50 protein-coding genes and 1 other annotated feature (1 of these 51 running past the window's edge) are annotated in these 57,671 nt (G+C 27.2%); of the genes, 30 read left to right on the top strand and 20 right to left on the bottom strand.

All coding sequences use genetic code 11. The annotated features are described in order from the left end of the window. Window positions 1–14, top strand: partial view of a GNAT family N-acetyltransferase gene (locus AYC61_RS03635; protein WP_082759762.1) — the end only. It extends 388 nt beyond the left edge of the window; only the last 14 of its 402 coding nucleotides appear in the window; the start codon falls outside the window, past its left edge; its stop codon occupies window positions 12–14. 3 nt (window positions 15–17) lie between these two features. Continuing rightward, window positions 18–590 (top strand): tRNA 5-(aminomethyl)-2-thiouridylate-methyltransferase MnmM, encoded by a 573-nt coding sequence (mnmM, locus tag AYC61_RS03630; protein WP_066497040.1) that lies wholly within the window; start codon window positions 18–20, stop codon window positions 588–590. Between the two features lie 44 nt (window positions 591–634). Here the strand turns inward: mnmM and AYC61_RS03625 are convergent, their stop codons facing one another. Beyond that, window positions 635–1,285 carry a hypothetical protein gene (locus AYC61_RS03625; protein ID WP_066497037.1) on the bottom strand — a complete coding sequence of 217 codons (651 nt, stop codon included), beginning with the start codon at window positions 1,283–1,285 and terminating at the stop codon, window positions 635–637. Between the two features lie 150 nt (window positions 1,286–1,435). Here AYC61_RS03625 and surE point away from each other — a divergent pair, with 150 nt between their 5' ends. The 12 genes from surE (at window position 1,436) to pdxR (ending at window position 12,779) form a co-directional block, all read left to right on the top strand. After that, window positions 1,436–2,209: a 5'/3'-nucleotidase SurE gene (gene surE / locus AYC61_RS03620; RefSeq protein WP_066497034.1), complete on the top strand. Its 774-nt coding sequence runs from the start codon at window positions 1,436–1,438 to the stop codon at window positions 2,207–2,209. Between the two features lie 113 nt (window positions 2,210–2,322). Next, window positions 2,323–2,529 (top strand): 4Fe-4S dicluster domain-containing protein, encoded by a 207-nt coding sequence (locus tag AYC61_RS03615; protein WP_066497031.1) that lies wholly within the window; start codon window positions 2,323–2,325, stop codon window positions 2,527–2,529. Next, entirely contained in the window at window positions 2,529–3,662 is a 1,134-nt protein-coding gene (locus AYC61_RS03610; protein WP_066497026.1) for a 2-oxoacid:acceptor oxidoreductase subunit alpha, read from the top strand. The genes AYC61_RS03615 and AYC61_RS03610 overlap by 1 nt, the downstream gene beginning before the upstream one ends. Continuing rightward, window positions 3,662–4,483, top strand: a complete 822-nt coding sequence (locus tag AYC61_RS03605) for a 2-oxoacid:ferredoxin oxidoreductase subunit beta (RefSeq protein WP_066497021.1) — start codon at window positions 3,662–3,664, stop codon at window positions 4,481–4,483. Before AYC61_RS03610 ends, AYC61_RS03605 begins: the two co-directional genes overlap by 1 nt. Window position 4,484: 1 nt before the next feature. Then, entirely contained in the window at window positions 4,485–5,021 is a 537-nt protein-coding gene (locus AYC61_RS03600) for a 2-oxoacid:acceptor oxidoreductase family protein (RefSeq protein ID WP_066497019.1), read from the top strand. Window positions 5,022–5,060: 39 nt separating this feature from the next. Next, window positions 5,061–5,933 (top strand): MurR/RpiR family transcriptional regulator, encoded by an 873-nt coding sequence (locus tag AYC61_RS03595; protein WP_066497015.1) that lies wholly within the window; start codon window positions 5,061–5,063, stop codon window positions 5,931–5,933. A gap of 325 nt (window positions 5,934–6,258) precedes the next feature. Continuing rightward, window positions 6,259–6,918, top strand: coding sequence for a (d)CMP kinase (gene cmk / locus AYC61_RS03590; RefSeq protein WP_066497013.1), 660 nt, complete (start codon window positions 6,259–6,261; stop codon window positions 6,916–6,918). After that, window positions 6,918–7,496 carry a lysophospholipid acyltransferase family protein gene (locus AYC61_RS03585; protein ID WP_066497011.1) on the top strand — a complete coding sequence of 193 codons (579 nt, stop codon included), beginning with the start codon at window positions 6,918–6,920 and terminating at the stop codon, window positions 7,494–7,496. Before cmk ends, AYC61_RS03585 begins: the two co-directional genes overlap by 1 nt. A 25-nt stretch (window positions 7,497–7,521) precedes the next feature. Continuing rightward, window positions 7,522–9,513: a bifunctional 4-hydroxy-3-methylbut-2-enyl diphosphate reductase/30S ribosomal protein S1 gene (locus tag AYC61_RS03580; RefSeq protein WP_066497005.1), complete on the top strand. Its 1,992-nt coding sequence runs from the start codon at window positions 7,522–7,524 to the stop codon at window positions 9,511–9,513. A 155-nt stretch (window positions 9,514–9,668) separates the two neighbouring features. Then, window positions 9,669–10,439, top strand: coding sequence for a CheR family methyltransferase (locus tag AYC61_RS03575; RefSeq protein ID WP_066497002.1), 771 nt, complete (start codon window positions 9,669–9,671; stop codon window positions 10,437–10,439). A 280-nt stretch (window positions 10,440–10,719) separates the two neighbouring features. After that, on the top strand, window positions 10,720–11,292 hold the full coding sequence (locus AYC61_RS03570; RefSeq protein WP_066497000.1) for a helix-turn-helix domain-containing protein: 573 nt from the start codon (window positions 10,720–10,722) through the stop codon (window positions 11,290–11,292). A 41-nt stretch (window positions 11,293–11,333) separates the two neighbouring features. Beyond that, window positions 11,334–12,779 (top strand): MocR-like pyridoxine biosynthesis transcription factor PdxR, encoded by a 1,446-nt coding sequence (gene pdxR / locus AYC61_RS03565; protein ID WP_066496997.1) that lies wholly within the window; start codon window positions 11,334–11,336, stop codon window positions 12,777–12,779. 80 nt (window positions 12,780–12,859) lie between these two features. Here pdxR and AYC61_RS03560 read toward each other — a convergent pair whose 3' ends face one another. After that, window positions 12,860–14,050 carry a pyridoxal phosphate-dependent aminotransferase gene (locus AYC61_RS03560; protein ID WP_066496996.1) on the bottom strand — a complete coding sequence of 397 codons (1,191 nt, stop codon included), beginning with the start codon at window positions 14,048–14,050 and terminating at the stop codon, window positions 12,860–12,862. A 382-nt stretch (window positions 14,051–14,432) separates the two neighbouring features. After that, the gene (locus AYC61_RS03555) at window positions 14,433–14,801 is read right to left on the bottom strand and encodes a hypothetical protein (RefSeq protein ID WP_066496993.1); all 369 of its coding nucleotides are present in this window, start codon (window positions 14,799–14,801) and stop codon (window positions 14,433–14,435) included. Between the two features lie 255 nt (window positions 14,802–15,056). After that, window positions 15,057–15,316 (top strand) — a binding site (T-box leader). A gap of 101 nt (window positions 15,317–15,417) precedes the next feature. Here AYC61_RS03555 and lysS point away from each other — a divergent pair. The 13 genes from lysS (at window position 15,418) to AYC61_RS03490 (ending at window position 31,620) form a co-directional block, all read left to right on the top strand. Next, window positions 15,418–16,923, top strand: a complete 1,506-nt coding sequence (gene lysS / locus AYC61_RS03550; RefSeq protein WP_066496991.1) for a lysine--tRNA ligase — start codon at window positions 15,418–15,420, stop codon at window positions 16,921–16,923. Window positions 16,924–17,031: 108 nt separating this feature from the next. Then, the gene (gene ku, locus AYC61_RS03545; protein WP_066496989.1) at window positions 17,032–17,862 is read left to right on the top strand and encodes a non-homologous end joining protein Ku; all 831 of its coding nucleotides are present in this window, start codon (window positions 17,032–17,034) and stop codon (window positions 17,860–17,862) included. 3 nt (window positions 17,863–17,865) lie between these two features. Beyond that, complete coding sequence (locus AYC61_RS03540; protein ID WP_066496986.1) at window positions 17,866–18,801, top strand: ATP-dependent DNA ligase; 936 nt, start codon at window positions 17,866–17,868, stop codon at window positions 18,799–18,801. Then, entirely contained in the window at window positions 18,798–19,634 is an 837-nt protein-coding gene (gene ligD / locus AYC61_RS03535) for a non-homologous end-joining DNA ligase (protein WP_066496980.1), read from the top strand. The genes AYC61_RS03540 and ligD overlap by 4 nt, the downstream gene beginning before the upstream one ends. Window positions 19,635–19,753: 119 nt before the next feature. After that, on the top strand, window positions 19,754–21,013 hold the full coding sequence (locus AYC61_RS03530) for a S41 family peptidase (RefSeq protein WP_066496977.1): 1,260 nt from the start codon (window positions 19,754–19,756) through the stop codon (window positions 21,011–21,013). Between the two features lie 172 nt (window positions 21,014–21,185). Further along, window positions 21,186–22,436, top strand: coding sequence for a S41 family peptidase (locus AYC61_RS03525; RefSeq protein ID WP_066496974.1), 1,251 nt, complete (start codon window positions 21,186–21,188; stop codon window positions 22,434–22,436). 27 nt (window positions 22,437–22,463) lie between these two features. Continuing rightward, complete coding sequence (locus AYC61_RS03520; protein ID WP_066496972.1) at window positions 22,464–22,838, top strand: hypothetical protein; 375 nt, start codon at window positions 22,464–22,466, stop codon at window positions 22,836–22,838. A 216-nt stretch (window positions 22,839–23,054) separates the two neighbouring features. Next, on the top strand, window positions 23,055–24,488 hold the full coding sequence (gene miaB / locus AYC61_RS03515) for a tRNA (N6-isopentenyl adenosine(37)-C2)-methylthiotransferase MiaB (protein ID WP_066496970.1): 1,434 nt from the start codon (window positions 23,055–23,057) through the stop codon (window positions 24,486–24,488). 21 nt (window positions 24,489–24,509) lie between these two features. Continuing rightward, window positions 24,510–27,155 (top strand): DNA mismatch repair protein MutS, encoded by a 2,646-nt coding sequence (gene mutS / locus AYC61_RS03510; protein WP_202906794.1) that lies wholly within the window; start codon window positions 24,510–24,512, stop codon window positions 27,153–27,155. Between the two features lie 9 nt (window positions 27,156–27,164). Then, window positions 27,165–29,069 carry a DNA mismatch repair endonuclease MutL gene (mutL, locus tag AYC61_RS03505; RefSeq protein ID WP_066496969.1) on the top strand — a complete coding sequence of 635 codons (1,905 nt, stop codon included), beginning with the start codon at window positions 27,165–27,167 and terminating at the stop codon, window positions 29,067–29,069. Between the two features lie 11 nt (window positions 29,070–29,080). Then, a complete protein-coding gene (miaA, locus tag AYC61_RS03500) occupies window positions 29,081–30,022 on the top strand; it encodes a tRNA (adenosine(37)-N6)-dimethylallyltransferase MiaA (protein ID WP_066496967.1) in 942 nt (313 codons plus the stop codon). Window positions 30,023–30,049: 27 nt separating this feature from the next. Continuing rightward, a complete protein-coding gene (hfq, locus tag AYC61_RS03495) occupies window positions 30,050–30,289 on the top strand; it encodes an RNA chaperone Hfq (RefSeq protein WP_066496965.1) in 240 nt (79 codons plus the stop codon). A 23-nt stretch (window positions 30,290–30,312) separates the two neighbouring features. After that, window positions 30,313–31,620: a methionine gamma-lyase family protein gene (locus AYC61_RS03490; RefSeq protein ID WP_066496961.1), complete on the top strand. Its 1,308-nt coding sequence runs from the start codon at window positions 30,313–30,315 to the stop codon at window positions 31,618–31,620. A 45-nt stretch (window positions 31,621–31,665) separates the two neighbouring features. Here the strand turns inward: AYC61_RS03490 and lexA are convergent, their stop codons facing one another. Continuing rightward, window positions 31,666–32,283, bottom strand: coding sequence for a transcriptional repressor LexA (gene lexA, locus AYC61_RS03485; RefSeq protein WP_066496956.1), 618 nt, complete (start codon window positions 32,281–32,283; stop codon window positions 31,666–31,668). A 179-nt stretch (window positions 32,284–32,462) separates the two neighbouring features. Between lexA and yneA the strand changes: the two genes are divergently transcribed. Continuing rightward, window positions 32,463–32,774 carry a cell division suppressor protein YneA gene (gene yneA / locus AYC61_RS03480; protein ID WP_066496954.1) on the top strand — a complete coding sequence of 104 codons (312 nt, stop codon included), beginning with the start codon at window positions 32,463–32,465 and terminating at the stop codon, window positions 32,772–32,774. A gap of 181 nt (window positions 32,775–32,955) precedes the next feature. Here yneA and AYC61_RS03475 read toward each other — a convergent pair whose 3' ends face one another. After that, window positions 32,956–33,906 carry a tyrosine recombinase XerC gene (locus AYC61_RS03475; RefSeq protein ID WP_066496950.1) on the bottom strand — a complete coding sequence of 317 codons (951 nt, stop codon included), beginning with the start codon at window positions 33,904–33,906 and terminating at the stop codon, window positions 32,956–32,958. A gap of 957 nt (window positions 33,907–34,863) precedes the next feature. On the opposite strand from AYC61_RS03475, the gene AYC61_RS03470 reads away from it, so the two are divergent. Together AYC61_RS03470 and uvsE are read left to right on the top strand one after the other, a co-directional pair. After that, a complete protein-coding gene (locus AYC61_RS03470) occupies window positions 34,864–35,559 on the top strand; it encodes a DUF975 family protein (RefSeq protein ID WP_066496948.1) in 696 nt (231 codons plus the stop codon). Between the two features lie 75 nt (window positions 35,560–35,634). Continuing rightward, on the top strand, window positions 35,635–36,597 hold the full coding sequence (gene uvsE, locus AYC61_RS03465) for a UV DNA damage repair endonuclease UvsE (RefSeq protein WP_066496941.1): 963 nt from the start codon (window positions 35,635–35,637) through the stop codon (window positions 36,595–36,597). A 90-nt stretch (window positions 36,598–36,687) separates the two neighbouring features. On the opposite strand, the gene AYC61_RS03460 is transcribed toward uvsE, so the two are convergent. The 15 genes from AYC61_RS03460 to AYC61_RS03390 form a co-directional block, all read right to left on the bottom strand. Then, the gene (locus tag AYC61_RS03460) at window positions 36,688–37,092 is read right to left on the bottom strand and encodes a hypothetical protein (protein WP_066496936.1); all 405 of its coding nucleotides are present in this window, start codon (window positions 37,090–37,092) and stop codon (window positions 36,688–36,690) included. 748 nt (window positions 37,093–37,840) lie between these two features. Beyond that, window positions 37,841–39,274, bottom strand: coding sequence for an adenylosuccinate lyase (purB, locus tag AYC61_RS03455; RefSeq protein WP_082759761.1), 1,434 nt, complete (start codon window positions 39,272–39,274; stop codon window positions 37,841–37,843). A gap of 32 nt (window positions 39,275–39,306) precedes the next feature. After that, window positions 39,307–40,500: a pyridoxal phosphate-dependent aminotransferase gene (locus tag AYC61_RS03450; protein ID WP_066497050.1), complete on the bottom strand. Its 1,194-nt coding sequence runs from the start codon at window positions 40,498–40,500 to the stop codon at window positions 39,307–39,309. A 40-nt stretch (window positions 40,501–40,540) separates the two neighbouring features. Beyond that, window positions 40,541–40,954 (bottom strand): PadR family transcriptional regulator, encoded by a 414-nt coding sequence (locus AYC61_RS03445; RefSeq protein WP_066496933.1) that lies wholly within the window; start codon window positions 40,952–40,954, stop codon window positions 40,541–40,543. 12 nt (window positions 40,955–40,966) lie between these two features. Further along, the gene (locus AYC61_RS03440; protein ID WP_066496931.1) at window positions 40,967–41,806 is read right to left on the bottom strand and encodes a PHP domain-containing protein; all 840 of its coding nucleotides are present in this window, start codon (window positions 41,804–41,806) and stop codon (window positions 40,967–40,969) included. A 489-nt stretch (window positions 41,807–42,295) separates the two neighbouring features. Further along, on the bottom strand, window positions 42,296–43,672 hold the full coding sequence (locus tag AYC61_RS03435; RefSeq protein ID WP_066496930.1) for a hypothetical protein: 1,377 nt from the start codon (window positions 43,670–43,672) through the stop codon (window positions 42,296–42,298). Then, the gene (locus AYC61_RS03430; RefSeq protein WP_066496929.1) at window positions 43,669–46,155 is read right to left on the bottom strand and encodes an AAA family ATPase; all 2,487 of its coding nucleotides are present in this window, start codon (window positions 46,153–46,155) and stop codon (window positions 43,669–43,671) included. Before AYC61_RS03430 ends, AYC61_RS03435 begins: the two co-directional genes overlap by 4 nt. A gap of 385 nt (window positions 46,156–46,540) precedes the next feature. Then, entirely contained in the window at window positions 46,541–47,026 is a 486-nt protein-coding gene (locus AYC61_RS03420) for an HIT family protein (RefSeq protein WP_066496925.1), read from the bottom strand. Between the two features lie 338 nt (window positions 47,027–47,364). Beyond that, window positions 47,365–48,972 (bottom strand): coiled-coil domain-containing protein, encoded by a 1,608-nt coding sequence (locus AYC61_RS03415; protein ID WP_066496923.1) that lies wholly within the window; start codon window positions 48,970–48,972, stop codon window positions 47,365–47,367. Beyond that, complete coding sequence (locus AYC61_RS21655; protein ID WP_202906793.1) at window positions 48,969–49,532, bottom strand: hypothetical protein; 564 nt, start codon at window positions 49,530–49,532, stop codon at window positions 48,969–48,971. Before AYC61_RS21655 ends, AYC61_RS03415 begins: the two co-directional genes overlap by 4 nt. Then, window positions 49,520–49,999 (bottom strand): hypothetical protein, encoded by a 480-nt coding sequence (locus AYC61_RS21650; RefSeq protein ID WP_202906792.1) that lies wholly within the window; start codon window positions 49,997–49,999, stop codon window positions 49,520–49,522. The genes AYC61_RS21655 and AYC61_RS21650 overlap by 13 nt, the downstream gene beginning before the upstream one ends. Window positions 50,000–50,210: 211 nt before the next feature. Next, on the bottom strand, window positions 50,211–51,110 hold the full coding sequence (locus tag AYC61_RS03405) for a DUF4435 domain-containing protein (RefSeq protein WP_066496922.1): 900 nt from the start codon (window positions 51,108–51,110) through the stop codon (window positions 50,211–50,213). A gap of 1 nt (window position 51,111) precedes the next feature. Continuing rightward, on the bottom strand, window positions 51,112–52,464 hold the full coding sequence (locus tag AYC61_RS03400) for an AAA family ATPase (protein ID WP_066496919.1): 1,353 nt from the start codon (window positions 52,462–52,464) through the stop codon (window positions 51,112–51,114). Window positions 52,465–53,067: 603 nt separating this feature from the next. Beyond that, complete coding sequence (locus AYC61_RS03395) at window positions 53,068–53,520, bottom strand: hypothetical protein (RefSeq protein ID WP_066496916.1); 453 nt, start codon at window positions 53,518–53,520, stop codon at window positions 53,068–53,070. Window positions 53,521–54,238: 718 nt separating this feature from the next. Beyond that, window positions 54,239–57,475, bottom strand: coding sequence for a leucine-rich repeat domain-containing protein (locus tag AYC61_RS03390; protein WP_066496915.1), 3,237 nt, complete (start codon window positions 57,473–57,475; stop codon window positions 54,239–54,241). Window positions 57,476–57,671 lie beyond the last annotated feature (196 nt).

Genomic DNA, 57,671 nt, shown 5'->3' with positions numbered 1-57,671 from the left:
GGGAGGAAAAATAAGATATGGAACAATTTAATAATGCTATTACAATTGCAAAAAACATAATGCAAACTTATGTGAAAGCTGGACAAACAGTAGTGGATACAACTATGGGAAATGGAAACGATACAAAGCTATTAGCATCATTAATTCAAAATGACGGTAAAGTTTATGCATTTGATATCCAACTAGAAGCTATAGAAAATACAAAAAAACTTTTAGAAGATAATAGTTTATTAGATAGAACTATATTAATCAATGATAGTCATTCTAAAATAGATGAGTACATAAAAGAAAATATAGATTTCGCTGTTTTCAATTTGGGTTATTTACCAACTGGTGATCATAAAGTTATCACAAAACCGGATTCTACAATCTTAGCACTAGAGCAATGCTTAAACAAATTAAATAAAAATGGTATTGTATTAATAACTATGTATTATAGTCACGATGGGGGATTAGAAGAGAAAATTGCAATAGAGGATTTTCTTAAAAGCTTATCACAGAAAAAATACAATGTAGCTCAGTTAAATTTTATTAATCAAGTTAACAATCCTCCTATACTTTGTATCATTGAAAAAAGGAAAAATAATTAGTCATTAAACAGAGAACCAAATTAATTTTGGTTCTCTGTTTAACATTAATTATACTTGCTGCAATCATCATGAAGATACAATACTGTATTTTTACTGCTTTTATAAACTATTTTTTTCACCGAAGAATTATTTTTAATTCTTTTTCCACATTTATAACATGTAAAATTAGATTTTTTTAGCTGTACAATACTTATATCCTTATCAAGGTGGTTATATTTATTCCAGCTTTTCCAACCTGTTTTACAGATTTGACTTCTATTATCAAAATCTGCATAGACCCATTTGAGTAACCTGTGAAAATGAAAAGGATATTTAGTATATCTAATAAACGATTCTGGTAATCCAAGCGATATAGTATATTTTTCAAAAGCTTCTTCAATCCTAGATTGAAGCGGCTCACCAATTTTTACGCTGTTATATTTATAATCTTTTTCTTTAAACCATTTTCTCAAATTATCAAACATATATCCTCTACATACGTTTATCTCTTCATCTTTAACTACATTAATTGTATTAAACATTTTATCTATTATTTTAATCACATAATTTAAGTATTCTTTTTTATCAAACATATCTTTTGTATAATACGATATTGGTATGAAATCATGTAAAAATTCACCAGTTTCAACTCGCATAATGCCTATACATGTTCCTCCAATTAAACTTCCACTACCTGCATCATCAATTTGTATCATAAAATCACCTCAATAAGCCAACAATATTAATAACCCATATAATTCGTATAATGATAAATATTATTTAATTCCATGAATAATGTGGATTATATCCTATTAATATTATTGTCATTATGTCCTAGATAATACTACATTTCAAAGGAGAAAAAAATGAATATTTTAATAACAAATGATGATGGAATTCATGCTGATGGTATAAGACAACTTTCTACAGCTTTAAAAGAACTTGGCAATATATTTATTATAGCACCTGATACAGAACGAAGTGCTTGTGGACATTCTATAACATTACATCAACCTCTCAGAATAAAAAAAGAAAATATATCAAAAAATATAAAAGCATGGAGTATCACTGGAACACCAAGTGACTGTGTAAAAATAGCTATAGAAAATATATTACCACAAAAACCTGACTTAATAGTATCTGGTATAAATAATGATGCAAATTTAGGCACTGATGTCATATACTCTGGGACTGTATCAGCAGCTGTTGAAGGAGCTTTATATGATATACCTTCATTAGCTATTTCAATTTATAAAAAAAGCGAAGAAATTATATATGAAGGAGCACTTTTTTACTCCTGCAAATTGGTTGAATATGTTATTAATAATAAACTAAATACTCCCCCCATACTTAATATTAATATACCTTCTTTAAGTAAAGAAGATATTCAAGGTATCAAAATTACTGAGTTAGGAATAAGAAAATATAACAACGAATACATAATGAGAAAAGACCCTATGGGTCAAAGCTATTATTGGCTTTCAGGAAGTATAATAGATATAAAAAATAGCATTGAAAGTGATGTGAGCGCTGTAGAGACTGATTTCATATCTGTTACACCTTTACAGTATAATCTAACAAATTACGAATTAATTAATACCTTAAAAGACAAAAAATTGAGTGAAATATGCATAAGATGAAATCATTCTTGCATCTTTTGGTTTAATTCTAAAATAAATGAAATAAAACTTGCAAAATATAAATCCATCTGTTATTATCTAAGGTAGATAAGATAAAAAAAGGGGGGCTTATTTTGTCCGCACAAAATAATAAACAATTAATTATTAAACCAGAATGGTGTAAAGGGTGTGGCATTTGTATAAATTTTTGTCCGAAAGATGTTTTAGAACTTAATGAAAAAGGTAAAATAAACATTAAAAATATTGATGAATGCATTAAATGCGGCTTATGTGAGCTACGTTGTCCTGATTATGCTATTTATCTAAAGGAGGATAAATAATGAGTAAGAATGTCAAATTAATGCAAGGAAATGAAGCATGTGTTGAAGGTGCTTTAGCAGCAGGCATGAGATTTTACGCTGGTTATCCAATCACTCCTTCAACAGAAGTAGCAGAATTATCTTCATTAAAGCTACCACAAGTAGGTGGTAAATTTATTCAAATGGAAGATGAAATTGGAGGAATGGCAGCTACTATAGGTGCATCCTTAGCAGGACTTAAATCCATGACAGCAACAAGTGGTCCCGGCTTTTCACTTAAACAGGAAAATTTAGGTTATGCATGTATGGCAGAAGTTCCATGTGTAATAGTTAATGTACAACGTGGAGGTCCAAGTACCGGATTACCTACTTCGCCTTCTCAGGGAGACGTTATGCAAGCTAAATGGGGAACTCATGGTGACCATCCTATGATAGCATTAACTCCTAGTTCTGTTAAAGAAACATTTGATTTAACTGTAAAAGCTTTTAATTTTGCAGAAAAATTCAGAACACCTGTTATACTTTTATTAGATGAGGTAGTAGCTCATATGAGAGAAAGAACTGAAATACCTGATCAAAGCGAAATAGAAGTTATTGATAGAAAGAAACCTCAAAAAGATTTAGATACATATAACCCATATAAAGTAGTTGATGATACACTTGTTCCACCAATGGCAGCGTATGGTGAAGGATACCGTTTCCATGTAACAGGTTTATCTCATGATGTAACTGGATTTCCAAGCAATGATGGAGTAATTGCTAAAAATCTTTTAAATAGATTAATGGACAAAGTAAACGATAATATGGATGAATTATCTATATATGAAAATTATAAAATGGAAGATGCAGAGATAGCAATTGTTGCATATGGATCTACTGCTAGATCAGCAAAAAGTGCTGTAGATGCAGCCAGAGAAGAAGGAATAAAGGTTGGTTTATTCAGACCTATGACTATTTGGCCATTTTTAGCTAACCAAGTTAAAGAATTAGATAATAAAGTGAATAACATCATTGTTGCTGAAATGAATTTAGGTCAATATTCGTTAGAGGTAGAAAGAGTATGTAAATCAGCAAATGTCATTCATTATGGAAAAATAAATGGCGAACTTATTACTCCTAATGAAATTTTATCAAAGATTAAGGAGGTTCTATAATGTCTAGTGAATTAATAAATAAATATTTCAGAATGAATAAACTGCCACACATTTGGTGTCCAGGTTGTGGTCATGGTATTTTAATGCATTCTATAGTCAAAGCAATTGATAATCTAGGTTTAAATAAAGATGATGTTTGTATCGTATCAGGCATTGGTTGTTCATCAAGAGCCCCTGGATATATGGATTTTAATACTCTTCATACAACACATGGTCGTGCATTAGCTTTTGCTACTGGAATTAAACTAGCTAATCCAAAGCTTGAAGTTATAGTAATATCTGGTGATGGCGATAGTTCTGCAATAGGTGGTAATCATTTAATTCATGCAGCTAGAAGAAATATTGGTATTACTACTGTAATATTTAATAACTCAATATACGGAATGACTGGAGGACAATACTCTCCAACAACACCAACAGGCGACAAAGGTACTACAGCTCCATACGGAAACATTGATAACAACTTTGATTTATGTAGATTAGCAGAAGCTGCTGGAGCTACATATACAGCACGTTCAACAGCTTATCATGCTAATATGCTTATTAAACAAGTAGAAAACGGTATTAAAAATAAAGGATTTTCATTAATTGAAGCAATAAGTGTATGTCCAACATATTATGGACGTAAAAATAAAAAAGGTGACTCTGTAAAAATGATGGAGTATCTAAGAGATGCAGGAATAAATGTTAATAAAGCAAAAAATATGAGTAGTGAAGAATTAGCTGACAAAATTGTAATTGGTGAATTCAACAATATTAGCAAACCTGAATATACTGACCAGTATCAAAATATAATTAATAGATTACAAGGGGAGCGATAGTATGGTAAATCAAAAGGAAATTAGATTAAGCGGTTCAGGTGGTCAAGGACTTATTTTAGCAGGTATTATACTTGCCGAAGCTGCAATTTTAGATGGAAAAAATACTATACAATCTCAATCATACGGTCCTGAAGCTAGAGGAGGAGCAAGCAAAGCTGAAGTTATAATTAGTGATAATGTAATAAATTATCCAAAAGTAAGAAATTGTGATTTAATGCTTTCTTTAACACAAGTTGCGTGTGATAAATATCTTTCTCAATTAAATGAAGGTGGAATTCTTATAATTGATGATTCTATTGAAGAACCTAATAGAAATGATATAACTATTTACAGACTTCCTATTATAAAAACTGCTGCTACTAATATAGGAAGAATAATGGTATCAAACATCGTTGCTTTAGGGGCTTTAAACGGTATTTCTAATCTAGTAAATGAGAACTCTTTAAAGAAAGCAATTTTAAATAGAGTACCAAGAGGAACAGAAAATTTAAACGAAAACGCATTTAACGCTGGATTACAATTAGCAAAAGCATTATAATATATATATGTATATTATAATGATAAGGGTTGATGTATAATGAATAATACTAATATATTAAAATTAATCCAAGCTAAATATAGTATTTTTAGTAAAGGACAAAGGCTAATAGCCGAATATATTACAGAAAATTATGACAAAGCTGCTTTTATGACAGCTTCAAAGCTTGGTAGAACAGTAGGTGTGAGTGAGTCCACTGTAGTAAGATTTGCAATAGCATTAGAGTTTTCAGGTTACCCAAAACTCCAAGAAGCTTTGCAAGAACTTATTAAAAACAAACTAACAACTGTTCAAAGACTGAACATGACAGATGATCTATCTAACACAAAAAAATTATACAAAGAAATACTTAAAGCTGATATTGAAAATATTAAATCTACTATTGATGGGTTAGACGAAATAACTTTTAATGAGGTAGTTGATAAAATATGTTCAGCTGAAAAAGTTTATGTTTTAGGATTGAGAAGTTCTTCAACCCTAGCTGCATATTTTGGGTTTTATCTTGGATTTATATTAAAAAACGTTAAAGTTGTTGTATTTGGTACTAGTGATGTATTTGAACAATTACTTAAAGTAGATAAAAATGATATAGTAATTGGCATTGGTTACCCTAGATATTCAAGAAAAACCTTAGAAGCATTAAAGTACGTTAGAGAACAGGGTTGTAAAGTAGTTGGAATTACTGATAGTTATGTATCTCCAATAGCTAATTTAGCTGATTATCCATTGATAGCTGCAAGTAATCTTGTTTCTTTAGTTGATTCGCTTGTTGCACCAATGAGCTTGATAAACTCATTAATTATTGCAATAGCTAATAAAAACAAACAAGAAGTAAGCCATTACTTTACTAAACTAGAGCAAATTTGGGATAAGTATAATATATACGATGGAAAAGAAAAGTTTTCACTATAAAATGTGTCTTTTTAGGCACATTTTTTATGTCTTATCATTTATGTAAAAAAATTATCTATAATGTTAAACTTGTAATTTTTCAATTTGAATTTTTTTAAATATATTTTATAATTATGATAACACTATACTTGAGGTATAAGGTAATTTAATATATAATTAACAGGAGAGTATATACGAGTATTTTTTATATTGCTCAGATTGATATTTATCTGAGTAATCAACTATGCTTAAACACTAAAGATGTTGAATATATACTTAATTATATATTCTAAGCTAAAATGAACTTTATTAATGACTTTTTATACTCACTTATGAGGAGGATATTATGAATAATATTACTATAGCAGTAGATGGTCCTGCTGGAGCAGGAAAAAGTACTATTGCTAAAATAATAGCTAAGAAATTAAAAATTAACTATATAGATACTGGAGCAATGTATAGAGCTTTTACATATTTAATCGTTTCAAAAAATATTGATTTTAATAATAAAATTGAAATACAAAGAGAATTAAAAAATGTTAAAATTGAATTTTTAAATAACCACATATATTTAAATGATAAAATAGTAGATAGTGAAATTAGAACTGATATTGTAAATAAAAATGTTTCAAACATAGCTAAGCTAGATTATGTTAGAGAACATCTTGTTAATTTACAAAAGATTATTGCTCAAAAAGGTAACACTATAATGGATGGTAGAGACATAGGTACAAATGTCATTCCAGATGCTAAATATAAATTTTTCATAACAGCATCTTTAGCGGAAAGAGGAAAGAGAAGACATAAACAACTAATAAAAACAGCAAATGATATTTCTTTATCTCAAACAATCAAAAGTATTGAAAAAAGAGATATAATAGATGCAACTAGGCAGGTATCACCGCTAATTAAAGCTCATGATGCTATAGAGATAGATACCACAAATAAAACTATAGATGATACTGTTGAAATAATTCTTAACTACATTAGGGAAGGTGGAAATTAATGAGCTTATATAACTTTTGTAAAAATACAGCAGGGGTTTTGATCAAAATTATATATAAAATCGAAGCAAAAAACGTTGAAAAGATACCAAAAGAAGGCAAAATTGTGATTTGTGGTAATCATGTAAGCTTATTGGATCCTGTGATAGTAGGTATTATATGCCCTAGGAAAATTAATTTTATGGCTAAAAAGGAATTATTTAATAATATATTATTACGAAAATTATTTCTTTCTATAGGTGCTTTCCCAGTTGATAGAGCAAAAGCTGATGTATCAGCTATTAAAAAATCATTAAAGCTTTTAAAAAATGAAGAAGTATTAGGAATATTTCCAGAAGGTACTAGGGTTAAAACAAAAGATTCAAGCAATACTAAAGCCGGTATATCTATGATAGCTATTAAAGCCAAAGCCCCGGTACTACCTGTATATATAGACACAAATTATAAGTTATTTAGTAAAGTAAAAATAAACATAGGAGATCCAATATTTTTAGATGAATATTATGGCAAAAAAAATACGAATGAAGATTATAAAACTCTAAGTATAGATATTATGGACAAACTATATTCTCTAAAATAAAATCTTTAATAAGGGAGGTTTTCATTTGGAAATTATCATGGCTGATGTTTATGGTTTTTGTTATGGTGTAGAAAGATCAATAAATACAGCATTAAAAACTGTGGAAAATTCAAAGAATATATTTTCCCTTGGGCCTTTAATACACAATAATCAAGCAATTGAATTCTTAAAAAATCATGGAATAACTATAATTGATAGCATAGATAATATTGATAATACTAGATTAATAATAAGATCTCATGGAGTACCTTTAAAAATCTATGAAAAAGCTAAAACTAAGAATATAGATATTATTGATTGTACATGTCCTTTTGTAAGGAAAATTCAAAAAAAAGTTGCTAAATATCACAATGAGGGTTATGAAATAATAATCATAGGAAACCCTGATCATCCAGAAGTTATAGGAATTAATGGTTGGTGCAATAATAAAGCATATATTATTAATTCAAAAGATGGTATTGATGAAATCCCAAATTGTGATAAAATATGTATTGTAGCTCAAACTACAATGAATGTTGAAAAGTTTGATTCTTTAGTTAAAATATTATGTAAAAAGGGGGACGAAGTAAAAGTATTCAATACTATTTGCAATGCAACTAGTTTAAGGCAAAAAGCTTGTTTTGAGCTTTCACAAAAAGTTGATGCTATGATTGTAATCGGTGGATATCATAGTTCCAATACCGAAAAATTAGTATCTATTAGTAAACAGCATTGTAAAACGTACCATATTGAGACTATAGAAGACTTAGACATCAATGAATTTCAAAATTTAAGTACTATTGGAATAACAGCAGGTGCATCAACGCCTGACTGGATTATTAAGGAGGTTATTGCAAAAATGAGTAATTCTGAAGAAATGAAGAACATAATGGAAGAATACGAGAAATCTTTTGTTGATTTAACTAGAGGAGATGTTGTAGAAGGAACAGTTATATCAATTAACAAAAATGAAGCTATGATAAATATTGGATATAAAGCGGATGGAATACTTCCTAGAGAAGAATATTCTAATGATCCATCTGTAAACATAAATGATACGCTAAATATTGGAGATAAAATTAATGTTTTAATAATGAAATTCGATGATGGAGAAGGTAACGTTTTACTATCTAAGAAAAGAGTAGACGAAATTCAAGGATGGGAAAACTTAGCTACTGCTTATGAAAATGAAGAAATAGTTGAAGCTAAAGTTGTTGAAGTAATAAAGGGCGGTCTATCCGTAGTTGTTAATAATATTAAAGGTTTTGTACCTGCTTCTCATGCATCTAGCAAATTTATGTCAGATTTATCATCATTAATTGGTGTAGTTTTTGATGTGAAAATTATTGATTTTAAAAATAGGAAAAAACTTGTTCTATCTAGAAAAGTAGTACAACAAAAAGAAGAAGCAGAAAGATTAGAAAAAGTATGGTCTAAAATAGAAAAAGATGCTGTTTTACAAGGAGAAGTTAAAAGACTAACAGATTTTGGTGCATTTGTTGATATCGGCGGTATAGATGGGCTTATTCATATTTCTGAGATGTCTTGGGGAAGAGTAAAACATCCTTCAGAAGTAGTTAGTATAGGTGACCATGTAGAAGTTATCGTACTTAATTTTGATAAAGACAAACAAAGAATCTCTTTAGGACTTAAACAGTTAACAAAACATCCTTGGGATACAGCAACAGAAAAATATAATATTGGTGATGTTGTTGAAGGTAAAGTTGTTAAACTACTTGATTTTGGAGCATTTGTAGAATTAGAAGCAGGATTAGATGGACTTGTTCACATTTCTGAAATTAGTAGTAAGCACATAGCTAAACCATCTGATGAATTAACTATTGGTCAGAGTGTTAAAGTTAGAATCTTAGATATTAAAGCCGAAGATAAAAAAATAAGCTTAAGTATAAAAAAAGTTGATGAAACACCTCAAGAAGTTAAACCAGTAAAAGAAAAAGTTGAAATAGATAATTCTTATAGAGAAGAGTGTGAGGTTAGTATAGGAGATATATTAAATATAGAAAAAGAAGATGAATAAATAATTTTCTTTTGCTTATAATATATGATAACCTCAAAAATACATCAAAATCCTTTACATTTAAAATTGTGGCTTTTAGCCATAGTTTTTTTTTGGTACAATATAAGTACTATTATTATCCTGAATATTTTGGATTAAGTAAAGGGGTTTTTACAATGGATAAATATCATGAGTTTACGAAAAACGTATTCAAACTTATAAAGCTGGATTTAACTTCGTATAAAGAAAAACAAATGAAAAGAAGAATTAATTCATTGGTAACACGAAATGGTTTTAAAGATTTTGATGATTATTTTATTGCACTAAAAAAAGATAAGGAATTATTTAATCAATTTATAAATTATTTAACTATTAATGTATCTGAGTTTTATAGAAATGAAAAACAATGGGATATATTAGAAGAAAACATTATACCAGATTTAATTAAAAATAATAAAAGCTTGAAAATTTGGAGTAGTGCATGTTCTACAGGTGAAGAACCTTATTCCCTAGTTATGCTTATGACTAAATTCTATAGATTAAATAATATTAAGGTTTATGCAACAGATATAGACGAAGGAGCTATAGCTAAAGCAAAACTAGGTATATACAACGAAAAAAGCATTAAAAGTTTGCCTAAAGAATTTAAAGTAAAATATTTTGATAAAATCGGTAACTCTTTCAAAATTAAAGATGATATTAAGAATAGAGTACAATTCTCTAAGCTTAACCTACTAGAAGATAATTATCCTTCAAATTGTCATTTAATTATTTGTAGAAATGTAATGATATATTTCACTCAAGAAGCAAAAGATAAAATATATCATAAGTTCAAAAATTCATTAACTGATGATGGAGTTTTCTTTGTTGGTAGTACTGAACAAATAATAAAACCACTTGATTATAACTTAAAACCAATAAGGACATTCTTTTATTCTAAAGCTTAACAGAGTATCTTCTAAATGGTACATAATAAAACAAGAAAACTTAAATATAAATTTCATGTAAATTGCTTACTCAGGGAATGAAAGAGTAAGCAATTTATATGAAATTATAGTTTTTTTAGTACTCACCTCATAGTATTTAATTTTAATGAACAACCATAGTTTGAATACAAATTTTAATTAGTTTTGATTTATACTAATTATCAAAAGATTAAAATAATAAAAGGATAATTAAACATATATAAAGAATATTTTATTAAATAGATATATTTGAGGTGATTAAATGTTTGACAAGAGCAAAACATATACAATAGCTGAAGTATCTAAAATTACAGGGTATGATAAACATGTTTTAAGGTACTATGAAAAAGAATTTGAAATCGAAGTACCTAGAAATAAAGCAAATCATAGACATTACACTTATAAAGAGATTGAGACTTATAAAAGAATAAAAGATTTACAAGAAAACGGTTATACTAATAAACAAATTAAATTAATTATAAACTCTCCTGAAGTGTTAATTCAACAGTCACAAAGTGAATCTGCTATGACAACCTCTAGTTCTGCTCCTACAAAAAATCAAATCACAGAATTATCTAGTTACATAAAAAATGAAATTAAAGAAATTTTAATACTAAATGATGAAAAAAATATAAAAGCTATAAATGATTTAAATAATAAAATAGAAGAATTAACATGTGAAATAAGAAGCAAAGAAAGAGATATCTTAATATGTGAGAATGCAAAACTAAAAATGAAAATAAAAGAAAAATCATATGAAGTTGCTGAATTAAGGGAAAAATTAAAAAGAGAGCAAAATTCGAGAAAAGGACTTTTCAAAAAAATATTTTCCTAATTTCTATACATTATTTCTATACATTTAGCAGGAGGCGTTTTATGGACAAATTAAATATCAAACTTGAAAAAAATACTGGAAAAGCTTTATATGTTCAATTATATAATCAAATAAGAAAAATGATTTTAGAAAATACACTAAAGCCTCATTCAAAGCTGCCACCAATCAGAAAACTAGCATCTGAATTAGAAGTTAATAATGTAACAATAGTAAACGCTTATAAACTATTAGAAGAAAATGATTTTGTATACAAAAAGGTAGGTAGTGGTACTTTTATAAAAGATAACCATATGTTAGACAAGGAATATGATAGTTCAAAACTACAAAATTATAAACCAATCGTATATAATTTTGCCAGTACTACACCAACTTCAGATTTGTTTCCAGTAGAAGATTTTAAAGTTGTTATAAATAGCGTATTAAATAGAGACAAAGGCGGCGCTTTTATTTACCAACATTCTCAAGGATTTGAAAGTTTGAGAATATCAATTAAGAAATTTTTATATAAATCAAAAATATTCACTGATATAGATAATATACATATAGTTTCTGGAGCTCAACAAGGCATAGATATTATTTCTAAAGCTTTAGTGAATTATGGAGATATAGTTTTTTGTGAATCACCTACTTACGGAGGTGCTATAGCAGCCTTTAAATCAAGGGGTGCTAAAATTATTGATATAAATTTGGAAAATGACGGGCTAGATATGCGTACTTTAGAAAATAAGCTTTTAAATTTTAAACCTCAATTTATTTATGTCATGCCAAATTTTCAAAACCCTACTGGAATTTCTTATAGTATTCAAAAAAGGAAACAATTAATTGATCTTGCCAAGAAATATGATACATATATAGTAGAGGATGATTATGTAAGAGAAATTAACTATAATGATAATAATATACTACCAATTAAATCTATGGACACAAATAATCGAGTTATATATATTAAGAGTTTTTCAAAGACTTTAATGCCTGGATTAAGATTAGGTTTTACAATAATTCCTCTTAAAATATATTCTGATGTATTAACAGCTAAGCAAACTTCAGATATTTCAACATCAGCTTTGATACAAAGATGCTTTGACTTATATTTGAGAAAAGGATTATGGGAAAAGCACATACAAAATATGAATGAAATATATAGCTTGCGATATAATACAATGATTAAATCTCTAAAAAAATATATGCCAAAAGAAATACAATACAATATACCATATGGAGGCTTAGGATTTTGGTTTGCACTGCCTGAAGGTTTTTCTTCAATAAAACTACATGATTTATGTATAAATAACGATATTTCAATTGTTTCAGGTTCTAATTTCTATGTTAATAAACAAGACAGTAATAATTTTAGATTAAGTATAGCTTCAATTAGTGAAAATCTAATAGAAGAGGGGATAGCAAAACTTTCTAAGATTATTAGTGACTTTTTACAAAATCCAAATAATCAATACATTAACAATGATACTTCTTTATCGTTTTTTTAGAATTATAAAATCATTTTAGAAAAAGATTTTATATCAAAATAAAAAGACCTTGGTTAAATTTTATACCAAGGTCAAAATTTTTATCTATTATTATATGCTTTTAATCCTTCCTCTAATATATGCATAGCTCTCTTTAAAGAATCTTGATTCAATACATATGACATTCTAACTTCATTTTTACCAAGACCTTTAGATGCATAAAAGCCTTCAGCAGGTGCTAACATTACAGTTTCATTATTAACATCAAATTCTTTTAATAACCATACAACAAAGTCTTCAGCATTTTCAACTGGAAGTTGTGCTATTATATAAAACGCTCCATGAGGTTTTTTACAATTTACACCTTCCATTTTATTAAGAGCATTGTAAACAATATCTCTTCTCATCTTGTATTCTTCAACTACTTCTTTAAAATAATCGTCTGGAACATCTACTAAACTAGCAGCTCCAATTTGTTCAACTGTAGCAACACATAATCTACTTTGACAAAGCTTAAGTATTTGTTTGATTAAATCTTTGTTTTTACTTGCAACAGAACCAATTCTAGCTCCACATGCACTGTAACGCTTAGATACACTGTCAGTTATAATAACTCTATCAGCAATATCTTCAAACTCAGCAAAACTCATATATTCAAACCCATCATATACGAATTCTCTGTATACTTCATCTGAAATAATGAAGAAATCGTTTTCCTTAGCAAGATCTCTGAGCATTTCCATTTCCTTAATAGTATAAATACAGCCAGTAGGATTACCAGGATTAGATATTAATATTGCTTTAGTTTTTGGTGTGATTAACTTCTGTATTTCTTGCCTTGGGGGTAAATGGAATCCTTCTTCGGCTTTAGTAGTTATAGGAACTACCTTAATACCTGCCATAGTACCAAATCCATTGTAATTAGTGTAAAAAGGTTCTGGAACAAGTATTTCATCTCCATTGTCACATAAAGACATCATAGCAAACAATAATGCTTCACTTCCACCATTTGTTATTAAAATCTCATCTTGTTCAAATCTAATATTATATTTAGCATAATACTTTATAAAACTATCAATTAACTGAGGAAGTCCTTGTGAAAAACTATAAGCAAGAACATCTTCGTTAAAGTCCTTTATAGATTCAAAAAAAGAAGATGGAGTTTTAATATCGGGCTGACCTATATTAAGATGGTAAACCTTCTTTCCATTATTTTTGGCTTCCACTGCAATAGGTACTAACTTTCTAATTGGAGATTGTTGCATGGAAGTAATTCTGTTTGAAAATTTCATTAAATCCCCTCCTTAACAATAATTGTTAATCTTTCATTAATATGATAACATATACTTTGTTAAAAATAAACACAATTTATCACAAATGAAAAAAAACTATTTAATTAAAACACGGTTATAGTATTTTAGCTTATTACTGATAGTTTTGTATTTATTAAGTTATTTTAAATAATTATATGATTAATTTTATAGTTTCCTTTTTTATATAAAATTATAATTAAGTTAATATTCTACTACTTTATACATCACTTTTCATGAACATCTCTTCAAAATTTTTAGCGTAAAAGTTGACCGTTAGAAAATTTTCGCTGGTAGAGAAGATTTTGATACAACAATGTATTATAAAATATAGTTCTTCTTGTAAAAAAAGATGTGAATACAACTAAGCTCTTAATGTTATTAAATATGCTATACCGTTAATAAAAAAATAGATTAGAAATATTATATATACTTTTTTATTAACTATTATTTGTTTAATTTTTATTGCTTTTGAAAATGTATTTACTATACCTACGCTATGTGCCACATCTTCAGGATTTTTTACTAAATTAACATTTTGATAATGCATTACTGCTCTATTATATAATGGTGTAGATTTGATAAAAAAAATATATATGGGTAAAGTTAATGAAATTAAAGTCCAAAATACAAAAAAATTACTTAATCCTATATATTTCATTTGGTCTCTCAAAAATATATAAGAAAATAGTTCAATTAAACCAAATGAAAATATTTTCAAATACCTCTTCATTTTATTCTCTCCATATCAATTTATTTGTATTATAATAATTATAACATATAAATTTGTAAATGTATAAATTATCCATGCTTATATTTATTACCTTGAACCTTTCTATTTTATAAAAAAGTTAATGTTTGCTTCTAATGATAATAAACAAAAAGTATTCTGAAATTAATTTTAGTAATAAATTTATCTTTTAAAACTTTATCAGATATACTATTGACATTTAGTAAATATTAGTATATAATCAATTAAATATAAATATTACAGGCTATGAAGAGAAGAGTAAATTGATATATTCTTTTACAGAAAACTCCGTATTGCTGAGAATGGAGTAAAGAATTTTCTTTTGAAAAAAGCCTCTGAGCTTTGCACTAGCTCTATATAGAGTAACATGCAACGGGAGCTCCCGTTATAGAGATAAAGTATCGCATATAAACAGTTTGCCGTACTTGAAGAGGCAAATATGGTGACATATTTGCAAACTGGGGTGGTACCACGAAGCATATACTCTCGTCCCCAAGACTATGTCTTGGAGGTGAGAGTTTTTTTATTGAGCATGGAACAAAATATGAGTTTCATTGTTTTATTACTAATAATACTATTTTAGAAAGGTGGTATCACTATGAAATATGATGATTTAAATAATTTGAAAGAAATAATACCTGATGCAAATGAAATGATAGTTGAAAGAATAAAAAAATCACAAAAATTAAAAGATCTTAATACATCTTTATATCCTTACAGTTACAAAAAGACATCACATTCTATAGATATAATAAATGACTTTAACAATATAAAAGAAAATGATAGTTTTTCTATAGCGGGAAGAATAATGTTACTACGTAATATGGGCAGTTCTTGTTTTGCAAATTTAAGAGACCAAGAAGGAGATATACAAGTTTATTTTAATAAGAAAAACTTGGGTTTAGAGTTGTACAATATTATTAAATTATTTGATATAGGGGACATAATAGGAGTTGAAGGAAATGTATTTAAGACAAAAACCGATGAAATAACATTAAGAGCTTTTAAAGTAACACTATTAAGCAAATCAATAAGACCTCTTCCTGAAAAATATCATGGCTTGCAAGATAGTGATCTTAAGCAAAGACATCGCAGCCTTGATATGATAATGAATAAAGAAGTAAAAAAGAGATTTATCAATAGAGCAAAAGCAATGTCAGCAATCAGAGAATATTTAAATAATAAAGGCTTCATTGAGATTGATACACCTATTTTAGATACAAAATATGGTGGAGGAGAGGCAAAACCTTTTTCAACATATGTAAATGCTTTAAATTGTGAAGTATTTATGAATATATCACCCGAACTATATCTAAAAAGATTAATGGTTGGAGGACTTGAAAGAGTATATTCCTTTTCAAGATCATTCAGGAATGAGGGTATAGATAGAACTCACTATCCTGAATTTACGCTTTTTGAATGTTACATGGCTTATGCTGACTATAATGACATGATGGCTTTAATGGAACAATTATATGAATATGTATTCACTAAAGTACTTGGTAGTACTAAAATATCATATAATGGCATAAGTATTGATTTTAAAGTGCCATGGAGAAGAGCAAGTATGTGTGATTTAATAAAGGAGAATTTAGATATATCTATAGAAAATTTATCTAAAAAAGAAATAGTTAAAATAATTAAAGAAAAAAATATATCAATAAATGAAGAATTATCTTTAGAAGAATTATCTAAAAGCGATTTAATTATGTCTTTGTTTGATGATAATTGTGTAGATGGATTAATTCAACCAACTTTTGTTATCGATTTTCCGAAAGATTCATCCCCATTATGCAAAACCCATAGGCAAAATAATGAATTAATAGAACGATTTGAACCATATGCATATGGAGTTGAACTAGGGAATGCTTATTCTGAATTAAATGATCCATTAGCTCAGAGAATACTTCTAAATGATCAAGCTAAAAAATTAAGAGCAGGATTTGAAACAGCAAGTCCAATGGATGAAGAATTTGCAAAAGCTTTAGATATTGGAATGCCACCAGCCGGTGGACTTGGTATAGGCATAGATAGGATGATAATGTTCTTGACAAATACTTATTCAATAAAAGACGTTATAGCTTTTCCATTAGTTAAAAGATAAATCAAAATTTTTATTTACTTTCTTTTAGTTTACTAAAAGAAAGTATTTTTTTTTGCACATAGGAAATTATACTATTAAATCAAATAACTAATTGAAAGGAGAATTTTCATGCATACTATGTGGAAAGGTTCTATAAGCTTTGGATTAGTCAATATTCCTATCAAAATGTTTACAGCTACTGAAAATAAAGATATACGCTTTAGATATTTACATAAAGAATGTCATACTCCTGTTAAGTATAAAAAATATTGTGAAACATGTGGTCGAGAAATAAAGGAAGATGAAATTATTAGAGGCTTCGAGTATGAAAAAGGACATTTTGTAATAATGAATGAAGAAGATTTTGAATCCGCTAAGGCTGAGGTTTTAGACAGGGCAATTGACATAATAGATTTTGTAAATCTTAGTGAAATAGACCCAATATATTATGATAAATCTTATTATTTATCACCACAACAAACGGGGGGCAAAGCTTATAATTTACTAAGAAAAGCTATGAATGATACAGGTAAGATAGCCTTAGCAAAAATAACAATTAGAAACAAACAATCACTAGCGGCACTCAGAGTATATAAAAACACCTTAGTTCTAGAAACAATATTCTACCCTGATGAAGTTAGAGCTATTAATAATATACCTAATCTTCCTGAGAATACAGATGTCAATGAAAAAGAATTAGATATAGCCAAGCAACTAATTAAGCAATTAACTACAGAGTTTAAACCTGAAAACTATAAAGATGATTATAGAGAAGCATTACAAGAAATTATAGAAAATAAGATACAAGGAGCTGAAACTATTAAAACAGCACCAAAACCTACTGCTCATAATGTTGTAGATTTAATGTCTGCACTACAAGCCAGCTTAAAAGATAAGAAAAAAGAGACTAAGAAAAAAACAAAGAAAGTTACTGCTAAAAAAACAAAAGGAGCAAGCTAATTAATGAAAAACATTGCACCTATGGAACCTATTAAAGCTACAGCTATTCCAAAAGGTACTGAATGGATACATGAAATAAAATTTGATGGAATAAGAGGCATTTTATACTATGATAAAATTAATTTTAAATTATACTCTAAAAAAGGTAATGAATGTCTAGCAAGCTTTCCTGAAATAAAAGGCTTTAAAAAAATCTTTAAAGGTAATTCAGCAATAATTGATGGCGAATTAACCGTTTGGAACGAAAAAAGTCATTCATTTCATGATGTATTAATAAGATCCAGAAGCAAATCAGAAAAAAAAATAAAACAAAACATATCAAAATATCCATTAACTTATGTTATGTTTGATATTCTGAATTATAATGACAAAGATTTATTAAACTTTCCTCTAATTGAAAGAAAGAATATTCTAAAAGATAGTATCAGTATTAACAATAATTTTTTTTATAGTGATTATTATGATGATGGAAAGCTGCTTTTTGATAAAGTTAAGGAATATGGCTTTGAAGGGATAGTATCAAAGAAAAAAAACAGTCCATATGTACCTCTAAAAAAACATAATTATTGGTACAAAATTAAAGTAAAAAAGAAAATTTTAGCAGTAGTAAGTGGTGTAAGCATCGAAAATAATTCAATAAAGTCACTACTACTTGGAATTTTTAAAGATAATGGGCTTATATACATAGGTAACGCTTCCTTGGGACTTTCGCAAAATGATCTATACACTTTGAAACAAAATTTAGAATTATTAAAAATCGATAAGAATCCTTTTATTAATCTAAAAGACAGCAAGACTAACGTGTTTATTAAACCCATATTAACATGTTGGATTGAGTTCTTTGAATGGACTAACAGCGGTAAATTAAGACATCCTCAAATAATTGGATTTAGCGATATAAATGCACAAAAAGCTACAGGAAAGGAATACAGCATATGAGAAACATAGATATAACTAACCCTAATAAAATAATGTGGTCAAAACTAAATATAAGAAAAATTGATTATATCACAATACTATATAAGCTATCGTCATACATTTTAAAATATGCTAAAAACAGAGATTTGACCGTAATAAGATATCCTGATGGAGTAGAAGAGAAAAGCTTCTATCAGAAGAATCTTCCAAACTACGCTCCAGACTGGGTAGAGCATTCCTTAGACAATATAGATATCCTAATGTGGATGGGCAATCAGGCAGCATTAGAATTTCATACAAGCTTCAATACAAAAGATAAGCCTAATAATCCATGTAGCTTAATATTCGATTTGGACCCTTCAAAAGGACAAACCTTCACACAAGTAGTAGAGGTCGCTCTATTAATACATGAAACATTATTAAGTCTTAATATAAAAAGCTATGCAAAAACATCTGGAGCAACTGGAATACAAATATACATACCTGTTGGCGGAAAGTATTCATATGAAGAAGCAAGGAAAATAAATGAATTCTTCGGCATATATTTTTCACAAAAATACAAAGATAAAATAACAATAGAGAGATTGGTAAAAAACAGAAATAAAAAATTGTACTTTGATTATCTACAGATGTGGAAAGGAAAAACAATAATAACACCATACTCCCCACGAGCAGTAAAAGATGGACTAATAGCAACACCTGTTTTATGGCAAGAACTAGAAAGTGGAATTGATATACATGATTTTAATTTGCATAATATAATAAATAGAATTGAAAAAGTAGGAGATGTGTTTTGTAATATGTACAGTAATGTTCAGAATTTGGATTTTATTTTAAAAGAAATGAGTTATTAAGAAAAAGTTAATAATTAAAAAAGGATTCATATCGTATATAATAGAATTTGTTATAAGTATAATAAATTTCTATTTAATATTATTTATTATAAAAATACCAAATATTAAAGGGGATAACAATGAAAATAAAAGTTTTAAAAAAGATTTATCTAATTTTAAGTATTAGCATAATCCTAATAGCTTTAATATTTTTCATAAACGACTATCATAACTATACTAAGGAATTAGATGTTTATAAGAACTTTATTATGGACAACCATCCAAAATGTACTGAAGAATTTTGGGATGCAAATAAAAAGGTTTTTGATGAAATATACTTAAAAAGTTATTTCGATAAAGATATTGCAAAAACAATTTCTATGCTTTTAGCAAGAATAGATGATGGACATACTTCGCTTAATGACTTAGAAAAGAAGTATAAATCAGTTGATTTTAAAATTTCATGCTATAATAACAAAATATATATTAGTAAACCAAGCAAAACATATCCTCTGTTAGAAAAAGGTGATGAAATAATTCAGATAGGAAGCATGAAAACAGCCGAAATAATCAAAAATATGACAAAATATATATCAGCGGATAATATTTATTTTTTGAATTATCGGATTCAACAATTATTATTTACGGACGTTTATTTTGATTATTTAAATTTAGGAAAAAACACCAAAATAACTATTAAAAAAAATAACAATGAAATAGAAGCAGTAGATATAAATTTAAATATAGATTATTGTCCTTTAAATGATTACACCTTCAAAAATAGCTACAAAATAGAAAAAGATTATGCAGTATTAAAAATAAATAATATGCTATATAACAGCAATAATTTAAGAATATTATCTTGTTTTTTTTATAATATCAATTTAAATAAAATAAACACTATAATTGTTGATATATCTAGTTGCTCTGGCGGAAATTCATATATAATAAATGAATTCCTTAAATATATAACAATAAAAGAATACTATAATTATGATGGTTATAAAATACGTAATAATCATAAAGGTATTAATAATTTATATAATGGCAAAATTATCGTTTTAGTATCAAATAAATCATATAGTGCAGCTTCAGGATTTGCTGGAGTTTTTAAATATAATAACCTAGGTATATTAATTGGCGAAACATTGGGAGGAAATGCAAATTCTTATGGCAATCCAAAATCTATGAATATTAATAATACAGATTATTCGCTTAGTGTTTCAACTGACTTATTTCAAATCCCAAATAAAAATAATGAAAACTTAGTAACTCCACATATAATGCTTTCAGATGTAATAAATGATTATAAGGGCTTAGATATGTACCATGATGATATGGATACATTATATGATATAGTTTTAGAAGCTTTCAAAAATTATAATTTAAATAATAATTAATGTTACATAATACCTTATATATTTTCAAAATTGTTAATATAAATTAATATTTTTTATTTTTAAAGGAACTTCCTATATTATAATAGAATGATGTTAAAATTAGCTTTATATTCTATTAAATGTTATTCATATTAAATATAAACTATAAAAACATTATTTATAGGAGGGAATTATGAAAATAAAAGTTTCAAAAAAACATTGTTTAGTTTTTACCATCGGTTTTATCCTAGCACTTTTAATATATTTTATAAACGACTATCGTAATTATACTAAAGAATTAGATGTTTATAAGAACTTTATTATGGACAACCATCCTAAATGTACTGAAGAATTTATAAATGCAAAAAAAGATGTTTTCAATGACATATATAAAGAAAACTATTCTAAAAAAGATATATTTAAGGCAGTTTCTATGATGGTTGCTACATTAAATGATGCACATTCTAAGGTATATGATAAGGAAATCAAATATAAAGTACCCGATTTTCGTGTTACATGTTATGATAATAGATTTTATATATTGGAAGAAAGTAAAACATATCCTCTATTAGAAAAAGGAGATGAAATTATTCAAATAGGAGATATGAAAATAGACGAAATCATAAAAGAAATGTCTAAATATTTAACTGCAGATAATATTTATTATTTAAATAGTAGACTTCCAAGTTTTTTATTTACAGACGTTTATTTTAAATATTTAAATTTAAACCCTAATAATACTGAAATACAAGTTAAAAAGAAAAATAATGAGATTAAAACATTAAATATTTCATTGAATGTAGATTTCAATAAAAAGTATAAACCATTAAATAATAATTATGATATAAATGAAAATTATGCGGTTCTAAAAATGAAATACATGGTAGATTCTATGAAAAATATAGAAATGCTTTCTAATTTTTTTGAAGAAGTTAATACTAACAAAATTAATAACATCATTATTGATATTTCAAAATGTTCAGGTGGATATCTTCGTTTTATAGATGAATTTTTTAAATATTTACCAATTGAATCTTATTATAGCCTTGATAATGTATTAGTTAACAATAATCAAAAATATGATGAAAATTTATATAAAGGAAATATAATTGTTTTAACATCAAATTATACTTATAGTGGCGGTTGTATTTTTGCAGGATTAATCAAGTATAATGATGTTGGTATTTTAATTGGTGAAACTGTTGGAAATAACTCAACATTATATAATAATCCAAAAACAAGTATAAACTCTAATTATGTTTTAAAAGTTGCAACTGTTCCAGGGATAATACCAAATAAAAATAATGAAAGCTTAATAACTCCACATATAATGCTTTCGGATGTAATAAATGATTATAAAGGTATAAATATGTATAATGATGACATGGATAAATTATATGATATAATTCTTGAAACTTGTAATAATTATACTCCTAATAATTAATAATAAATATTGAAAGGAGAATAATTCATGTCATTAAAAAATAAAATATTAATTTGTATGTTAGCCATTATTATAATTGGAGCAGTAGGTTGTAGTAATGAAACCGAAAAAATAAAAGAAGAAATAAAAGAAGAAGGTGCTATCGATTATACTCCTACTATTATGTGGCAAGATACGCTTTACTCTGTAGAAGATATAAAATACATTTCTGCAACTAAAGAACAACTTGATGAAAAAATAGGTGAAATAGAAAATGTAGTTGATGTACCTACAACAAATAACACTGCTAGTATGTTTGAAAAAGGAAGTAATATATACTCTCTAAAAGGTAAAAGAGTAAAAAAAATGATTGCTATAGAATATCAAGGAAAGTATTATATAGCTGTTAAAATGGATGAATGATTAATTATGAGGACTAGAATTAAATTCTTGTCCTTTTATAATTAAGCTATCTTATGATTTATCAAAATTTACTTTGTTGTTGTTTGTAAAAATGTTATAATTATAGAAGAGTTAATCACGTTTAGTGTAGCTGATGCTAGTGTTTTAATCAGCCTTTACATAAATATTTCACTATAAGCAATAATATTATAAATGATAATGATAGGAGAATAGATAATGAGCAAAATAACAAAAGATATCCCACATAATGAATATGATAAACAAAAAGTTTATATGGATAGAATGAAAGAAAGAAATGAAGCACATTATAGTATATCGGGTAATAGAAAGAACTATATGATTTTAACTTATGGTTGCCAAATGAATGAACATGATTCTGAAAGAATGGCAGGAATGTTAAATGATATAGGATATGAAGTAACCCATGATATGAATACAGCTGACTTAATTATTTTTAACACATGCCTAATTAGAGAAAATGCTGAACTAAAAGTATATGGAAAACTAGGAGAACTTAAGCATCTGAAAAAAAATAACCCTGAGCTAATTATAGCCGTTTGTGGATGTATGCCTCAAAAAGAAGAAGTAAAAGAATATATTACAAAAAAATACAGACATGTAGATTTAGTTTTTGGTACTCATAACTACTACAAGTTGCCTGAAATGTTGGATAATCTATTACAAACTTCTAAAAGAATAATTGATGTGTGGGAAGATGGAGGAGACCCAATTGAGGGGATGCCATCTGAAAGAAAATATAGCTTTAAAGCTTTTATTAACATAATGAAGGGCTGTAATAATTTCTGTTCTTATTGTATAGTACCTTACACAAGAGGTAGAGAAAAAAGCAGATTACCAGAAGATATACTTTCTGAAGTTATTAAATTAGCTAAGCAAGGATGTAAAGAGATCACTTTGCTAGGTCAAAATGTTAACTCTTACGGTAAATCATTAGAAAATAAAATATCTTTCGCACAGTTATTGTATATGATAAATGAAGTAGAGGGTATAGAACGTATAAGATTTATGACTTCTCATCCAAAAGATTTATCTGATGAACTAATAGACGCAATGAAAAATTGCGATAAAGTCGTAGAACATTTACATCTACCTTTCCAATCAGGTAGTAGTAAAATACTCAAGAGAATGAATAGAAAATATACTAAAGAGCAGTATTTAGAACTAGTAAAAAAACTTAAAACAGCTATTCCTAATATTGCTTTAACAACAGATATAATAGTAGGATTCCCTGGTGAAACCGAAGAAGATTTTGAAGATACTTTGGATGTAGTAAAAAAAGTTAGATTTGATTCAGCATTTACTTTCTTATATTCAGTAAGAAAAGGTACACCAGCTGCTGAAATGAAAGATCAAATACCAAATGATGTTAAACACAAAAGATTTGATAGATTATTAGAAATAATGAACCCTATTAGTAATGAAATCAATAAAAATATGATAGGCCAAACCCATGAAATACTAGTAGAGGGAATTAGTAAAAATGATGAATCTATGTTAAGCGGACGAACTAAGACCTTTAAATTGGTACATTTTAAAGCACCTAAAGAACTTATTGGCAGTTTAGTTAATGTAAAAATTACTAAAGCTAAAACATGGTTTTTAGAAGGAGAAATGGTCAATAGGGATTAATGTTTTTAGGAGGAATTTATATTGAGTAAACTAACACCAATGATGCAACAATACAAAGAAATTAAAGATAAGCACAAGGATTCTATTCTCTTTTTCAGATTAGGCGATTTTTATGAAATGTTTTTTGACGATGCAATTATATCTTCAAAAGTATTAGAGATAGCATTAACTGGTCGTAATTGCGGACAAAATGAAAAGGCTCCAATGTGTGGTGTTCCTTTTCATGCAGCAGAAAGTTATATTCAAAAACTAATAGAAAATGGCTATAAAGTTGCTATATGTGAGCAAGTTGAAGACCCCGCACTAGCAAAAGGGATTGTAAAAAGAGATGTAATAAGGGTAATAACACCTGGAACTGTAACGAATTCTAAATCATTAGAAGATAAAAAGAACAATTATCTTTGCTGCCTCTATACTAAAAATAATACAGCAGGTATATCATATGTAGATGTTACAACGGGACAATTTTACACAACTGATATAAATGAGAATATAGAAACTTTAATAATAGATGAATTAGCAAAAATACAACCAACTGAAATTATTTGCAATGAAGAACTCTTGAATAACGAAAATTTAACAGCTTTATTATCAACTAAATTCCATACTTATATAAATAAGTATGAAGATTATATGTATGAGTTAAATAATTCTATAGATGTAATCAAGAAACAGTTTAATATAGCAAGTGTAGATGGTTTTGGGCTAAAAGAAAGAAATGGGGCAATAATAGCTAGTGGAGCATTGATTTCTTACTTAAACGATACTCAGAAAATAAGCTTGAATCACATAAACAATATTACTTACTATTCAAACAGTAACTACATGTTGATGGATATTAGTACTAGACGAAATCTAGAACTGACGGAAACAATGAGAAATAAAAATAAACAAGGTTCTCTTCTATGGGTACTAGATAATACAAAAACAGCAATGGGCGGTAGACTATTAAAAAAATGGATTGAAGAGCCTCTTTTACAAAAAAATATCATAGAAAAAAGATTAGATTCTGTTGAGTATTTAGTTAATAATATTTTCTTATTAGATGATGTTCGTACTCTATTAAAAGATATATATGATATGGAAAGACTAATATCTAAAATAGTATATGGAAACTGCAATGCAAGAGATCTAATATCACTAAAAAAATCAATTGGTGTTATACCATCTATGAAAAGAATGCTATATGATACTGACAATAAGTATTTGCAAGAACTAGAATCTTCTTTAGATGATTTAAAAGATGTACATGCTTTAATAGAAAATGCAATAGTACAAGACCCACCACTATCAACAAAGGATGGGGGAATGATAAGAGAAGAGTATAGTAAAGAACTTGCACAAATTAAAATGGCCGCTTTAGAAGGTAAGCAGTGGATATCTAATCTACAAGAAAATGAACGTAAAAGAACATCTATTAAATCTTTAAAGGTAGGTTATAATAAAGTTTTTGGTTACTATATAGAAATAACTAAATCAAATATTAAATTTGCACCTGATAACTATATTAGGAAACAAACTTTATCAAACGCTGAAAGATACATTACACCTGAACTTAAAGAAATGGAATCTAAGATTTTAGGAGCTGAAGATAAATATATCAAATTAGAATTAGAAATTTTTAATTCTATTAAAGATAGTATCAAAAACAATATTAAAAGAATACAAAAATCTGCTGGTATAATATCTCAATTAGATGCTATTTGTTCTTTATCTCATATTGCATATAGGAACAACTATATCAAGCCTACAATAAATACAGAAGGCATTATAGATATAAAGAATGGAAAACATCCTGTTGTAGAAAAAGTATTAAAAGATGATATGTTTGTACCAAATGACACATACTTAAATAATGATGACAGCAGAATGATTATAATTACAGGACCAAATATGGCTGGTAAGTCAACTTATATGAGGCAAGTAGCTTTAATATCTCTGATGGCTCAAGTAGGAAGTTTTGTTCCAGCAGATGAAGCTAATATTGCTATAGTTGATAGGATATTTACAAGGGTAGGAGCATCAGATAATTTAGCAGAAGGTCAGAGTACTTTTATGGTAGAAATGAGTGAAGTAGCTAATATTTTAAATAATGCAACTAAAAATAGTTTGATTATTCTTGATGAAATTGGAAGAGGAACAAGTACTTATGATGGTTTAAGCATAGCTTGGGCTGTTGTAGAATATATAAGTAATAACAACTTATTAGGTGCAAAGACCTTGTTTGCAACACATTATCATGAATTAACTGAGCTCGAAGGTAAACTAAATGGCATTAAAAACTATAAGATTCTTGTAAAAGAACAAAATGACAGTATAATATTTTTAAGAAAAATAGATAGGGGAGAGGCTGATAAAAGCTATGGTATAGAGGTTGCAAAGCTTGCTGGTATTCCTGATAGTGTTATAAATAGAGCTAAAAATATATTATTTGACTTAGAAAAAAGAGATTTAAATAATGAAGCAGCCGCAACTATATGCAGTCAAATTGAAAAAAAGAAAATTGAAACAGGTAGTTCAAGCAAACAGGTAGAACAAATCAGCTTTTTTAATAATAAAGGTGAAAATATTATAAAAAAACTTAATTCAATAGATATAGCTAAAACTACACCTCTTGACGCTTTAAATATTTTATACTCTTTAGTTGAAGAATCAAAAAAATTGTAGGTGATATATATGAAAGGTATTATTAATTTTTTAGATGAAACTACGATAAATAAAATAGCAGCCGGTGAAGTTATAGAAAGACCCGCTTCAGTAATAAAGGAATTAGTAGAAAACTCAATAGATGCTAAGTCTGACTCAATTGTGATAGAAATTAAAAACGGTGGTAAACAATATATAAGAATTACTGACAACGGAAACGGTATAAGTACAGATGATTTAGATATTGCTTTCCTTAGACATACAACAAGCAAAATCATTAATTCTGATGATTTAAGTAATATCCATACATTAGGCTTTAGAGGAGAAGCACTATCTAGTATAACAGCTGTATCACAAGTTGAGGTAATAACTAAAACACTTGAAGCTAACTATGGTATGCAACTAAATGTTACAGGCGGTAAAATTATTGATAAAACAGATGTAGGATGCCCTAAGGGAACTACATTTATTGTGCGGAATCTATTTTTTAACGTTCCAGTAAGAAAAAAATTCCTCAAAAGTGATACAACAGAAAGTAGTTATGTTAGTGAAATTATATTTAAACTAGCTTTATCTTACCCTAGAATATCTTTTAAATATATAAGAGATGGCAAATTAATTTTTAAAACTTCTGGTAAAGGTGATTTGCTATCATGTATATATTCACTTTATGGTAAAAGCTATATTCAATCGTTAATTAATGTAGCTTATAATGATGATATTAAAATACATGGATATATTTCAAAACCAGAGTTATCCAGAGGTAATAGAAAACATCAATTTTTTTATGTAAATGGTAGGTGTATTCAAAGCGATATCTTGTCAAAAGCTGTCCAAGACGCTTATAAAACACTTATAACAATAAACAATTTTCCTATAGTGTTTTTGTTTATAGAAGTTGAGCCTAGTAGTATTGATGTAAATATACATCCAAGTAAATCAGAAATACGATTTGATGATGATAACCATATATACAATATTTTGAAAAAAGTTATTAAAGATACTCTCTTTAAAAAAGATTTAATTCATACAAACGAAACAAAAACAACTTCTGATAAAAAATATGATAAAAAAATTGAATATTTAGATTTGATTAGTAATATAAAACCTAATAACTATATAAAAAGTTCTTTTAAAAAAGACTATGTTAAAGATAATTCAAAAGAAAGCAAGTATAAAAGTGAACAAATAACAATATATAACCAAGATAACAACAAATTAACAAGCAAAGTAAATAACCCTGTAAGTTATATTAAAAAAGAACCAATGATTATAGAAAAAGAAACTCAAATACAAATAGATAAACCGATAGAACCAGATACAGTTATTGAATCAGAAGATACAAAACACAATTTTCCTGAGTTAAGATACATCTGTACTTTGTTTTCAACATATATTATAGCTGCTGATAAAATAACCGAAGAATTATATATGATTGATCAGCATGCTGCTCATGAAAGAGTTATGTACGAAAAAATTTATAATCAACACGAAAAAAATGAAATATTAAAACAAGAATTGATAACACCTATAACTATAGATATGACCAATCATGAATTGTTAACTATTAATGAAAATAAAAGCATTTTAGACAAACTAGGTTTTGAAATTGAGGACTTTGGAAACAATAGTATATTATTAAGAAGTGTTCCAGCACTATTAAATATAAAAGGTTTAAAAAAATTTTTTATTGAAATATTAGATCACTTAAAGGATATTTCTAAAAAACCACAAGATTATAGATTAAAATATATAATGAAATTAGCATGTACTACAGCAGTAAAAGGTGGCGACAATTTAAAAGAAATAGAAATAGAAAGTTTATTTAAACAATTACAAATGCTTGAAAATCCATATACATGTCCGCACGGCAGACCTACAATAGTTAAGCTGTCTAAACATGAATTAGAAAAAAAATTTAAAAGGATTCAATAAAGGATGATTATATGACAAAAAAACCAATTATTATATTAGTTGGACCAACCGCTGTAGGTAAAACAAGTATTTCAATAGATGTGGCAAAAAAGGTCAATGCTGAAATTATTTCTGGTGATTCAATGCAAATCTATAAATACATGGATATAGGAACGGCTAAAGTTAAAGAAGATGAAAAACAGGGAATAAAACATTATATGATTGATGAAATAACTCCTGATGAAGATTTTAATGTATCTAAATTCAAAGAAAAATCAGAAGAATATATGAACCTAATTTTATCAAAAAATAAACTTCCTATGATTGTAGGAGGTACCGGTTTATACATTAATTCATTAGTATATGAGCTAGATTTTTCAAAGGCTATATGCAATAATGACTTGAGAAAAAAGTATGCCTGCGAAGCTGAAGAAAAGGGAAATGAATTTATTCACGAAAAGTTAGCTCAAATAGATCCTTTATCTGCTCAAAGAATACATATTAATGATACAAAGAGGATAATAAGAGCTTTAGAAATATATCATGAAACTGGTAAACCAATGTCAGCTTATTATAAAAACTTTCGTAAATATAATAATAATTATAATATCGCATATTTTGCTTTAAATATGGACAGAAAAAAATTATATGATAGAATTAATATAAGAGTTGATATGATGATTAAAGAAGGACTTATTGATGAAGTAAAAGAATTATTAAATAAAGGATATAATAAAAACTCTACTGCATTACAGGGTCTTGGTTATAAAGAAATAATTGCTTATCTCGAAGGAAAATATAGCTTAGATGAAGCTATAGAAATTTTAAAAAGAGATACAAGAAGATTTGCCAAACGCCAATTAACTTGGTTTAGAAGAGATGAACGAATTAATTGGGTAAATGTTGATGACTATATAAGCAAAAAAGATATTGTAGATTATATCGCTTATAGCATTAATGAAAATTTATTATAAACAAAGAATTTTATGGAGGGGATTTAATTGAAAAACAGTATTAATTTACAAGATGTGTTTTTAAACAAAGTTAGAAAGGAAGCAATTCAGATATCAATTTTTTTAGTCAATGGTTATCAATTAAAAGGTTATGTTAAAGGATTTGATAGCTATACAATAGTATTAGAAAGTGATGGTAAACAACATTTAGTATATAAACATGCTATATCTACTATAAATCCTAGCAGTAAAGTATCTTTTATGAACAAACAAGATCATAATAATTAAACTAAAAGCATGAAGGTGATGACTTGAACTCGTTAACTAGAAATATATTATGTAAACAATTTGATATTGATAACTCTATAATAGATTATGTATTAAATATCGAAAAAGACTTAAAGCATTTACACGATAAAATTAATGCAACAAAAGAATACAATCAATTTAAGGTTTTGAGTGCTTTTCAAGATGCAAATTTAGCAGCTACTCATTTTAATTGGACTACTGGATATGGTTATGATGATGAGGGAAGAGACAAAGTTGAAGAAATATATGCAAAAGTATTTAATGCACAAGATGCTTTAGTACGTGCTAACATTGCTTCAGGCACTCATGCATTATCCCTTACATTAGGTGGAATTTTAAGACCAAATGATGAAATGTTATCTATAACCGGTTTACCTTATGATACTATGCAAAAAGTAATTGGTATTAAAGGTAATATGAAAGGTTCTCTAAAAGAATACAATATAACATATAATCAAGTAAATTTAATAGAGAATAACAAAATAGATATAAATGCAACTATTGAAGCAATTACAGATATAACTAAATTAATTTTAATACAACGATCAACAGGCTATAGTGATAGAAAAGCTGTTGAGATAGATAATATGAAAGAAGCTATAAAAGCAATAAAAGAAAAAAAGAAAGATATAATAGTCATGGTTGATAACTGTTATGGAGAATTTGTTGAAACCATAGAACCAACAGATGTTGGTGCAGACATAATTGCTGGATCATTAATTAAAAATCCTGGGGGAGGTTTAGCCCTTGCAGGCGGATATGTAGTAGGTAAAAAAGATTTAATCGAAGCTATTTCTAACAGATTAACTGCACCTGGAATAGGAAAGGATTGTGGTTTAACTTACGGAACATCAAGATTAACTTTACAAGGTTTATTTTTAGCTCCACACGTTGTAAGCGAAGCTTTAAAAGGTGCTATTTTATCAGCAGGTGTCTTTGACTCTTTAGGATTTAATGTTTTACCAGCTGTTAATGATAAAAGAAGTGATATAATCCAAGCTATAGAATTTAATGATCCTGAAAAAGTCGTTAAATTCTGTCAAGGTATTCAATCTGCTTCACCTGTTGATTCATTTGTATTGCCATTACCATGGGACATGCCGGGTTATTCTGAACCTGTTATTATGGCAGCAGGTGCTTTTATACAAGGCTCGTCAATTGAATTAAGTGCTGATGCACCAATGCGAACTCCTTATTGGGTTTATTTACAAGGCGGATTAACATATGAACATTGTAAATTAGGAATTATGAAAGGTTTAAATAATTTATTAAAAAATAAGCTAATAGATAAAAATAAGCTTAATATATAGAAGTTAAAATATTTTAAAAAATAAAGTAAGCTACATAATCATAGCTTACTTTATTTTTCTAAACAATCCAATAACTTTTCCTAAAATATACACGTCCTTAACGATAATAGGATCCATTAATTTATTCTCTGGTTGTAATCGGATAAAATCATCTTCTTTATAAAATCTCTTCACAGTAGCTTCATCATCTATAAGAGCAACCACAATTTCACCATTTACTGCATGTCTTTGACTATTAACTATTACTTGGTCACCATCCATTATTCCAGCATCTATCATGCTTTCACCTTTAACGTTTAATATAAAGGTATTATCATTACCTATAAAATCCATTGGCAATGGAAAAGTATCTTCTATATTTTCAACTGCTAGCAAAGGTAGTCCTGCTGTTACCTTTCCTACAATAGGAACTTCTATAATTTCTTTTTGTGTATGAATATAAGTCATATTATCTAAAATCTCAATAGCTCTAGGCTTAGTAGGATCTCTTTTTATGTATCCTTTTTTCTCTAATCTTGATAAATGTCCATGTACAGTAGATGTTGACTTTAACTGTACTGCTTTACATATTTCTCTAACTGATGGGGGATAGCCTTTAGTTTTAAGCTCATTTTGAATAAATTTAAGTATTTTTAATTGCTTTTCTGATAAATCCTCATACATATATATACACCTCTTACTAGGATATAATCCTCTTTTTATACATTATACCACAATTTATATTGCATATCAAACAAATGTTCGAAATAAACTTGACACAGAACGCTTGTTCTATTATAATATAATCAAACGGAGAAAGGAACTCATGTTCGTAAAATGATTGTTGGAAAGGTGTGTTTAACATGTATGTCAGAAAAAAGAGATTAATTGTTGCTAATCCAGTAAGATTCACAATTTTTTTAACAATAGTATTTTTATTAATAATTTTTACAATAAGTAATATCATTAAATCAGATTCTGCTTATGGTAAAATTGAAGATAACTTTAAAACTATAACAGTAATAAAAGGGGAAACTTTATGGTCTATAGCATCTAAATACTACGATAATGACATAGATAAAAGAAAAATAATATATGAAATACAGAAAACGAATCACAAAAAAACTGCAGCCATTCAAATAGGGGAAGAACTCAAATTACCTCCTATAGAATAATAATACATCTTATTTAGCATATACACCTAAACAAAATGAATCATACCCAAGATAGGGAATATGATTCATTTTGTTTCTAAATAATTCATTATAAGAACATTTGTTTGTTATCAATTGCTTTTGTTAACATAATATTTTTATGGTTAACTTTTCGAATACTAATTTAGAAACTTTAACTTTTCTATTTAATTTTCTTAGAAAGGGGATTACTATTAACAGCTTTTCTTAATCTATCATCATCTAAATGTGTATATATTTGAGTAGTAGCAACACTAGCATGTCCTAAAATTTGTTGCAAAGCTCTAATATCAACATTTCCATGTTTGTACATTAATGTAGCAGCTGTATGTCTAAGTTTATGTGTTGAATATTTTTTTGAATCTAATCCGGCATTTAATATATATTTCTTAACAAGATGTTGAATAGCTCTTGGACTAATTCTATTTTTTCTATTACTTAGAAATAGTGCTTTTTCATCTTTTAAATCTTTCTTAGGGCGAACTTTTATATATTTGTTGATAGCGACCAGACATGCTTCATTCAAGTATATAGTTCTTTCTTTATTTCCTTTACCAACTACAGATAAAGTATCTTCTTTAATCTTATCAATATCTATACTTGATAGTTCTGATAATCTAAGTCCACAATTTAAAAATAAAGTTAAAATCGCATAATCTCTGACTTTATTTCTTCCTTCAATAGAGTCAAGAAGCTTCAATGACTCATCTAATGTCAAAAAAACAGGGTGACGTTGTTCTTTTTTAGGTGTTTCTAAATTAATAGCAGGGTTTTGATCTATTAAATTAACAACATTATGTAAATATTTAAAGAAAGATCTTATACTAGCGACTTTTCTAGCTTTTGTAACGTTCTTATTATTCATAGTTCTGTCTGTATAAGATATATAAGAAATAAGGTCTTGTATCTTAACCTTTTTGATTAAATCAATGTCTATATCCGAAATATCTATTTCATCAAATGGAGTATCTTTTGAAACTAATCTGTATCTAATCTTTAAAAACCTAAAAAATGTTCTTAAATCATAACTATATTCTTTAACAGTATTTTCAGATTTACCTTTGATAGCATAGAGATAATCGAAAAAATCGTCTAAAATCATTGGTGTATTCATAAATTTAACTTCCTCCTTAGTTTTTATACAAGTTTTGTCGCAAAATTTGTATTTTGTGACAAAACTTATATATATAATTTCTATAAATAACACTCTTTTTCCTTCTTTTTTTAGTATTTTATTTAGAAATCATCTATTTTTTATTAATATAACTGCTAATTATACCTTTAACACATAATTAAAACTAAAACATGTTACTTTTGCACTCAGTATGTTCATATATTTATAACATTATTAATGATTTACCATAAATATATTATGTTTACTTGTTTTATTATTAGTTCAGCTTTAAGTTGTCTTGATATTTTTATAGTTATAAAATGTCATAATTTAACTTTATTCAACCTATTAATATATTATACAAATATAGTTTTATTTATAGTAAATCTATTCTTTTCACTATAACATATTTTTACACACGTGTTTGTAATCATTTTGTTTTATCTCTATTGAATAGACTTTTATTTAATTATTTCTATCGTTTCTATTTCACGCTGTAATTTATACATTTTTTTATCTTATTTTAACGAACTCAACTTATTATTTATATTTATTACATAATACTAATTTGTTTACTATAATTATATTATGTAAACCTGCAATCTAATATATATAATAATTCTATTTATTTTTTTATTCCTGCTATATCATTAGTATATTATTAATATACAGATTTCAGTTCTAAATCATAGAACAAATTTACATAAGAATTTATAGTTGGTAAATAAACTAATTGTTTTCTATAATTTCTGCTGTTCATTATAAATTAATAATCAGATTAAAGACTTATAGATTTTTATGAAAAGTATAAATTCTCATTTTATACTATAATACTGTTGTTTTCTATATTTATTATATTTTATATATATTTATTATATACTTTCATTATTGCTATATATTGTTTTTGGTGTTATTATTTATATAGAATAATAAATAAAATAAAAGGGGGATAACAATATGTTTAGTAGAGCTGAGCTCAAAAGTAATGCTAAGAAAGTTTTAAAGCAATGTTATTGGAAAGGATTTGCAGTAATTTTAATATGTCTCATACCAAGTTTTTTAGTTGCTATACCTAATCTATCAAAAACTTTCGTTTTAAATCACTATGTATTAAGCTATTTTTCAGGAATTATTGTTAGTGTATTTCTTTATAATCAATTAGAAGTAGGTGCATTTAAATTTTTTATTAAATCTAATGACAACGATTTTGAAACTTCAAATGTATTCTATGCTTTCAAAAACAGTTCAAGTTACTTTAAGGTTTTAATTACACAGTTATATAGATATATACTCTTTTTCTTGTGGTCATTACTTTTAGTAATTCCAGGTATAATTAAATTCTATGCTTATAGTATGGTTCCATTTATTTTGGCTGATAACCCTAATATAGGAACAAAACGCGCTATAGAGTTAAGTAAGAAAATGACAGCAGGATACAAAGGTAAAATATTTGTATTAGATCTTTCATTTATAGGTTGGTTTTTATTAGGTGCTGTTGTGGTTATAGGAAACCTATTTGTATTACCATATTACTACGAAACAAAAGCACAATTATATCTAAAATTGCGAGGAAATGCATTGATTAATAAATATTGTACATACGAAGAACTTAATCTTACACCTACAGTAAATGATATTTCACTAGAAAAATAATATTATTCAAGTAAAAGAGTAAAATTATGATAATTTTACTCTTTTTTATACATTCTAATACTAAGAGGTGATTTGATGATTGTTAGATTAGGTTATGTAGCTTTGCCCTTAGATTTAGAAGACTGTTCCCCATCAAAAACTATTACATATAAGAATTATAGTAAAATAACTGATTATAAGTTAAAATTAGATAAGGTTATTGATTTAACCAAAATTAATTTAGAAAACACAGCTAGAATATTAAAGCATAATCTATCAAAAGATATTAGAATATATAGAATCACTTCAAAGCTAGTTCCCCTATCTACTCATCCTAATGCTATCAAATGGAACTATGTAGGTAAATTAAAGATGTATTATAAAAAGATATCCGATATAATAAAGACTAACAATATGAGAGTTAGTTCTCATCCGGATATTTTTAATGTGCTCAATTCTCCAAAAGAAAATGTAATTTATTCAACTATAGACACTCTCATATACCAAGATATTATTTTAAGTGCTTTTGATTTAGAGCCAAGCTATGGAAAACTAATTATGCATGTTGGAGGTAAATACGATAAGAAAGAAACCTCAATGAATAGATTTATAACTAACTTTGACAGGTTACCTAGCAGAATAAAAAATAGAATAGTACTAGAAAATGATGATAAGATATATAATATAAAAGACACTCTTACATTATCAAAAAAGCTAAACATTCCTATGGTTTTGGACGTTCATCATCATTGGTGTAACAATGATGGTTTAGCTTTAGAAGATTATTTATATGATATATTCAGCACTTGGGATAATCAGCCATTAACTCCTAAAATTCATCTATCCAGTCCTAAATCAACTAAAGATTATAGATCTCATTCTGATTATATAAACTTCGATGATTTTAATAATTTTCTTAAACTGGCAAAAAAAATGAACATAGACTTTGATGTTATGATAGAAGCAAAAAAGAAAAACCTTGCTCTTTACAAGCTTATGTCAGATATAAAGAATAATACTTCTTATAAAATAATTGATGATGCATCGTTTATTGTATAGGAAACATAAATGAGAACTGAATATTTATTTAAACATCTACTATTAAAATATATTTTTAACTTTGGAGACAAAACAGTAAAAGCACCTAAATCAGATGCTTTTTATTGCTTTAATATTATTATTTTTTATAACTCGAATTTCAACCTCATGTTTTTCAACTTTCTCTGATAAATTGTCCACTTTATTTTCAAGCCTGTCTAAAGTCTCCGTATTTTGTTTATAACCATCAAATAAGCTATCTATTTTAGGACAAATATCATTTTCTATTTTTATGTCAATTCTCTTTAAGTCATTTTTAACGTCTTTAATTTCATGTCTTATAGATTTAAATTCATTATTTACATCTTGTTTGAAGTCTGTTAATTCTGTTCTAAAACTTTTAAACTCATCATTTACTTCTTTCTTAAAGTCTATTAATTCACTTCTTATACCTTTTACTTCTTGTCTAAATTCAGACTGAAAACTAGTAAGAAGCTCCAAAATTTTCTTTTCCATTAAAATACTCCTAACTCTGATTATTTTTTTGCATCTAACCTAAGTCTGATAAATTATATTATGACAGTATAATCATATCATTTATGAATTTGTATTTCAATAATATTATATTTAAAAATTAGTCCAATTAGTACAAGTATTTAAAATGAGCAGTCTCAGATTTAGAGACTGCTCACTCCTTTAGGAATTCTACCTAATTAAAATCTTAGATATTGATTTTTCCTAGGTTGTTTCAAAATGAGTAAAGTTCAAGGCATTGAAATTTTCGCGGATATGAGCGTACTATGATGTAGCTCACTACTCACTTCGTTCCTAGGAATAAGTGATTCACAAGAAATCGTAGATTTCCGTTCTCTACTCATGAATAGTCGTATATAAGCTTAGGAAACTCCTATTCATTTCATTCATATGAGTAAGTGATTCACAAGAAATCATAAATTTCTGTTCCCTACTCATCGCAGAAATTTTCGATTGTCCAATAGGTTGTTTCAAAATGAGTAAAGTTCAAGGCTATCTATTTTATATTGAAACTCCTACTCACTTTGTTCCTAGGAGTAAGCGATTCACAACAAATCATAGATTTGGGTTCTCTGCTTACAGATATGTGCGTACTATGATGTAGCTCACTACTCACTTCGTTCCTAGGAATAAGTGATTCACAAGAAATCGTAGATTTCTGTTCTCTACTCATGATTAGTCGTGAAATATTCAATAACGCAGAAATTTACCATTTTGAACACAACCTCCCTTATACATTTAATTCAGCACTGTACCCTAGTTCATTTTTATATTTGTTCAATATTGGTGTTATACATTCACCTACAAATTCTTCAACCTGTAGAGCTGATCTACCTGTATATTTAGTATAATCCATAATATCAGCTAACTCTTCTTGGTTCAATCCAAAGTTAGGATCCTCTGCTAATCTTTCTATTAGATTATTATCCTTTCCTTCTTCTTTTACCCTCTTGCTAACTTCCATAGAAAGAGTTCTTATAATCTCATGTAACTCTTGTCTATCTCCACCTTTTTTAACAGCCTGCATCAATATATTTTCAGTAGCCATAAAAGGTAGTTCAGCAGCTATGTGTTTATTAATCATATTTTCATATACAACCATTCCATCAAACACATTTATGCTAATTTCCAATACAGAATCACATGCCAAGAAACCTTGGCCAATAGACAATCTTCTATTAGCAGAATCATCTAGTGTTCTTTCTAACCATTGTGCAGAAGCTGTCATAGCTGGATTCATTACATTTGAAATTAAAAATCTTGATAACGCAGCTATACGTTCACTTCTCATAGGATTTCTTTTGTATGCCATTGCTGAAGATCCTATTTGGTGTTTACCAAATGGCTCTTCTATCTCTTTTAGATTTTGTAGCAATCTGATATCATTTGTGATTTTATGCATTGACTGTCCTATAGATGCTAGTACCGATAAAACCTCAAAATCTACCTTTCTTGGATAAGTTTGTCCTGTAACAGCATATGAGCTTTCAAATCCTAATTTTTGAGAAACTAATTTATCTAATTTTTTAACCTTCTCATGGTCATTTTCAAAAAGCTTTAAATAACTTGCTTGTGTTCCTGTAGTACCCTTAGCACCTCTAAGCTTTAAGCTATCTATAACAAATTCAAGCTTTTCATAGTCTAAGTATATGTCTTGTAACCACAGACTAGCTCTCTTACCAACTGTTGTTAATTGAGCAGGTTGAAAATGAGTAAATCCTAATGTAGGCAAAGCTCTATATTTCATAGCAAAGTCTGCCATCTTACTCATAAGATTTACAAGTTTCTTTCTTACAACTTCTAGTCCTTGTTTCATTTGGATAATGTCTGTATTATCTCCTACAAAAGCACTCGTTGCACCTAGGTGTATAATGCCTCTAGCTTTTGGACACTTTTCACCATATGTATGGACGTGCGCCATAACATCATGTCTGAATTCTTTTTCTTTTTGAGCTGCTAAAACATAGTCAATATCATCAATATTGTTTTTTAATTCATCTAATTGCTCTTGTTCAATGCTTAATCCTAACTCTTTTTGTGATTCTGCTAATGCAACCCAAAGCTTTCTCCATGTTCTAAATTTGTTATCTGGAGAAAATACATAAGACATTTCTTTGCTTGCATAACGTGTAATTAATGGATTTTCATATGTTTCTTTTTTCACTAAATTGCTCCTTCCTTAAACCATGATTTTGATTAAATATTTGCTTCAACTAATTCTTTAATTCTTTGTATTCCATTTTTAATATTATCTAAAGATGTTGCATAAGATAGTCTTATATAGTCATCAGTACCAAAAGCACTTCCTGGAATAACTGCTACCTTTGCTTCATCTAACAATACATTACAAAAATCTAAAGATGTTTCTATTTTCTTTCCATTTATAGTTTTACCTTTTAACTGTGATATATTTACCATTACATAAAATGCACCAAGTGGTTTTCTGCATGATAAACTTTTAACATCATTTATTGCACTAACCATGTATTTTCTTCTCTCATCAAAAGCCTTTCTCATAACTTCTATTTTACTTTGATCTCCATTTAAGCCTTCAATGCTTGCATATTGGGATATAGTACATGCATTTGATGTAGCATGACTTTGGAAATTATTCATAAGTTTTATTATATCTTCATGTGCTGCAGCATATCCTACTCTCCAACCAGTCATAGCATAAGCTTTTGACATACCATTTATAACTATTGTATTATCTTTGAACTTATCATTCAAGCCTGCTATACTATAATGTTCATTTCCATCATATATTAATTTTTCATATATTTCATCTGATATGATAAATAAATCATTATCAACAGCCCAGTTTCCAATGCTTTCTAGTTCCTCTTTATTATATACTGTTCCAGTAGGATTGTTTGGTGTATTAATAATAATTGCCTTTGTCTTATTTGTTAAAGCATCTCTAAGTCCTTGCATAGTATATTTAAAATCATTTTCTTCTTTTGTTTCGATTACTACAGGTTTACCACCAGCAAGCATTATTAATTCATAATAACTAACCCAATAAGGTGCGGCAATAATTACTTCATCCCCATCATTCAATATAGCACATAATGAATTGTATAAACATTGTTTAGCTCCATTTGATATAATTATATTTTTAGGTTCATAACTAATATTATTGTCTCTTAAGAGCTTATTACAAATAGCTTTCTTTAATTCCACTAAACCTGAAGCAGCTGTGTATTTTATTTTACCCTCTCTAATTGATGATATAGCCTCATCTTGAATGTTTTCAGGTGCGTTAAAATCAGGTTCTCCAGCACCAAAACTTATTACATCAACACCACTGGCTTTTAATTCTTTTGCCTTTGCACTAATTGCTAATGTTAAAGATGGATTAATACTACTTAACCTTTCAGATAATTTAATTTTCATTAAATGACACCTCCATTATATGTATTTTAATTTATTAAATATCTTTTAATTTATAAATATCTTTTAATTTATAAATATCTTTTAATTTATAAATATCTTTCATAATTGTATTAAGTATAGCTAGAGAATCATAAAAACTCTTTTCATAATAAAGCTTTAGATGTTCATATTGCTTATGACCTTTATTAGTTATCTTATAATGTCTAATGGTTCTCCTCTCAGGTTCTTCCCACCATCCTAATATGTACTCTTCCTTTTCTAACTCTCTTAACAAAGGATACACCATACCAGGGCTTGGCTCCCATTTATAATTCAATCTATTTTTTATTGATTCTATCAATTCATTACCATAGAAACTCTTCTCAGATAACAAATGTAATATATAAAGCTTAACAAAAGCAGTTGTACTAATCTTAGATGGAAATTGTCTGTTTCTCTTGTTATTCATATATCTCCCCCATTACTTTTTTATTGCTACACACACATTATTCTCAATCCTGCATTTACTCTCAATATCTACATTATAGTCACCAATCATAGGTATGTCATTTACATACATATCATGAAAATCAGATCCACCAGTTATCAGCATTTTTTTTCGCTTTGTAATATGTAACAATTCATTTCTAGTATATTTATCATTCTTTGGATGATATATTTCAATACCATCAAAATCAAATTTATCAATTAAGTTTACATAATTAATTTTCAGTAAACCTGGGTGAGCTAGTACTGCCACACCGCCATCATTATGTATTAAATCTATGCCATCCTTAAGAGATAGCTTGTATCTAGGAACAAAAGCACATCCACCTTCATTTAGATATTTATTAAAAGCCTCATCAGTATCCTTCACATAACCTTTATCCCTAAGTTCTCTTGCTATATGAGGTCTTCCAATAGAAGTATCCTCGTTACATTTCTTTTTGATATCATCTAAACTAATATCTATATCTAAATCATTCAATTTATCAATCATTTCCTTAGCTCTATTTATTCTTTTAAATCTAATATCATCTAATACATTTTTTAAATAACTAGATTTATAATCAAAACAATAACCTAACAAATGAACCTCATAATCACTATACATACAGCTTAATTCTACACCTGGTACAAGCACTATATTTACATCATTTTCTGTTATGTACTTTAAAGCTTTAAAAAACCCGTTTATAGTATCATGATCAGTTATTGATATTGCTCCTAAGTTTTTTCGTAAAGCCCAAGCTATAATCTCCTGAGGCGAAAAAATCCCATCAGAAGAAGTACTATGTATATGCATATCTGCTTTAACCAAACTATCACCTACTTTAATATATAAACAATTAAGCTATACTTATTTTATAATAAAAATAGCAACTTTAACAGTATTTTTGCATAAAAAATAGCATTATAACCTAAAAAAATATAAAAAAACGTTTTACTTAAAAGTTCTTAATTTTATAAACTTAATTATTTTAATACTAAGTTTTATTTAATTTAATTAGGCTTTGATGGGGTGTTGGGCTGATTAAGGATATTGTTGTTTAATTTTTTATTTAGTTCTTTCTTATAAAATACAGATTGTTTTCTAAACCCATCACAATCATGCTAAATAGAATAAAATAAGTACTTTTTCTTGTACTATACACCTTTTCATAAAATAAGCAAAAACTCATTTAATCAATCTACCTTAAATATTTTAGACTTTACTATGTGTTATTTATAATTAATTCTTTTCTTTAAAATTTTACTTATTGTTATCTTTCAACTTTATATAAATATGGATAATGGGAAGTTAACCATTTTAATATTTTAATCCTAATTCTTCACAAATATCTTTTGTTAATTTTGCTAATGGTCTTTTCCCTAAATCTTCATCACATGTGTAATTTGAAACTACCATTTGAAGCACTTCCTCTCTATTACTAAAAAGTTCAGGATATTGATTATATAGCTCGTCTATTCTGCTATCATTATAAATAATTGCTTTCTTAATAATTTCTCTAACATAATCCTTATGAAAATTATATAAAGCCTTAAGATTAAAAGTTTCTTTAGAATTATTTATTTTTTGTATATAATCATTACATTCTTTTTCTAAATCTATTTTTTTATTTTGTTTTTTACTTTTTTCAATTAAGTTATCTTTTATTTTATCTTCGTCAATTGATAATTTGATTTCAAAATTATTTGAATTGCCTAACAAATAGTTGATATCATATGTTTCCTTAGTTTTGTCTGTATAAAAATTGGTTTCGAATTTAGCATATTGTCCAAATTCTTCTTCATAAGGATAAATACATTTATTTTTATAAAAATCTATACTTCCTTTAAAACTAGAATTACAAACATGACAACTAGGAATGAAATTATATAAAGAAACTGCCAGAAAAGGATATTTTGATTTTGGATAAAAATGATCTATATCTGCTCTCGTTTTTCCATGTTCACTTATATATGTATGAATATATTGTCTATTACAATAAGGGCATGTTGTTATTTTTAATTCATTTAACAGTTCATAAGCACCCCATCTGATTAATTTATTTTCAAAATTTATTTTATCACCTCTTACGAAGCTGTTATAATCGAAGATATTATTTAGTATTAATTTTAATTCTTCATTTATTTCAACTTTAAATTTGTTTTCTATTTTAGATAGATTTTCAATTCCCCTTCCTGTAATTTTTATAGAATCTATTATATTTAGTATTTCATTATAATCTGTCTTAATCGCTTCTTTTTCAGCTTCAAAAAATTTTTTTATTGAATTTTTTATGAAAGAAATATTTGTTTTATCTTTTATATTATCTGCATTTCTCACCTTTTCTAGCTGTAATCTAATTTGGTTTAGAAAATCACTAATTGAACTTTTTGTTAAACTTTCAAATAAAAAAGGAAATTCGTATTTAATTTCTTCTATTATGTTATCTATTGAATTATATTTATCTGTTTTTACAATTAAATTTCCTTTTACTATAGATTCTATCCTATTCTGTTCATTTAAAAATTTTAATAAATTATAAATATCTTGAGGAATCTCCTTTTCTTCTTCCTTATCTTTATATATTTTTTTGTATAAATAATTTTCTAAATTTTGTTTGCCTGTTTTCTTAAACCATTCCCAATGTTTTTTTTCTATTTCTTTCATCTTATTTTTATTAACTTGTATCCTTATCATATCCTATCCCCAGACTTCTCTTTTAATTCTTTTATCTTCATATCTAATAATTCCATTACTTTTTCAATTTTATCAAGCCCTTTATCCTTTAGAAAACCTTCCAATTTAGCTTTTTCTTCCTGTAATTTTAAAATTTGTAGTTCATAATCTTTTCTATTTTCTGGAAAGGTTGTCCTATATATACCTTCTAATTTTCTTTTAATTAAAGGTTCACCTATAAACTCAATAATAAATTTTATCTTTTTTTTCATTGCATTTATATCGATTGCTTGGTTTTGACCATTTTCTTCATAATCCATATATTTTATATATATTATTTTAAATTCTTCTATACTGATATTTTTATTTATAAATTGTTTGTATTTATCCATAATTTTTAAAGAATCTTTGATTTTTTGATTTGCAAAGTCCCCAATTGTATTTTCCATGAAAAAGGACTTCTTTAACATATTATGTATATTAGCTGCAAAAGTTTCAAAACTCTGAACGTGAGGTTGTAAAAAACGATTATTCCACTTAATGGTATCGTCATATTCTAATAAAATAGTATCTTTCTTTTTTACATCTGATAATAAAAATGGTGAATGTGTAGAAATGATAAACTGTACATTTAATTGATTCACTTCTTTATTGAATATATCAATAGCTGTAAGTAACTGATTCATAAATTCTTTTGCCCATTGTGGATGTAAAAAAGCATCTGGTTCATCTAATAAAAAAATACTTAACCTATTTTGTTTACTATCTCTTAAAGAAGTAATTACTTTTGCAAAAAAAATAAATACTGCTCTCTCTCCCTCTGATAAGTGTTCTACCTCAAGTGTAAATTGACGCTCTACATCACAGTATTCTATATTTGAGTAGCTTTCTAATACATCTAAAAGTTTTTTTACATTTTTTTCAGTTGTTCCCTTGTATGTCAAACAAATTGTTTTATCTTTTCTAAAACACCCTATATCTAATTTTATTATCTTTTTTATAATTTCTTCAAATGAAGATTGATATTCACCCTCTTTAATCACCTCAAATTTTAAGCTTAATCGTGAAAAAACATAACGACTTATGAGTAACTTTAAATAAACTTTGCGTTGAAAATGATTTTTTATTTTACCTGAATCTGAATGTTCATCAAAAAAAGTTCTCAACATATCATCTCTTATATTAATTTCTGAACTACACTCATTTATTTTTTTTACAACTGAAATAATATAAACAAATTCACTATAAATATCTGATTCTGTTATTTCATTAAAAGAAGACATATCTACTAATAACTTTTGATTTGCATTCTCAAATATTGTCATATCAAAATCAAAAGATTCCACATGTTTTTCTAATTCTGATACATTTATATTTGTATCTAATCTAGTTTTAATGTCCTCTTTTTCAAAACATTCTTTCAATAAATGGGTAAAACCATCGATAATATAATCATCAATCCAACCTAATATTACATCTTCTTTTTTATTCTCTTGTTTTTCACTATGCAGTTGGTTTACTAAATATTTCCTTAACATTTTATAATTATTATCTATTCTTTTCTCTTCAACTGTAAGTGTTGGTAGTACTTCCCTTTCACTAAATTTATGTAATAAGTTGATTTCAGGAAGAAATTCAAATATTATTTCTCTAAATTTATCATATTTTTTATCATATAGTAGCATATAGCCAGATTTATAATCTGCAAAACGTTCCATATTTAACTCTCGATAAAAACGTTTCATCAAATATTCGTCATCCTCATCTTCTTTCTGTTTAAAAATTCTTGGTTTGTTATACGTAATTCTGTGACTATAAGAATGCGCTAAATAAAAAAAATTACAATCTTCACAAATTTTGTTCAGATGTTTATGCCCTAAAATAGAATGATGAGTTAAACTATGAGTTTTTGGATCTATACAATTAAAAAAATGATATCCGATTGCATATATTTTTTTATCTTCTTTATATTTAAAAGCAAAACCAATGGGTAATTTATAAAATGTATCCTTATTAACAACAAGGTTTTTGATAAATCCACCTTTGTGGAAATTTCCTATTACTTCCATACCAAATATACATTCATTTAAATTAGAATCCTCTTTAAGAAGATACACAATAATATATTCATCTTTAAAATAACTTATATCATCTTCAGAACGATGAATTTTAAATTTTCCCATCTGGCTTGACGATTTATACTTTCTAACAAAAGATTCTTTTATTCTATCGTTTCTATTCATTCCTAAAATATCGAGTATTGTAGTTTTTCCTGCCCCATTTTGGCCAACTATCATTTTAATGTTTTTTATAGATTTTCCATAAATATTAGGATATATTTCTTCTCTCTTTTCTATGTGAAGTTCTCCCTTTTCTAAGTTGTATTGAACATTAAATCTATCGCTAAAGTTAAATTCTTTATTCATAATAAATTGATCATTATTATCATTACAACCATCAACTTTATGTCCAAAGTTTTTAATGTACATGTAGATAAGTTCCATTATTAATCCTCCATAATTGTTTATTGCTTGACTATATCGAAATTTATTGTTCAAGATATTGAATATTCTTCAGTTTATTAACATTTTATAATGCCTTAGTTCACCTTCCCATTATAGACATTTGTTTATTATTGCTTAAATCTGTAAATAATACAAACAAGAGGTGATTATATGCAATCTAACACAACTTGTCCATTAGTTGAACAATATCTAAGTTACCTTGTTGTTATTAAAGGCCGTGCTCCTTTCTTCCTGGCGGTGCTCGCACCCAGTGAAGAGATGTGCGTAGCGAACGGAAATATATTGTTATGTGACGTTGACATATTGCCACTAAAGTTAAAATATAAATTAATTATCTACTAAAATAATACCTAGACTATTAATACTATTCTCTATGTAATCTTTCTATATTATTGTCTAGAAATTCTCTCAAATGTCTTGCATAGCCAATTCTATCTTCTGGTTTTGATAATTGTCTACTTGTCAAGTATAGATTATCGTCTCTGTATCGAGGAAATACATGTAAGTGATAATGCCATACATCTTGGTTCCCTTCTGGTTCATTATGTTGTCTTGAAGAAACCCCATCGCACTTATACACTTCCTTCAATGCTATTGCAATTATTCTTTCTAATTCATGTATCCTTGAGGAAAGATGATTTGGTAGATCATAAATATTCTCATAATGTTTATTAGGAATAATAAGTACATGAGCTTTATTATTCGGCCACCATCCAGCACTAATAAATGCTGTAATGAACTCATCAGAATAAATAATATCTCCTTGTTTAGTTAATACATTCTCGTTTTCTATCCCTTTAACCAACAAACAAAATGGACAGTTATAATTCTCTGGTTCATGATTATACATTTATTCAACCACCAATACTATAATTTATTTTTTGCTATAAAATTCTCTATTAATTAGTATCCGTTCCATTTAGATTATTATAAACACATAATTCTTTTATACCCAATTCACTTCTGACTTAGTTACAGAAATGTCACATAACATTTCGGCAGTTTGCGACGTCTGCTCTGACCCAAAATTCTTTTTTCTTCTTGGCTAGAGAAGATGTTGCAAACTGTCTGTTAGGCGACGGAATCAATGGAAACCACTATAAGCCATAAGTCAATATTAATTTGTATAAACCACTTAATTTCTTTACTATTACCATCTAATTATATGAGTGTTGCCTAAATTCTGATTTACTTTACATTAACTAACATCTCATTCGCCACATTTAAAAATCTATTAACATATTCCTTAGAAAGCATTTTGTTTGTAACATGTTTGCTAAAATCAATAGGGTATACATATTCATTATCTAAATATTTATTCTCTTCTTCTTTTTTTAATGTGGTTGTAAATATAATTTGATTAGATAATCCAACAAACATTTCTAGGGCTCTCTTTTCTCGTTCCGAAGACAAATCCTCTGCTCTAAAAGAATCTACAATAATAGGAAATTCATGCTGAAGGACTTTTTCAAAGGCAAACATGCGAGCTAAATGAAATTCTGTAGCTTCACTGCCTGATAAAATCTTATCCCTTGCAGTAAAAATATTATCATATGCGGTTTCATTGGCCGAATCTACTACTTTATAAAACTCATTCATTGAATCAACAATATCACCCAATAGTTTTTCACATTTTTTAACTGATTCATCAGACACGGTTTCTTTCTTTGTCAACTGATCTACTAATTTATGTAATTCAGAATCTATCTCACATATTCTTACGTCTGCGTCCTTCACTCCTTCCATTTCTTTGCGTACTACTAATAATGCCTCTAAAGGAATGTCGTCTGCTTGCATAGATAAATCTAGTTCACTTTGGCAGATGACTATTTCCTTTGTCAGCCTATCAATCTCTTCATTATATATATCAATCTTATCCTTCACTGCATCTAATATTTGTTTTCTCATTGCAGATGTGGAGATATCAAATGAAAATTCTTTGTCAGCGCTCTCATATGCAATATGTTTTGAACCACAATCTAAACAAGCAATCTGACCTGTTTTCATTGTTCTATTCAATGATCGTAATTCCTTAAGAGCTAGTTCATTTTTGGTTCGCCTTGAAATAGCATTAGCTCTTTCCTTCTTAAAGGATAGAAGCTTATCTTTTATTCTCTCTACTTCTTTAAGCATATCTTCTAGTGCTTTTTTATCGTTAGTAGCACTCAAATATTCGTAAGCAACATTATTCTCTTTAAGAATCTTATTTTCCTTTAATAAAATCTTCTTTTCTGCCTTTAAATCAAAAATTTTCTTTTTAATAATCTCAGTATCCTCTATTGTATCACTATAATTGTTTACTCCCGCCATTGCATATAATAGTGAATAAAAATCATCTTTTTTGTACCAACCCTTATTAATAATATCCCAAGTTGTTTTCTTATCTTGACCAACAAAAAATAATTGGACTAATAGTTCTGGATCAACAATTCTTACCACGTTGTCTTTTTTTATTACAGGTAACTCCTGAATATTCTTATTCCAATAACGTTTGAACTCAGCCGTATTATCAAAGACAGCGTATTCTTCCCCCTTTTTTATCACGAAATTTTTAGATTTCCTACATATTTTAATCAACTTTTCATTATGTTCAAAATATACAATGTGGAAATAGTCTTCGTACTTAAACGAAGTTGGAAAAGCTGGTTTATTACCCAAACAATACATAATCGATTGAATTGCTATCGTCTTACCTTTATTATTATCATCACTAAAAATTATATTTAGACCATTCTTAAAATCTTCAAAAACATACGCTTCATCTTTATTACCTATAAATATTGCCTTAATCATCATAATTCGATCCCATCCTTAATTACAGATATAAAATATTTTAATGAAAGAGTCGTAAAATCCATACTTCTATTTATAATGTTTTTATCTAATTTTCTATATAACTCATTTATATTGTCTAACGGATTGTTAGTAATAATGTTATATATATTCTCAAAAAGCTTCCAAAAATCTTCTTTGCAATTACTATTAAATAAAGCCCTAGATAAGTCTAGCTGACAATCTTCTAACAAATTATTTCTATTTTCTTCCGGAAATCGGCTATATGTATAAATAAAAGAGCGTGGAACATTTGATCCTATTACCTTTTGATTCAGTATTCTATTGAGTACCAAAAGGCGAATCTCCGTGGTAGTTAAATGTCTCCCATAATTAAGAACTTCATCAGGAGCTTCTAGTGTAACACCCTCAACTACACTAGTGTTCTTTTTTCCTGCTTGTGTATTTCTTATTTCATTAAAAATAGCAATAAGAGTCTCTTCCTTAGGGATAATTGCTGGGTTTAACTTAATTATCTTTTTAACGTAATCTTTCTTACTTTGATTGTCTATTACAAAAAACACTGTCTTAAAAATTTATCTATTTTTTCTTCACTTATATCTTCTTCAGCGATATATGTTTTCTTTTTGCATTCATCTAATAAACCTTTTTTAATATTTGCTAAAGCAGTATCTTTTATATTAGATATATTAAATTGTGTTTGTTTTTCGTCAATTCTTACTGTATTGGATATACCTCCTAAAAAGAGTATATAGTTACTAAATTCAAATTCGCTTACATAATTCTTATACAAAGTAACTAATTCTCTACCAATAGCATTGGGAGATGGCTTCTTATCTCCCTTTGACTGCAAATCCCATAGTTTATCTGACATTTTAGTCATTCCAGTTAAATCATTTAAAAAGTCTACTACAAAATAATGAATTTGGTCACTATCACTTCTAAAATTCATTAAGTACAATAATGCTTTTGTTTCTGTATCTGCTGCTGAAGGTCTTAAACGTTCAGTTGACTTAACTACATATGCCATAATTAACTCCTCCTATTATGAATTGAAATCTATAGCGAAATAACTAGCAACTTTTATTAACATAATACTTTTCTTTGTATAAAAACCTAATTGATTCTGTCGCCTAACGTTCAGGTACTCCCAACGTTTTTGAACCGGCTTACATAGAATCTCTTCCATAATGGTGTTTACACCCGGTGAAAAAATGTGCAAAGCGAATGGGAGTATATTGTTAGGCGATGGAATTTACGGTTTCAGGGTATAATTTGCTTACAAATTCTAATAAATCATTTAATTTCTCTTTATCGAGTCGTTTTGCGAATTTTATAAGATATGTATCCTTAGGACAATTAAGTTTTGTAATACCATTTAGTCTAGGATACAACAAGGGTAATAAATGGTCTTTAGCTGATACATAATATAGCATAAACTCATCTTCATATCTAATACTCTCTTCAACAAATTTTCTAGCATTTTTATAACGATCATTACCAATTTTACTAATAATTTGTTTTTGTAAATCTCTAATTCTATCATCTACTTTTTTTGGATCTAATTCGCCTTCACCACATGATACCAATTTATTGATACCGTAACCAATAGTAGGTATGTATTTTATCTCTTTCTTGCATATTGCATATTCTATATATAATTTCTTAAAAAGTTCATTATTCTTAATTTTCCACTCTGAGTAGTTTAACTTACTCATAATATCATCACGATGTTTTACAGTATCCTCTTCATCTAAAATATCAATTAATGAGTTTTCACTTATCAAAAAATTTTCAATACAGTATCTAGGCAAGGTAAATAGCTTGTCCAATTCTTCAATGTCCGCAAAAATAGTGTTATCCTCACCACTAAGTAAATATAAATCACCATCAATAATATAGATTTCTCTTCTTGTATCGTCAAGATTTTGCTTTTTTTTACACTGCTTAACTACTTCAATTCTATTTCCTAATGGATATATATTGTCCATTGAAATATCACTAAATACAGTTGATAATATTTCTGAATATAGTTTTCTCGAAGCAATATTTGTATCTTCAACAAAAAAAATCAAATCGTTATCATTACTTAGAAAATTATGTTTAGAATATTTTGCAGCTGTTGTTCTTTCATTTTGCATACTATTTCCTCCAATTCTTAATAATATTTAAATCATACTCATCAACTATATCTGGAGAATGTGTTGCCATAATAAATTGAGTTTCCGGACAATTATCCATTATTGATCTTACAAATATCTGCTGCCATCTAATATGTAAAGATAATTCTGGCTCATCAATAATAAATACCTTATTCCTACTAGAGAAATTGAATAAAGCATGTGCAAATATAACCAGTAGCTGTCGTTCTCCTGACGATAACGTATTAACAGAGCAACTCTTACAATTTGCTCTAGTAACTTTCAATTGTCCTAACGTATCTAACTCAATCCTTTTATCAGAATCTTTATAGAATTCATTAATTATAGATAAAAAAGTGGTAAACTTTGAAAACATTTTATCTGTTTTATTCTTGTGGTTATCAACAATTTCTATTAATTCGAAAATCTTGTCAATTTGTGACATGTTAATTATGAGTTCTAAATCAATATTTGTTGTATCTCTTGAGTCAATATCTTGTTCTAAAAGGGTTTCTAATCTTTCAAAAAATATTTCTAGCTCTTTGCTCAAGGTTTTTTTGTTTCCTTCTATCTTTCTAATGTTATCTAGAATTTCTTCTTTCTTACCAAGCAAGTCTTTTTTTTGTTTCCAATTATTTAAACTATTTGTAAATTCATTAATATCAAACTCTCTGAATTTAAATGAAGAGAGTAACAACTTCTCTCGCAACATGGATAAATTATACTCATCATTTTTCTTTACTTTTTTATAAGTTTCTTGTATTAGATATTGGGCATCTATTAGTCCACTATTTAGTGTTCCTTCATATAAACGTCTATTCTTCATACTTTTTGAAAATGAATCTCTGTAATAAACTATATTCCTTTGATATCTATATTCATTATTAAAGTCCCGTAATTCAAATCTTCTTTCTAGTCCCAAAAAAATAGGCGAAGGTATATCTACTATAAATTCAATTACAGGGTGTTTCCGATATTCTAATGGATACTCCTTTATTTTTTCAATAAATTTACTTTCACTATTATTTGAAATATATTCCAATTCGTCAAATTCTAAATTATCTACACAAAGGCTTTCTGTTATAGAGTCCACACTTAAAACTAAATCCTTCTTATCTTTTTTACATTTAATAGTGTGCATCTTATTATGATGACTAATTGTTAAACAAATGAAGTCAAACCTAGTCTTCATTAATTCTTCAAATGATGGGGTAATTATTGACTGTATCAGTCTTAACGCAGTAGTTTTCCCCGACCCATTACCGCCAATGATTAACGATAAGTCCTCATTAAAATTAATTTCAACATTCATAAATCCATGAATATTCTTACCTTCAAAACTAATTATCTTCATACATTCCTCCTTGAGTCATTTTATCATTATTGATACTTTTTTTCTCAGTACATTAGTAAATTCTTTCGCCTAACTTTTAAATCTCCGTATGTTAGTTCTAACTATTACTCAAATCTGGTGGTATTTGCGAACTAAAGTTCGCAAATACCTCTTATATATTATCTAATGGACTCATAATATATCTTAAATTCTTATTCGTTACATGTGTATATATCTCAGTTGTTTTTGAACTATTATGCCCTAAGAGTTCTTGTATATATCTCAAATCTGTTAATCTTCTCCTTCTAATAGATGAGTAACAATCGAATGTATCAAAATATATACAATAACTTTTCTAATTATTGAATATTTAACTATTTCTTTCTATTTTAGTTTTAGACATTATCTACTATATAAAACTCAAATCCACATATAATATTTCTACATTTATCTTACAAACCCTTTTATTCCTTGTTAATTTTGCACTAATATTGTTTATATAAGGTATTAAAGGATTCGCAAAGCTTCACTAAAAATAAACACTACAACCAATAAAATAACTAGGCAAGCATCCACACCCATAGGGGACAGGTACTTTTGGGTGTAATATATGTTAATACTGAACTATAGTATCCATGTTGCTGTTGTCGCTAATCCGACCATTTTAATTCCGAAAGACATAAGAATAGATTGAATCGCTATAACAATAACAGTTTGTTTTTTCGTTTTACTTTTACTGATTCGTTTATAAACAAATATTGATAACAAAGTTAGTAGAATTATAGGAATTACATTAAACGCAATCGAAAGCAGAAATGCTAAAGGTCCAATATCATCAGTCGTCCAATTTGCAAATGGTATTACTAAACCTATGGGTATTGCTAAAATTATCGTTATAGACAAGGTTGCTATCTGGACACCTAACATACCAACCCAATATACAAAAGCCTTTTTAAGTCGTTTTTCGGAGTCTTTTGGCATAATGATAAATCCAACAATAAGTGGAAGCACGATTGCTATGCCAATGCCCACAGTAATCATTCCAATCATAAATAATACAATGTAAAAACCTGCCATGAAATCACCTCCATTAGTGTAATACTGTACTATAGTTGATACATTATTTATTTTAATTCATTACTAATTACCATATAACTTTATCTCCTTTCAAAAATTAGCATAATTCTGTCACATAAAGTTTCGTGTTACCGACGTTTCTCAACCTTAGAACGAAGGTGCTCATGCCCTGACAAGAGCTAATGTGCCAACTATTATCTACTATATAGACTCAAATTCAAATATAATATTTCTACATTTATCTTAAAAACCCTTTTATTCCTTGTTGATTTCGCACTAATACTGTTTAAAATAGGCAAAAAAAAAGACTCAATAAGCTTTGCGCCAAAATAAACACTAAAACCAATAAAGCAACTAGGCAAGCATCTGATGTTTCTTTGTCGGTGAATTTAAGAGGGGGGGTTTCTCAACACTTTTATTTAATGTTTTTTAACTCCCTCTTTACTGAACCAGCAAAGATTATCAGATGTTTGCCTATACCAGTAAGCTACTCTTACAAATATTTCTTTTCATTGTTGTTATTAAAAGTTGCATTTTAAGTTTTTAATTATGCTTTTTTTCTCTAAGACGTTCTAACAGTTCTGCATGAATTTAAAGTGGTTCTATATATTTATCCATATTCTCATCTTCCAATTTTTACACTTTGTCTAATGAGTTAGAATAGGATAAAAAAACAAAACATAGGAACTATAATACCCAAGCTTGTTACATTACTTATTTATTTAATTCTATATCTCTTTAAATTGGTTAATTTCTTCAAAGTACTTATGTCGGTTATATTATTATTATTTAGATATAATTCAGTCAAATTCGTTAAACCACTTATACTACTAATGTCGCTTATTTTATTAAAAGATAAACCTAAATAAGTTAAATTTATTAAACAACTTATGCTACTTATATCGTTTATATTATTATAATACAATTTTAATTTACTCAAATTCATTAGTCCACTTATACTACTTATGTCGGTTATAACATTATCAGATAAATCTAAATAAGTTAATTTTTTTAACCCACTTATACTACTAATGTTACTTATTTCATTATCAGATAAACATAAATCGGTTAAATTTATTAATCCACTTATACTACTTATATCCTTTATATTATTATTGGACAAAACTAAATCAGTCAAATTCGTTAATCCATTTATACTACTAATGTCACTTATTTTATTATCAGCTAGCCATAAATCAGTCAAGTTTGTTAAGCCACTTATACTACTTATATCGTTTATATTAGTATTACCTAAACCTAATTCAGCCAAATTCGTTAAGCCTCTTAAACTACTTATATCGTTTATATTATTATTACCCAAACCTAATTTAGTCAAATTCGTTAAGCCTCTTAAACTACTTATATCGTTTATATTATTATTACCTAAACGTAATTCAGTCAAATTCGTTAAGCCTCTTAAGCTACTAATGTCGCTTATTTTATTATCAGCTAGCCATAAATCAGTCAAGTTTGTTAAACCACTTATACTACTTATATTGCTTATTTCATTACTAGACAGCTCTAAATAAGTCAAATTCGTTAAGCTATTTATACTACTAATATCGCCTATTTTATTACTAGACAAATTTAAATAATCCAAATTCGTTAATTCACTTATACCACTTATATTACTTATTTCATTATCAGCCAGTAATAAAACTCTTAAGTTTGTTAGACCTCTTATACTACTGATATCACTTATATTGTTACTAGACAAACCTAAATAAGAAGTCAAATTAGTTAAACTACTTATACTACTTATGTCACTTATATTATTGTCACACAGATTTAACTTAATCAAATTTATTAGACCACTTATACTGCTGATGTCACTTATTTTATTATCACCCAAATATAATTCAGTCAAATTCGTCAATCCACTTATACTACTTATATCACTTATTTTATTATCATTTAGCGATAACCTAGTTAAATTCGTAAAATACTGTAGTCCCTCAATATCAACTATTTCTGCTGAAGATAAATCTAACTCAGTCGGTGCCTTAGCTTCAGCTAAAGATATCTCTTTATTATCGTTAGTATCAACTCCTACATTAATCAATGCTTGTTTTAAATTCGTATCAGAAAACGTAATGTTAAAGTCCTTATATACAGTTACTGTATATGTTTTTATGTCTCCATTCTTTGCTTTTACTTCAATGTTAATTAAAGTTTCTCCTGCATTTAATGGTATTTTTTTTGATTGCTTTCCACTTACTACACTTCTTCCATTAACTTTTACTCTAGCTTTCCTGTTATCTACTGTTGGTATTACTCTTATTTCTGTTGCATCATTCTCTACTGTTGCCGTATAATTTGTTAATGTCGTATTAAATACTTTTGATAGTGTTCCATTGGATAGTTTTAAATCTTTTAAATAATTATTATAAGCACTACGAATAACCCATACTTCATAAATTTCATTACCGATTGTAAAATCTAAATTTGTTTTATGATTAGCCCCACGTGTAAATTCATCATATAGTGGATTCTCTCTAATATTTAACTCCCTTAAGTTTGTTAAGCTACTTATACTGCTGATGTCGCTTATATTATTATTAGATAGGTTTAAATTAGTTAAATTTGTTAGACAATTTATACTACTTATATCTCTTATACTATTATAACTAAGATATAAACTATTTAAATTCTTTAATCCACTTATACTACTGATATCCTTTATCATATTATAAGACAGGCTAAAACTAGTTAAATTTTCCAATCCTTTCAATCCACTTATATTACTTATATTATTATTAGATAAATCTAACGTAGTTAAATTTGTTAATTCATTTATACTACTGATATCGCTTATATTATTATCACTTACACTTAAATAAGTTAAATTAATTAAACCACTTATACTACTAATATCGCTTATATTATTATTAGACAAATATAAAATAGTTAAGTTTGTTAAGCCATTTAAACTACTTATGTCACTTATATTATTATTATGTAGGTATAAATCGGTTAAATTTGTTAATCCACTTATACTACTTATGTTACTTATATTATTATTATCTAGACCTAATTTAGTTAAATTTGTTAAGCCTCTTATACAGCTTATATCGTTTATATTATTTTTATTTAGATATAATTCAGTTAAATTTGTTAAGGCACTTATACTACTTATCTCACTTATATTATTATTATATAAACTTAAAAAATTTAAATTCGTTAAGTTACTTAAACTACTTATATCGATTATATTATTATTAACAAGACCTAAATGATTTAAATTTGTTAAATTACTTAATTCACTAATATCACTTATATTATTATTGTCCAAACCTAAATAAATTAATTTTGTTAAACCGCTTATCATGCTGATATCATCTATATTACTATTATTCAAAGTTAAATCAGTTAGATTTGTTAAGCCACTTATACTACTTAAATCACTTATATTATTATTAGACAAATATAAAATAGTTAAGTTTGTTAAGCCATTTAAACTACTTATATCACTTATATTATTACTATATAAACTTATACCATTCAAATTTGTTAAGCCACTTAAACTACTGATGTCACTTATTTTATTACCATATAGACCTAAAACAGTTAAATTTGTTAAACTACTTATACTATTAATATCAGTAATTTCATTATTACCCAGATTTAATTTTGTCAAATTTACTAAACTACTTAAATTACTAATGTCGTTTATATTATTATTAGGTAGATATAACTCAGTCAAATTTGTAAAATATTCTATTCCATTAATATTAGATATTCCTATTGCTTCTAAATATAATAAAGTAACAGCCTCGGCTTCACTAATGGATATCTCTCCATTATGGTTGGTATCAACACCATAATAAATCAATGCATTCTTAAAATCAGCATCAGAAAATAAAATGTTTCTATCAATAGTTTTAGCAGACACATCATTAGTTGTGTTTATAAATACAACAGATAAAATCATTAAATATACTAATATTTTTTTCATAAAACTCCCCCTTATATAATTTTGTAATAACTAATTTTGTTTGTAAAAATTTATAGGATTTTATTTTCTACTTTTTTTAAGTAATAAAATAATAATATAAAATTTATTTTAAATATTAATGCTTGCTTATAGTTAAAAATATTCTTATTTAAATAGTAAAAGCAGCTATTAAATAATGATATGATACTTCCAAAGT

Origin of the sequence: Abyssisolibacter fermentans, assembly GCF_001559865.1 — a bacterium.
Taxonomy (GTDB): domain Bacteria; phylum Bacillota; class Clostridia; order Tissierellales; family MCWD3; genus Abyssisolibacter; species Abyssisolibacter fermentans.
Note: the sequence above shows the minus strand (reverse complement) of the source record. Positions and strands in the feature narration are given on the sequence as shown.

What these genes read in the sequence shown, in the direction of transcription:
- AYC61_RS03605 (WP_066497021.1), top strand. Translation starts at nt 3,662, where the DNA reads ATGTCTAGTGAATTAATAAATAAATATTTCAGAATGAATAAACTGCCA.
- miaA (WP_066496967.1), top strand. Translation starts at nt 29,081, where the DNA reads ATGACAAAAAAACCAATTATTATATTAGTTGGACCAACCGCTGTAGGT.
- AYC61_RS03540 (WP_066496986.1), top strand. Translation starts at nt 17,866, where the DNA reads ATGAAAAACATTGCACCTATGGAACCTATTAAAGCTACAGCTATTCCA.
- ku (WP_066496989.1), top strand. Translation starts at nt 17,032, where the DNA reads ATGCATACTATGTGGAAAGGTTCTATAAGCTTTGGATTAGTCAATATT.
- AYC61_RS03395 (WP_066496916.1), bottom strand. Translation starts at nt 53,520, where the DNA reads ATGGCAGGTTTTTACATTGTATTATTTATGATTGGAATGATTACTGTG.
- surE (WP_066497034.1), top strand. Translation starts at nt 1,436, where the DNA reads ATGAATATTTTAATAACAAATGATGATGGAATTCATGCTGATGGTATA.
- AYC61_RS03520 (WP_066496972.1), top strand. Translation starts at nt 22,464, where the DNA reads ATGTCATTAAAAAATAAAATATTAATTTGTATGTTAGCCATTATTATA.
- AYC61_RS03585 (WP_066497011.1), top strand. Translation starts at nt 6,918, where the DNA reads ATGAGCTTATATAACTTTTGTAAAAATACAGCAGGGGTTTTGATCAAA.
- AYC61_RS03610 (WP_066497026.1), top strand. Translation starts at nt 2,529, where the DNA reads ATGAGTAAGAATGTCAAATTAATGCAAGGAAATGAAGCATGTGTTGAA.
- AYC61_RS03600 (WP_066497019.1), top strand. Translation starts at nt 4,485, where the DNA reads ATGGTAAATCAAAAGGAAATTAGATTAAGCGGTTCAGGTGGTCAAGGA.
- pdxR (WP_066496997.1), top strand. Translation starts at nt 11,334, where the DNA reads ATGGACAAATTAAATATCAAACTTGAAAAAAATACTGGAAAAGCTTTA.
- AYC61_RS03555 (WP_066496993.1), bottom strand. Translation starts at nt 14,801, where the DNA reads ATGAAGAGGTATTTGAAAATATTTTCATTTGGTTTAATTGAACTATTT.
- AYC61_RS03420 (WP_066496925.1), bottom strand. Translation starts at nt 47,026, where the DNA reads ATGTATAATCATGAACCAGAGAATTATAACTGTCCATTTTGTTTGTTG.
- AYC61_RS03525 (WP_066496974.1), top strand. Translation starts at nt 21,186, where the DNA reads ATGAAAATAAAAGTTTCAAAAAAACATTGTTTAGTTTTTACCATCGGT.
- miaB (WP_066496970.1), top strand. Translation starts at nt 23,055, where the DNA reads ATGAGCAAAATAACAAAAGATATCCCACATAATGAATATGATAAACAA.
- AYC61_RS03445 (WP_066496933.1), bottom strand. Translation starts at nt 40,954, where the DNA reads ATGAATAACAAGAGAAACAGACAATTTCCATCTAAGATTAGTACAACT.
- cmk (WP_066497013.1), top strand. Translation starts at nt 6,259, where the DNA reads ATGAATAATATTACTATAGCAGTAGATGGTCCTGCTGGAGCAGGAAAA.
- AYC61_RS03415 (WP_066496923.1), bottom strand. Translation starts at nt 48,972, where the DNA reads ATGATGATTAAGGCAATATTTATAGGTAATAAAGATGAAGCGTATGTT.
- AYC61_RS03530 (WP_066496977.1), top strand. Translation starts at nt 19,754, where the DNA reads ATGAAAATAAAAGTTTTAAAAAAGATTTATCTAATTTTAAGTATTAGC.
- AYC61_RS03400 (WP_066496919.1), bottom strand. Translation starts at nt 52,464, where the DNA reads ATGAAGATAATTAGTTTTGAAGGTAAGAATATTCATGGATTTATGAAT.
- ligD (WP_066496980.1), top strand. Translation starts at nt 18,798, where the DNA reads ATGAGAAACATAGATATAACTAACCCTAATAAAATAATGTGGTCAAAA.
- AYC61_RS03405 (WP_066496922.1), bottom strand. Translation starts at nt 51,110, where the DNA reads ATGCAAAATGAAAGAACAACAGCTGCAAAATATTCTAAACATAATTTT.
- lexA (WP_066496956.1), bottom strand. Translation starts at nt 32,283, where the DNA reads ATGTATGAGGATTTATCAGAAAAGCAATTAAAAATACTTAAATTTATT.
- AYC61_RS03560 (WP_066496996.1), bottom strand. Translation starts at nt 14,050, where the DNA reads ATGAAATTTTCAAACAGAATTACTTCCATGCAACAATCTCCAATTAGA.
- AYC61_RS03460 (WP_066496936.1), bottom strand. Translation starts at nt 37,092, where the DNA reads ATGGAAAAGAAAATTTTGGAGCTTCTTACTAGTTTTCAGTCTGAATTT.
- AYC61_RS03625 (WP_066497037.1), bottom strand. Translation starts at nt 1,285, where the DNA reads ATGATACAAATTGATGATGCAGGTAGTGGAAGTTTAATTGGAGGAACA.
- AYC61_RS03570 (WP_066497000.1), top strand. Translation starts at nt 10,720, where the DNA reads ATGTTTGACAAGAGCAAAACATATACAATAGCTGAAGTATCTAAAATT.
- AYC61_RS03435 (WP_066496930.1), bottom strand. Translation starts at nt 43,672, where the DNA reads ATGATAAGGATACAAGTTAATAAAAATAAGATGAAAGAAATAGAAAAA.
- AYC61_RS03430 (WP_066496929.1), bottom strand. Translation starts at nt 46,155, where the DNA reads ATGGAACTTATCTACATGTACATTAAAAACTTTGGACATAAAGTTGAT.
- yneA (WP_066496954.1), top strand. Translation starts at nt 32,463, where the DNA reads ATGTATGTCAGAAAAAAGAGATTAATTGTTGCTAATCCAGTAAGATTC.
- AYC61_RS03595 (WP_066497015.1), top strand. Translation starts at nt 5,061, where the DNA reads ATGAATAATACTAATATATTAAAATTAATCCAAGCTAAATATAGTATT.
- mutL (WP_066496969.1), top strand. Translation starts at nt 27,165, where the DNA reads ATGAAAGGTATTATTAATTTTTTAGATGAAACTACGATAAATAAAATA.
- AYC61_RS03390 (WP_066496915.1), bottom strand. Translation starts at nt 57,475, where the DNA reads ATGAAAAAAATATTAGTATATTTAATGATTTTATCTGTTGTATTTATA.
- lysS (WP_066496991.1), top strand. Translation starts at nt 15,418, where the DNA reads ATGAAATATGATGATTTAAATAATTTGAAAGAAATAATACCTGATGCA.
- mnmM (WP_066497040.1), top strand. Translation starts at nt 18, where the DNA reads ATGGAACAATTTAATAATGCTATTACAATTGCAAAAAACATAATGCAA.
- AYC61_RS03470 (WP_066496948.1), top strand. Translation starts at nt 34,864, where the DNA reads ATGTTTAGTAGAGCTGAGCTCAAAAGTAATGCTAAGAAAGTTTTAAAG.
- AYC61_RS21650 (WP_202906792.1), bottom strand. Translation starts at nt 49,999, where the DNA reads ATGGCATATGTAGTTAAGTCAACTGAACGTTTAAGACCTTCAGCAGCA.
- AYC61_RS03575 (WP_066497002.1), top strand. Translation starts at nt 9,669, where the DNA reads ATGGATAAATATCATGAGTTTACGAAAAACGTATTCAAACTTATAAAG.
- AYC61_RS03475 (WP_066496950.1), bottom strand. Translation starts at nt 33,906, where the DNA reads ATGAATACACCAATGATTTTAGACGATTTTTTCGATTATCTCTATGCT.
- uvsE (WP_066496941.1), top strand. Translation starts at nt 35,635, where the DNA reads ATGATTGTTAGATTAGGTTATGTAGCTTTGCCCTTAGATTTAGAAGAC.